Annotated in this window: 35 protein-coding genes, 3 tRNA genes and 1 pseudogene (2 of these 39 cut by a window edge); 23 read left to right on the forward strand and 16 right to left on the reverse strand. The window is 56.4% G+C overall.

The genetic code is table 11. The annotated features are described in order from the left end of the window. Positions 1-51: transfer RNA gene (locus ACYQ11_RS00455), tRNA-Pro, on the reverse strand; it reaches 26 nt to the left of the window's first position. Between the two features lie 113 nt (positions 52-164). Continuing rightward, positions 165-944, reverse strand: coding sequence for an N-acetylmuramoyl-L-alanine amidase family protein (locus ACYQ11_RS00460; protein WP_459921764.1), 780 nt, complete (start codon positions 942-944; stop codon positions 165-167). A 301-nt stretch (positions 945-1,245) separates the two neighbouring features. Between ACYQ11_RS00460 and tig the strand changes: the two genes are divergently transcribed. The 7 genes from tig (at position 1,246) to ACYQ11_RS00495 (ending at position 15,030) form a co-directional block, all read left to right on the forward strand. After that, positions 1,246-2,568, forward strand: a complete 1,323-nt coding sequence (gene tig, locus ACYQ11_RS00465) for a trigger factor (RefSeq protein ID WP_459921765.1) — start codon at positions 1,246-1,248, stop codon at positions 2,566-2,568. A 145-nt stretch (positions 2,569-2,713) separates the two neighbouring features. After that, positions 2,714-3,334 (forward strand): ATP-dependent Clp endopeptidase proteolytic subunit ClpP, encoded by a 621-nt coding sequence (gene clpP / locus ACYQ11_RS00470; RefSeq protein WP_459921766.1) that lies wholly within the window; start codon positions 2,714-2,716, stop codon positions 3,332-3,334. A gap of 1 nt (position 3,335) precedes the next feature. Beyond that, a complete protein-coding gene (gene clpX, locus ACYQ11_RS00475) occupies positions 3,336-4,580 on the forward strand; it encodes an ATP-dependent Clp protease ATP-binding subunit ClpX (protein ID WP_459921767.1) in 1,245 nt (414 codons plus the stop codon). A gap of 138 nt (positions 4,581-4,718) precedes the next feature. Next, positions 4,719-7,088 carry an endopeptidase La gene (lon, locus tag ACYQ11_RS00480; protein WP_459921768.1) on the forward strand — a complete coding sequence of 790 codons (2,370 nt, stop codon included), beginning with the start codon at positions 4,719-4,721 and terminating at the stop codon, positions 7,086-7,088. A 120-nt stretch (positions 7,089-7,208) separates the two neighbouring features. Then, a tRNA-Val gene (locus ACYQ11_RS00485) sits at positions 7,209-7,284 on the forward strand. Between the two features lie 20 nt (positions 7,285-7,304). Next, positions 7,305-7,381 (forward strand) — tRNA-Asp (locus ACYQ11_RS00490). An 851-nt stretch (positions 7,382-8,232) separates the two neighbouring features. Continuing rightward, complete coding sequence (locus tag ACYQ11_RS00495; RefSeq protein ID WP_459921769.1) at positions 8,233-15,030, forward strand: tetratricopeptide repeat protein; 6,798 nt, start codon at positions 8,233-8,235, stop codon at positions 15,028-15,030. A gap of 116 nt (positions 15,031-15,146) precedes the next feature. On the opposite strand, the gene ACYQ11_RS00500 is transcribed toward ACYQ11_RS00495, so the two are convergent. After that, positions 15,147-17,033, reverse strand: coding sequence for an NAD-binding protein (locus tag ACYQ11_RS00500; protein WP_459921770.1), 1,887 nt, complete (start codon positions 17,031-17,033; stop codon positions 15,147-15,149). Between the two features lie 295 nt (positions 17,034-17,328). Between ACYQ11_RS00500 and tnpA the strand changes: the two are divergent. The 5 genes and pseudogenes from tnpA to ACYQ11_RS00525 all read left to right on the forward strand — a co-directional run. After that, positions 17,329-17,541 (forward strand): annotated as a pseudogene (gene tnpA / locus ACYQ11_RS00505) (IS66 family insertion sequence element accessory protein TnpA); the annotation flags it as partial. 250 nt (positions 17,542-17,791) lie between these two features. Continuing rightward, positions 17,792-18,028: an SPOR domain-containing protein gene (locus ACYQ11_RS00510; RefSeq protein ID WP_459921771.1), complete on the forward strand. Its 237-nt coding sequence runs from the start codon at positions 17,792-17,794 to the stop codon at positions 18,026-18,028. Positions 18,029-18,083: 55 nt separating this feature from the next. Continuing rightward, positions 18,084-20,930 (forward strand): RyR domain-containing protein, encoded by a 2,847-nt coding sequence (locus ACYQ11_RS00515; RefSeq protein ID WP_459921772.1) that lies wholly within the window; start codon positions 18,084-18,086, stop codon positions 20,928-20,930. Positions 20,931-20,965: 35 nt separating this feature from the next. Next, a complete protein-coding gene (locus ACYQ11_RS00520; protein WP_459921773.1) occupies positions 20,966-21,388 on the forward strand; it encodes a GTP pyrophosphokinase in 423 nt (140 codons plus the stop codon). Positions 21,389-21,632: 244 nt separating this feature from the next. Continuing rightward, a complete protein-coding gene (locus ACYQ11_RS00525) occupies positions 21,633-22,118 on the forward strand; it encodes a hypothetical protein (RefSeq protein ID WP_459921774.1) in 486 nt (161 codons plus the stop codon). On the opposite strand, the gene cydC is transcribed toward ACYQ11_RS00525, so the two are convergent. The 5 genes from cydC to ACYQ11_RS00550 form a co-directional block, all read right to left on the reverse strand. Beyond that, positions 22,060-23,706 (reverse strand): thiol reductant ABC exporter subunit CydC, encoded by a 1,647-nt coding sequence (cydC, locus tag ACYQ11_RS00530; protein ID WP_459921775.1) that lies wholly within the window; start codon positions 23,704-23,706, stop codon positions 22,060-22,062. The two genes, ACYQ11_RS00525 and cydC, sit on opposite strands and share 59 nt — an antisense overlap. Beyond that, a complete protein-coding gene (gene cydD, locus ACYQ11_RS00535) occupies positions 23,703-25,340 on the reverse strand; it encodes a thiol reductant ABC exporter subunit CydD (RefSeq protein WP_459921776.1) in 1,638 nt (545 codons plus the stop codon). The genes cydC and cydD overlap by 4 nt, the downstream gene beginning before the upstream one ends. A gap of 178 nt (positions 25,341-25,518) precedes the next feature. Next, positions 25,519-26,661, reverse strand: a complete 1,143-nt coding sequence (locus ACYQ11_RS00540) for a (Fe-S)-binding protein (RefSeq protein WP_459921777.1) — start codon at positions 26,659-26,661, stop codon at positions 25,519-25,521. A 1-nt stretch (position 26,662) separates the two neighbouring features. Beyond that, entirely contained in the window at positions 26,663-28,048 is a 1,386-nt protein-coding gene (locus ACYQ11_RS00545) for an FAD-binding oxidoreductase (RefSeq protein ID WP_459921778.1), read from the reverse strand. Further along, the gene (locus ACYQ11_RS00550; protein ID WP_459921779.1) at positions 28,045-29,067 is read right to left on the reverse strand and encodes a heterodisulfide reductase-related iron-sulfur binding cluster; all 1,023 of its coding nucleotides are present in this window, start codon (positions 29,065-29,067) and stop codon (positions 28,045-28,047) included. The genes ACYQ11_RS00545 and ACYQ11_RS00550 overlap by 4 nt, the downstream gene beginning before the upstream one ends. Positions 29,068-29,894: 827 nt before the next feature. On the opposite strand from ACYQ11_RS00550, the gene ACYQ11_RS00555 reads away from it, so the two are divergent. From ACYQ11_RS00555 to ACYQ11_RS00565, 3 genes are read left to right on the forward strand one after another with little or no spacing between them, the layout of a single operon-like run. Continuing rightward, a complete protein-coding gene (locus tag ACYQ11_RS00555; RefSeq protein ID WP_459921780.1) occupies positions 29,895-30,380 on the forward strand; it encodes a pyridoxamine 5'-phosphate oxidase family protein in 486 nt (161 codons plus the stop codon). 18 nt (positions 30,381-30,398) lie between these two features. Further along, the gene (locus tag ACYQ11_RS00560; protein WP_459921781.1) at positions 30,399-32,228 is read left to right on the forward strand and encodes a UbiD family decarboxylase; all 1,830 of its coding nucleotides are present in this window, start codon (positions 30,399-30,401) and stop codon (positions 32,226-32,228) included. Then, complete coding sequence (locus ACYQ11_RS00565) at positions 32,215-33,282, forward strand: KamA family radical SAM protein (protein ID WP_459921782.1); 1,068 nt, start codon at positions 32,215-32,217, stop codon at positions 33,280-33,282. Before ACYQ11_RS00560 ends, ACYQ11_RS00565 begins: the two co-directional genes overlap by 14 nt. 12 nt (positions 33,283-33,294) lie before the next feature. Here ACYQ11_RS00565 and ACYQ11_RS00570 read toward each other — a convergent pair whose 3' ends face one another. The 6 genes from ACYQ11_RS00570 to ACYQ11_RS00595 all read right to left on the reverse strand — a co-directional run bounded on the left by ACYQ11_RS00570 (position 33,295) and on the right by ACYQ11_RS00595 (position 39,676). Then, positions 33,295-33,660, reverse strand: a complete 366-nt coding sequence (locus ACYQ11_RS00570) for a response regulator (protein ID WP_459921783.1) — start codon at positions 33,658-33,660, stop codon at positions 33,295-33,297. A gap of 18 nt (positions 33,661-33,678) precedes the next feature. Beyond that, positions 33,679-35,193: a hybrid sensor histidine kinase/response regulator gene (locus tag ACYQ11_RS00575; RefSeq protein ID WP_459921784.1), complete on the reverse strand. Its 1,515-nt coding sequence runs from the start codon at positions 35,191-35,193 to the stop codon at positions 33,679-33,681. Positions 35,194-35,338: 145 nt separating this feature from the next. Further along, complete coding sequence (locus ACYQ11_RS00580) at positions 35,339-36,505, reverse strand: metallophosphoesterase (RefSeq protein ID WP_459921785.1); 1,167 nt, start codon at positions 36,503-36,505, stop codon at positions 35,339-35,341. Between the two features lie 82 nt (positions 36,506-36,587). Then, the gene (locus tag ACYQ11_RS00585) at positions 36,588-37,664 is read right to left on the reverse strand and encodes a radical SAM protein (RefSeq protein ID WP_459921786.1); all 1,077 of its coding nucleotides are present in this window, start codon (positions 37,662-37,664) and stop codon (positions 36,588-36,590) included. Beyond that, the gene (locus ACYQ11_RS00590) at positions 37,661-38,584 is read right to left on the reverse strand and encodes a TIGR04222 domain-containing membrane protein (RefSeq protein ID WP_459921787.1); all 924 of its coding nucleotides are present in this window, start codon (positions 38,582-38,584) and stop codon (positions 37,661-37,663) included. The genes ACYQ11_RS00585 and ACYQ11_RS00590 overlap by 4 nt, the downstream gene beginning before the upstream one ends. 21 nt (positions 38,585-38,605) lie before the next feature. Beyond that, positions 38,606-39,676, reverse strand: coding sequence for a DUF5057 domain-containing protein (locus tag ACYQ11_RS00595; RefSeq protein WP_459921788.1), 1,071 nt, complete (start codon positions 39,674-39,676; stop codon positions 38,606-38,608). Positions 39,677-39,999: 323 nt separating this feature from the next. Here ACYQ11_RS00595 and ACYQ11_RS00600 point away from each other — a divergent pair, with 323 nt between their 5' ends. Beyond that, positions 40,000-41,862, forward strand: coding sequence for a sensor domain-containing diguanylate cyclase (locus ACYQ11_RS00600; RefSeq protein WP_459921789.1), 1,863 nt, complete (start codon positions 40,000-40,002; stop codon positions 41,860-41,862). On the opposite strand, the gene ACYQ11_RS00605 is transcribed toward ACYQ11_RS00600, so the two are convergent. Next, positions 41,836-43,827: a 3-hydroxybutyrate oligomer hydrolase family protein gene (locus ACYQ11_RS00605; protein WP_459921790.1), complete on the reverse strand. Its 1,992-nt coding sequence runs from the start codon at positions 43,825-43,827 to the stop codon at positions 41,836-41,838. The genes ACYQ11_RS00600 and ACYQ11_RS00605 overlap by 27 nt on opposite strands. A 226-nt stretch (positions 43,828-44,053) precedes the next feature. Here ACYQ11_RS00605 and ACYQ11_RS00610 point away from each other — a divergent pair, with 226 nt between their 5' ends. The 6 genes from ACYQ11_RS00610 to ACYQ11_RS00635 all read left to right on the forward strand — a co-directional run bounded on the left by ACYQ11_RS00610 (position 44,054) and on the right by ACYQ11_RS00635 (position 56,567). Further along, positions 44,054-45,604, forward strand: coding sequence for an HD domain-containing phosphohydrolase (locus ACYQ11_RS00610; protein WP_459921791.1), 1,551 nt, complete (start codon positions 44,054-44,056; stop codon positions 45,602-45,604). 274 nt (positions 45,605-45,878) lie between these two features. Beyond that, complete coding sequence (locus ACYQ11_RS00615) at positions 45,879-46,352, forward strand: universal stress protein (protein WP_459921792.1); 474 nt, start codon at positions 45,879-45,881, stop codon at positions 46,350-46,352. 191 nt (positions 46,353-46,543) lie between these two features. Next, positions 46,544-51,316, forward strand: a complete 4,773-nt coding sequence (locus ACYQ11_RS00620; protein ID WP_459921793.1) for a response regulator — start codon at positions 46,544-46,546, stop codon at positions 51,314-51,316. A 124-nt stretch (positions 51,317-51,440) separates the two neighbouring features. Continuing rightward, entirely contained in the window at positions 51,441-53,837 is a 2,397-nt protein-coding gene (gene lon / locus ACYQ11_RS00625; RefSeq protein WP_459921794.1) for an endopeptidase La, read from the forward strand. A 320-nt stretch (positions 53,838-54,157) separates the two neighbouring features. Beyond that, the gene (locus ACYQ11_RS00630; protein ID WP_459921795.1) at positions 54,158-55,360 is read left to right on the forward strand and encodes a TetR/AcrR family transcriptional regulator; all 1,203 of its coding nucleotides are present in this window, start codon (positions 54,158-54,160) and stop codon (positions 55,358-55,360) included. A gap of 34 nt (positions 55,361-55,394) precedes the next feature. After that, positions 55,395-56,567: a hydroxymethylglutaryl-CoA reductase gene (locus tag ACYQ11_RS00635; RefSeq protein ID WP_459921796.1), complete on the forward strand. Its 1,173-nt coding sequence runs from the start codon at positions 55,395-55,397 to the stop codon at positions 56,565-56,567. Positions 56,568-56,579: 12 nt separating this feature from the next. On the opposite strand, the gene ACYQ11_RS00640 is transcribed toward ACYQ11_RS00635, so the two are convergent. Next, positions 56,580-57,251, reverse strand: coding sequence for an endonuclease III domain-containing protein (locus ACYQ11_RS00640; RefSeq protein ID WP_459921797.1), 672 nt, complete (start codon positions 57,249-57,251; stop codon positions 56,580-56,582). Between the two features lie 104 nt (positions 57,252-57,355). Between ACYQ11_RS00640 and serC the strand changes: the two genes are divergently transcribed. Beyond that, positions 57,356-57,671, forward strand: the start of a protein-coding gene (gene serC, locus ACYQ11_RS00645) for a 3-phosphoserine/phosphohydroxythreonine transaminase (RefSeq protein WP_459921798.1). Its footprint extends 773 nt past the window's final position; only the first 316 of its 1,089 coding nucleotides appear in the window; it begins with the start codon at positions 57,356-57,358; the stop codon falls past the right edge of the window.

Raw genomic sequence — 57,671 nt, forward strand, 5'->3', positions numbered from 1 at the left:
GCGACATCTTGCTCCCAAAGCAAGCGCGCTACCAGGCTGCGCTACGCCCCGATTTTTCCGGTGTGATCCGTCACGAACAGAGCCCGCAATTTATCATTCTTTCAAACAAGGTGCAAGCCATAAATCATCCGAACGTCCGGCCCGTTGCGGCCGGGCGTCAATGCTCAGTGCGTCTTGGAAAACCCCTTGGAATATTTGCTGAAATATTCATCAATCCCCGCGCGGAGCGCCTGGACCAGGTGCTCGATCATGCGCGGGTCCGCCATGAGTTTTTCATCCGTGGGACAGGTGATGAATCCTGCTTCGACGATCACGGCCGGCATGGCGGCCGCCGACAGCACGGCGGCGGGCAGTCCCGCCGTCCGGACCGGGGCAATGCCGGGAATCCGGCCGACATGATCCGACATCATCCGGGCCAGGGCCTGGCTGACCGGGGTGAATCGGATCTGGCCTCCGTCCCACAGGGCTTCCGCCGGGTCGGTGGGACTCCCTGGCGCTTTGTCGGGCTGTTCGTAATAATAAATGATGATGCCCCGTCGTTCCTGAACGAGGGACGCGCCGGCATGCAGGCTGATCAGCAGGTCCGCCCTCGACCGGTTGGCCGACTCTGTGCGGACGGAAATATCAAGGTCATAGTCGCCGGTGCGGGTCAAGCCGACGCGGTAGGTCGGTTGCAAGGCGGTTTCGAGCGCCCTGGCCAGGCCCAGGGTCAGATCCTTTTCAAGCAGTCCGGCGGCACCCCGGGCGCCGGCGTCCGAACCGCCGTGCCCGGGATCGATCTCGATCCGGGGTTTGAGGCGGTCAAACAGGGTGTTTTCCGCAAAGCCCGTCGCTGCGATCATCACCGTTATCAGAAAGAGGACGCCGTAGAACCGTGTCAAACGGACCGGGGCGGGGCAGCGACCGCCCTGCGGCGGGGACTTGGGTGACGGGAAAAGGTTCATGCTCTATTTTCTTGACAGTCTATTCGTTTGATATTACTTTTGCAAATTGGCTTTTTATTTACAAGACGTAGGCACCCTGATAATTAAAAGGCCTGAAGCGGAACGGATGCGAACGCATCATTCATGCAGCTGTTTGAACCGTCGCGCTCAATATAGTGAATAACGGATGGTTTGAACAGTTTTTTTTAGATTATTCTGCCGCGCCCCGCCGCTGGACGGCGGCCCGGGCAGTGAGGGGAAACGAGATCATAACAACCAGGGGCCTCAGTCGTCTGAGTCTCCGCCGAAAAGAGGGAAGATAATGCAAGTAACCATTGAAGACGTGAATACCGTTAAGAAAATTCTGCATATTGAAGTGCCTGAAGAACGCGTGATCAGCGAAGTGGACGCCGCCTACGCCAAGCTCAAGAAGACCGCGAAAGTCAACGGATTCCGTACCGGAAAAGCCCCCAGAGCCGTTCTGGAGCGCAAATTCAAAAGCGATGTGCACGGCGACGTGACCAACACCCTGATCCAGAGCGCCCTGTTCGATGCCATCCGTGAAAACAAACTGAACTACATCGGCGATCCCCTGATCGAGCAGGTTCCCGATCTCGATCCCGCAGCCGCTTTCAAATTCAGCGCCACCCTTGAATTGATGCCCGAGATCGGGGATATCGATTTTACCAACCTCGCCGTGACCCGAACCCTGTACGCCCCGTCGGAAGAGGAAGTGGCCGGTCAGCTCGAAATGATCCGGAAGAACCTCGCCCGGCGCGAAGTCCTTGACGAGGCCCGCCCGGCTCAGGAGAACGACTTCGTCCTGATCGACTACGAAGGCCTGAAAGACGGACAGCCTTTTGACGCCACGCCCAAGGCTGAAAACGTCAGCCATAAAATCGGGTCGGCGGTGCTTTCCCGTGATTTCGACGATCAGCTGATCGGCATGAACGCCGGTGATATCAAACGGTTCGACATTGCCTACGCCGACAGTTACATCAACAAGGCCCTGGCCGGCAACACCGTGGCCTTCACCGTCAAACTCAATGCCGTCCAGAAAGAGGTGCTCCCCGAGCTGGACAATGATTTCGCCAAACGCGTCGGCGACTTCGAGACCCTCGACGATCTGAAAACCGCCATCATGGACAACCTGAAGAGCGGGTACGACAAACGGATCGAGCAGGAAGTCAACGAACAGATTTACAATGCCCTGCTCGACCGGGTGGCCTTTGATGTCCCCGACATGATGATCCAGTATGAACTGGCAAGCATCATCGCCGAGGCAGAACGCGGCCTGATGATGAGCAACATCACCCTTGAGCAGATCGGCAAAACCCGGCAGGACCTCGAAGAGGAATACAAGGAGCTTGCGGAAAAACAGGTTCGCCGTCATCTGATCCTGGGATCCATCATCAAACAGGAAAAAATCGAACTGAGCGATGAGGAGCTGGAGGAAGGGTACCAGGAGACCGCCAAAGCCATCCGGCAGCCCGTGGAAGGCATCCGGTCCTTTTACCGGGCAAACCCCGACAAAATTGATTATTTCAAGCATACCCTCCTTGAAAAAAAGGCGGTGAAGCTTATTATGGAAAAGAGCAACATCACGGATGTGAAGCCTGAAGAGTCGGAATCCGCCGGCGAATAAAAAAAGCTCATTTTTTTGTTCGTCTGTGATAGAATAACCGCAAGTCTTCGGATTTGCCCGTGAATCCCGTGCGGATCGGATGCATGCCGTCCGTCCGAACGGGACCGGGGCCGCCGACAGCATGTTCTTTATAAGGAGGTTAGACGTGTCACTGATACCCATGCCGTATGTCATTGAGCAGACCAGCCGGGGCGAACGTTCCTACGACATTTATTCCAGGCTTCTCAAAGACCGGATCATTTTTCTGGGAACGGCCGTCAATGACGACGTGGCGAATCTGGTTGTCGCACAGCTGTTGTTCCTCGAATCCGACGACCCGGAAAAGGATATCAATTTTTATATCAATTCACCCGGAGGCGCCGTCACGGCGGGCATGGCCATTTACGATACCATGCAGTACATCAAACCGGATATTTCCACGGTATGCATCGGCCAGGCGGCCAGCATGGGGGCCATGCTTCTGGCGGCCGGCACCCGGGGCAAACGCTTTTCCCTGCCCAATTCCCGGATCATGATCCATCAGCCTCTGGGCGGCGCCCAGGGCCAGGCCTCGGATATCGAAATCCAGGCCAAGGAGATCATGCGCATGAAAGAAACGCTCAACCAGATGCTGGCGTTTCATACGGGCCAGGACATCAAGCGGATACGCAAGGATACCGACCGTGATTATTTCATGTCCGGCGAAGAGGCCAAGGCCTACGGACTGATCGATCACGTGGTGACCAACAGGCGCGAGCTGGAAACGCTGGACAAGACGGAGGGCTGATATGACAGATCCTGGAGATGGGAACGATAAACTTTTCTGTTCGTTCTGCGGTAAGAATCAGAGAGAAGTCAAAAAGCTGATTGCCGGACCGAATGTTTACATCTGCGATGAATGCATCCAGCTTTGCGGAGAAATCATCGACGATGAAAGCAACCGGGTCATCGAGCGTCCCGAAAAGCTGATGACGCCGCGGGAAATCAAGAAAATGCTCGATGAATACGTGATCGAGCAGGATCACGCCAAGAAAATTCTCGCCGTGGCCGTTCGAAATCATTACAAGCGGCTTGATTCATCCGTGCGGACCGATGACGTGGAAATACAGAAAAGCAACATCCTTCTGATTGGTCCCACCGGCTGCGGCAAAACCCTGCTGGCCCAGACCCTGGCCCGGTTCCTGGATGTGCCGTTCACCATCGCCGACGCCACCACCCTGACCGAGGCCGGTTATGTGGGTGAGGATGTGGAGAACATCATTCTGGCCCTGCTCCAGAATGCCGACTACGACGTGGAAAAGGCCGAGCGCGGCATTGTCTATATTGATGAAATCGACAAAATCGCCATGAAGTCCGACAATCCCTCGATCACCCGGGACGTGTCGGGTGAAGGCGTTCAGCAGGCCCTTTTGAAAATCATCGAAGGCACCACGGCCAGTGTGCCGCCCAAGGGGGGACGGAAGCATCCCCAGCAGGATTTCGTCAAGGTCAACACGGCCAACATCCTGTTTATCTGCGGCGGGACCTTCAACGGCCTCGAAAAGGTCGTTCAGCGTCGCACCGGCAAGAAAGCCCTGGGCTTCGGCGCCAACGTCCAGAAGCAGGAGGATAAAAGCCTGGGCGAACTGCTCAAGCATGTCCAGACCGAAGATCTGGTCAAATTCGGCCTGATCCCTGAATTTCTGGGCCGTCTGCCCGTGGTGGCCACCCTGGGCGAGCTCAACGAGGATTCGCTGGTCCGCATTCTCACGGAACCCAAAAACGCGCTGGCCAAACAGTTCCAGAAGCTGTTCGAGTACGAAGGGGTTCGCTTGCGACTGACCGATGAAGCCCTTCGGGCCGTGGCGAAGCTGGCCGTGAAGCGGAAGTCGGGCGCCCGGGGGCTCCGGGCCATTCTCGAGAACGCCATGCTGGATATCATGTATGAAATTCCCTCCCTTGAAGATGTCGAAGAGTGCGTGATCAACGAAGACGTCATTCTCAAGGAAGAGGAACCCATACTGATTTATTCGTCTTCGAAAAAACAGGCGTAACCTGGTGGCGCCGTCGGGAGGGACTCCGCTCCGCCCGACGGCGTTCACGGAATCGGGGCCGACCGCCGGGGCCGACGATTCACCCCATGTCATGGACCCTCCATCCCTTAACCCGAACAAGTTGCCGATATGATTAATATGCCCAAGATGTTCAAGCCCGATGACGCCGATGACGCCGGCATCGTTCTGCCCATCCTTCCCTTGAGAGATATCGTTGTTTTTCCGCATATGGTCGTCCCCCTGTTCGTGGGCCGGACCAAATCGGTCAATGCCCTGGCCGAGGCCATGAACAAGGATAAAACCATTTTCCTCGCCACCCAGAAAGTGGCCGGTGTGGATTCTCCCAGGGAAAAGGATATCAACACCACCGGAACGGTCGGTACCATCCTGCAGCTGCTCAGGCTTCCCGACGGGACCGTCAAGGCCCTGGTCGAGGGCAAGGCCCGTGCCCGGATCCGTTCGTTTATCACCAGTGAAGAGTTTTTTCAGGTCGAGCTCGATCCGATCTACGAAGACGATGCCGCCACCCCCGAAAACGAGGCCCTGGTCCGGGCCGTGACCAGCGGATTCGAGGCGTACAGCAAGATCAACAAAAGCATCTCCCGGGACATCATCACCAAGGTGTCGACCATTACCAGTCCCTCGAAGCTGGCGGACACCATTGCCTCCCACATTGCCTTCAAGGTCAATGAAAAGCAGCAGCTGCTCGAAACCATCGATATTTCCGAGCGCCTGACCCTGCTTCTCAAGCTGATCAAACGGGAAGGCGAAATTTATGCCATGGGCCAGAAAATCAAGGGCCGGGTGCGGGATCAGATCGAACAGACCCAGAAGAATTATTATCTCAACGAGCAGATGCGGGCCATCAAGCGGGAAATGGGGGCCGATGAGTCGGCCGATGACGAACTGCAGGAACTTGAACGCCGGATCAGCGCGAAAAAGCTGAGCCGCGAGGCGGCGTTCAAAGTCAAGCAGGAGTTCAAGAAGCTCAAGATGATGTCCCCCATGTCCGCCGAAGCCGGTGTGGTCCGGAATTATATCGACTGGATTCTCGATCTGCCCTGGTACAACCGCAGCAAGGTCAGCCACGACCTGATGCGGGCCGAAGCCATTCTCAACGAGGACCATTTCGGCCTCGAAAAACCCAAGCAGCGGATTCTCGAGTACCTGGCCGTCCAGTCCCTGGTCAACAAGATCCGGGGCCCCATTTTGTGTCTGGTTGGCCCGCCGGGGGTGGGCAAGACCTCCCTGGCCAAATCCGTGGCCCGGGCCACGGGCCGGCGTTTTATCCGGATTTCCCTGGGCGGGGTACGCGACGAGGCGGAAATTCGGGGGCACAGGCGGACCTATGTGGGGGCCATGCCGGGGAAAATCATTCAGAACCTGAAAAAAGTCGGCGTCAACAATCCGGTGTTCTGTCTGGATGAGGTGGACAAAATGAGCATGGATTTCCGGGGCGACCCCTCATCGGCTCTTCTTGAGGTTCTGGATCCCGAGCAGAACAGCAAGTTCGGGGACCATTTTCTCGATCTGGATTACGATCTGTCCGACATCCTGTTCATCACCACGGCCAACACCCTGTCCGACATCCCCCTGCCCCTTCAGGACCGCATGGAGGTGATCCGGATCGCCGGTTACACGGAAATCGAAAAATATCAGATCGCCCGGAACCATCTGATCCCCAAACAGGTGAAGATGAACGGGCTGTCCATGGATCACGTGACCTTTTCCAAAAACGCCGTCACCACCATCATCCGGGATTACACCCGGGAAGCCGGCGTCCGTAACCTGGAGAGGGAGATTTCGGCCATCTGCCGGAAAACGGCCCTCGACATTGTCAAGGCCAAGGACCGGAACAAGGTGGTCATCTCGTCGAAAACCGTGCAGAAGCATCTGGGGCCCGAACGCTATCGGTTCTCCCAGCCCGACAATCTGGACCAGATCGGCATCGTCACGGGTCTGGCCTGGACCGCCGTGGGCGGGGAGCTGTTGTGCATTGAAACCGTTCTCATGCCCGGCAAGGGCAATCTGATCGTCACCGGCAAACTCGGCGACGTGATGAAGGAATCGGCCCGGGCCGCCATGAGCTACGTCCGGTCCCGCTCCGAGCGGCTCAATATCAACAAGGATTTCTACGGCGAGAACGACGTGCACATCCATGTGCCCGAGGGCGCCATTCCCAAGGACGGCCCGTCTGCGGGTATCGCCATGTGTACGGCTCTGGTGTCGGCCCTGACCAAACGCCCGGTGGATCGAACCGTGGCCATGACCGGGGAAATCACCCTCCGGGGACGCGTGCTGCCCATCGGCGGTCTCAAGGAAAAGATTCTGGCCGCCCACCGGGGGGGCATCAAGCGTGTGATTGCCCCGAAGGACAACGAAAAGGATCTGGCCGAAATCCCGGCTTTCATTACCAAGGAGATCGACATCCGTTTCGTGGAGAATCTGGATCAAGTCCTTGAATCATCGCTTATTGTCAAAGATAATGAGCCGTTATTCAAAGACTGATCCCCGCCGCGCTCCGGGGATCAAAGAAAATGATCAAAACGTTGATTATTCGCTTGACTCACACGAACGATCCTGTTAAATATTCATCCGTTTTGAGCCGGAGGAAATCCGGTGTCTCCCGGGCGATTAACTCAGTTGGGAGAGTGCAACCCTTACAAGGTTGAAGTCGCAGGTTCAAGCCCTGCATCGCCCACCACCCGCAAACTTCTCAGTTTCGGGGGCGTAGTTCAGTTGGTTAGAACGCCGGCCTGTCACGCCGGAGGTCGCGAGTTCGAGTCTCGTCGCTCCCGCCACTTTAAAAAGGCTCTTGGATGATTCCAAGGGCCTTTTTTTATTCCTTCAAAATTTCACTCCCCTCACTATTCCCCACATTTTTTATTTTTAAGCGTCCAACCCCCATCTACTCAAGCCATAATGGACACCGCATGGCCTTAAGCCAATCAACCAACGGTTTTCGAATTCCGTCCATAACGGTGCCTGCCGTTATGGAGTGGTGGTGTTCGCATTCGGTACAAATATAAAGCCCCCGGTTGATTTTCCAGTAAGATGTATTGTCACATAAAACCATCTGGCCAACGCAACCGGAATAGGTAGGCTTGGCAAGCTTCTTCTGTCTTAAACCGTTCATCGAACTCGACTTGATTGTTGGGAAAGTCATCGGTAATCGTGAATTGTTCCATTGGCTACCCCCTTTGATTTATCTTGGAGGCAGTATACCGTAGCCCTTTGACAGATCAGGTCAATCCGTGCCAAATTTTTTTGAACTTGAGCGAAGTGCATAACCAGATTTTCTTTTTAATAATCGTATAACCGTTTTTAAATCTTTTCATTCCGACATCATTGATTTTGGGCCGGCTATGATTTCATAGGCCTGAGTCAAGCTTTCTTTTAAATAAGAAGACGTTTGCTTGCTACTTACCATATCACTACCCGTAATTATTGTTATGCGGTTCCATGGTATCTATTTTGCTTAGTCAATAAATAAAATGAAGATCATCAATGATTCCAGCTATATCATTTTTTGATTGACACAAAAGAGCTGTAAAAATATGGTGGTCATTAATTATTCTTCAGACTCATATCGATTAAATGTTAACGCATTATACCAATTCCATACCCTTGGGCCATTTGAGGACGTAACGCGATGATCAATCTAAATACTCAAGAAAAAAAGCGGGAAATCCGGGTCTTTGTATCATCAACCTTTCGTGACATGATGGTCGAACGGGATCATCTGGTAAAAGAAGTATTTCCCAAACTCCGCAAAGCCTGCCGGAAAAGAGGGGTTGAATTGACTGAAGTTGACTTGCGGTGGGGCGTGACCGAAGAGCAGGCCCAGCAGGGACAGGTAATCCATATCTGTTTGCGTGAGATTGACCGGTGTAGACCTTATTTTCTCGGACTTTTGGGCGAACGATACGGATGGATACCTGAAACAGCGGAATACCATACAAACAAAGGCCTCGCCGAGGAGTTTCCCTGGGTGAAGGATGATCTTTACGAACAGCGCAGCATCACGGAAATGGAGATCCAGTACGGTGTTCTTCGAAAGCCGGACATGGCCACCCGGGCTTTTTTTTATCTAAGACATCCCGAAGCCACTCCGGATGAATTCAAAGAATCACCCAACTCTGCTTCGGCTAAAAAACTCAACCACCTGAAAGCAGAGATCAGAAACTCCGGTTATCCAAACATGGAGTTCTATGATATTCACCATCTTGAAAACCTGATCTCCCTGGATTTTATGGCCTTTTTCGATGCAGAGTTTCCGGAAGGTGAAAAACCTACCCCTTTGGAACAGGTCCGCATGGACCATGCGGCCTTTGCCCGAAGCCGGTTATCCATATATATCGGCGGCGAGCCCCATATGGATGCGCTGGATGCCCATGTTGAAAGCTCGGATTCGCCCTTGGTGATCACCGGAGAGTCCGGCATGGGTAAATCCGCCTTGATCGCCAACTGGATCGCCCGATACCAGGCAAAACATCCTGAAGACTATATCCTGTACCACTTTATCGGCGGCGCGCCGGACAGTTCTGATCATTACGCCTTGATCCGGCGAATCTTGGAGGAGATGATCCATCAGTTCGGATTGAGCCTCGAGATCCCCACTGAACCGGAAAAACTCGTTGAAGCCCTCCCCCTCTTCTTAGCCTCAACCCCCAAAGGGCAACGCTGGATTTTGGTCCTCGATGCCCTGAACCAGATTGAAGACAAAGACCAGGCACGATTTTTAAGCTGGTTCCCTGCGTTTATCCCGGAAAACATAAGAGTCATTGTCTCATGCCTTGAAGGTGATACCCTGGACGTAATACGAAATCGTGGCTATGGAGAAAGGGTTATTTCCCCCTTAACCTCTGATGGCCGAAAAGATCTGATCCGGTCTTATTTAAAGCTTTATACCAAAGAACTGCCTGAAAATATGGTCAGCCGGATCGCGGAAGACCCGGAATCTGAGAACCCTCTGATTTTGAGAACCCTGATTGATGAACTTCGATTATTCGGGGTTCACGAGGAACTGGAAGAAAGGATCAACTATTATATCAAAACCCAGAGCCCCATTGAATTTTTCGAAGCGGTTCTCAAACGGTTTGAAAGCGACTATGAAAAGGATCACCCCGGCATGGTGGGAGAACTTTTCTCGCTCATCTGGGCCTCCCGCAGGGGTTTGTCCGAACAGGAAGTATTGGAGATCTCAGGTGTACCCGCTCTGTACTGGACCCCGTTATTCAATGCCATAGAAAACCACTTGGTAAATCGGACCGGTCTTCTTGACTTTTTCCATGATTATCTGCGCAAAGCTGTTGAAAAACGCTATCTGAAAGACGATGATTTAAAAAAACAGGCCCATTTAACCCTTGCCGGTTATTTTGAAAAGGCCCCCTTAATCGATCGCAGCCTTGACGAACTTCCCTGGTTACTGTGGCAAGCCCGAGAATGGGATCAACTTAAAGACTACATCGGAAATCTTGATGTATTTTTAGCATTGGATACGGATAAAAAGGAATATGAGCTTTTGCAATACTGGAACGCCCTGTCACCGTATTACAACATGGGTGAGATCTACACCAATGCGGTGGAATCAATAATTTCAGATCACTATTCTGACGAGAATAAAATCTATGTTATAAATCAAATTGTTAAATTTTTGTATGACGCTTCTAGTTACGCTGCAGCTGAACCTCTCTTACGAAGAGCTCTTGCCATCTGTGAAAACGTTCTGGGGCCAAATAATCCTAAAACAGCCAGCATCATTGACAATTTGGCAAACTTACTACTTAAAAAAGCCGTCTATGAAGAAGCTGTGGCTCTCACCCAAAGGGCTCTATCCATTCGTGAAAAAGTATTAGGGCCAAATCATCCAGATACGGCCACAAGTCTTAACACATTATCGCTATTGCTCTCAACCAAAGGCGATTATGAGGGGGCAGAGTCTATAAGTCGAAGGGCTCTTTCCATCCGTGAAAACGTTCTGGGACCAAATCATCCGGATACGGCATCAAGTATTAGCAACCTTGCGATACTGCTCTCTACTAAAGACGACTATGAGGGCTCAGAGTCTCTCTACCGAAAGGCGCTTGCCATCTGTGAAAAAATTCATGGGCCTGAACACCCTGACACTGCTGGCAAAATCCAAAATCTGGCGACGCTCCTTACTGAAAAAGGCGACTATATGGGCGCAGAATCTCTCTTTCGACGAGCGCTGACCATTTGGGAAAAAATTATGGGCTTCGAGCATCCGGATACAGCCACAAGTATCTATAACTTGGCAACATTATTCATACGCAAAGGAGACTATGATGGCGCAGAACCTCTCTACCGAAGGGCGCTTGCCATCTGTGAAAAAGTTCTGGGACCGGAGCATCCAGATACAGCCACAAATATCAACAACCTCGCAAATATTCTAAATGACAAAGGCAATTATGATGAAGCTGAGCCGCTCTACCGTCGAGCCATAGCAATTACTGAAAAGGTTCTGGGACCTAAACACCCAAATACGGCCACAAGTATAAACAACCTGGCGCAGTTGCTCCAAAACAAAGGTGATCATATTGGCGCTGAGTCTCTTTATCGTCACAGCCTTGCAATATGCGAAAAGGTCCTCGGTCCTGAGCACCAGAATACAGCAATATGTCTCAATAACCTTGCGGGGCTACTTGAAGATAAAGGTGACCATGAGGGTTCCCTTCATCTTTATCAACGTGTCATGCAAAGCTCCGACTCAAATAAAGCGGGAAAACTTAACAAATTAGCGTCTAAGCTCGAACGTAAAGGAGATTACAAAGGAGCAGAGCAGCTCTATCGACGTGTCTTAAAAATCCGTGAACAAACCCATGGCCGAGAACACTTAATTACAGCTGCAAGCCATAACAATATCGCAAATTTACTTCACTCAAAAAAAGACTATGAAGGGTCAGAAAGGCATTACAGACGATCCTTGAAGGTGAGTGAAATGTTTTTGGGCTCTGAACATCAGGAAACAGCTACAAGCCTGAACAACTTGGCGATGTTACTTAATGATAAAGGAGACTATGAAAATGCAGAACCATTGTTACGACGTGCACTTGCCATATGGGAAAAAACTTTGGGGCCTGAGCATGAACGTACAGCCGCTGGTATCAACAACTTAGCGATATTACTCAAAGATAAAGGAGACTATGAAAATGCAGAACCATTGTTGCGACGTGCACTTGCCATATGGAAAAAAACTCTGGGGCCTGAGCATGAACATACAGCCGCTGGTCTCAACAACTTAGCTACTCTGCTTGAACAAAAAGGCGATTATGATGGCGCTGAGTCAATTCAACGACGTGCTTTGGCCATTTTAGAAAAAATATATGATCCTGAGCACTTGGATACGGCTACAAGCCTCAACAATCTAATGCATCTACTTGAAAAGAAGGGAGACTATGGTAGCGCTGAGACACTCTGTCGCAGAGCCATGGCTATCCGGGAAAAAATTTTAGGCCCCGAACATTCAGAAACAGCATATAATATCGATACATTGGCTAACTTACTCATTAAAAAAGGAGACTATGTTGGTGCCGAGCCTCTATACCGAAGAGCTCTATCAATTTGGGAAAAAAATTTAGGCGCCGAACACCCAGATACGGCCGCAAGTATCAACAACCTGGCAAATATTTTAAATGACCAAGGTAAAGATGATGAAGCAGAGCCGCTATACCGTCGAGCCCTGGCAATTAGGGAAAAGGTTTTGGGGCCTGAACACCCTGATACGGCAACAAGTATCAACAACCTCGCTGTCCTCCTCGATACAAAAGGCGACTATGAGGGAGCGGAGCCCTTATATCAGAAGGCTTTGGAGCTGTTCGAACAAAACGTTGGACCGGATCATTCGGACTATTTAATTCATATCAGCAATCTTGCCGGGAACTATTCAGCCAAAGGCAATCATGCCCAAGCTGAGATTTATTATCAAAAAGAACTTGAACTAACCCAAAAGCAGAAGGGGCCAGACCATGTTGAGACCTCTTTTTCCATGAATCGATTAGGTATTTCCCTGTTTCATCAGCAAAAATATGACAAGGCTGAACCGTTATTCCGTAAAGCACTTGCTATTTACAAAAAAGAACTGGGTCTTGAACACACCGATACCCTTAATGGTATTCACAACCTGGCCAATACACTGTTACAAATGGGCAATCCTGACGAGGCGGTCTCTTTATACAACAGCCAGCTTAAACTCAGTAAAAAGGTATTGGGAGAAGACCATCCGGATATAGCTGACTGCTATATCAATCTTGGTAATGCCCTGGAACAGACCGGGGCTGTGGATCAAGCTATTAACTGCCACAAAAATGCCTTTAACCTCAGAAAAAAAAATTTGGGAAAAGATCATTACGACACCGCCCTTTCCCTATACCAGGTTGCCAATCTGCTCCTTAAAAAAGGGGATTTAACCGAAGCAGAGCGTCTTTACCGGCAGGTATTTTCAATCCTTAAACGTACACTTGGCGATTATCATCCGGCCCTTGCCTCCTGCTTGGAGCAGCTGGCCAAGGTTATGCTGGAGAATGGAAACAGCCATGATGCCGAGCAATTAAACAAGCAGGCCTTTGATATCCGTATCAACGCAATTGAACAAGGTTATCAGGAGGCACTCCAACCGGTTATTGATCAATTTATGGAATATTATAAGCAAGGCGACTTCAATGCAGCAGAGCCCATATGCCAAAAAATTCTATCATACGTTGAAAAACAAAACGGACCTGAGCACCCTGACACAGCCACCTGGTACAGCAATTTAGGCCACACCCTGAAAAACAAAGGAAATTTCTCAGGTGCTCTTTCGTTATTCAGAAAAGCATTCACTATTCGTGAAACTGCTTTAGGGCCAGAGCATCCGGATACGTTATCCAGTTTAGGCACATTAGGACAAACATTACGCGATGAAAACGAGATAGATGAATCGATTTCCATACTCCAGAGTGTGCTTGAAATGCAGCAAAAAACACTTGGTGTTGGCCATGTGGATACAGCCTATACCATGAATGACCTTGCCATTTCAATGGAACGGAAAGGCGCCCTCGATGAGGCAGAGAAACTCTACAAAAACGCACTATCTATCATGACAAATGTTTTAGGGGAAAATCATCCCAATACCCAGACGATAAGTGACAACGTTAATCGACTGTATCAAAACCAAGAGGAAACAATAGAGACTGAAGAAAGCCTTCAAAAGGCGATTGACAGCAATATAAAAAACCTTGGCCTTGACCATCCGGACACACTGGAAACCATGAACAGGCTTGCCAATTTATTGTTTACCAACAATCAGTGGGATCAGGCGGAAAAATTACAGCGCACAATTCTGGATGCCCGAAAAAGATCTGTCGGCCTGGATCATGAAGATACAGCCGTCACGATGAATCAATTGGCGATATCCCTTGAAAACATAGGCCAATTAGATGAGGCAGAGTCCCTTTACCGGTCATCCCTTGAGAGTCTTGAGAAGATAAAAGGCTCAGAACATCAGGACACAATAACGCTCATGGGTAACCTGGCCAGTATTTTACGGAAAAAAGGCGATTTTGAAAATGCGGAATCGCTTTTGAGAGATGTGCTGAATCACCGTCAAAAACAATATGGAGAAGACTCACAGGATATTATTAATGATCTTAAAAATCTGGGGCATACGTTATTAAACATAAATCGCATTGAAGAAGCTGAGCCTTTATACCAACAAGCATTGAGTATTACGGAGAAGGCGAAGGGTTATGATCATCCCGATACTGCGTTAGAGCTAATGAATGTCGCAGAAATTTTATTTGAAAAAGGGGATTACATCAATGCTGATCCCTTATTTCAAAGAGTCCTTGAAATAAGAGAAAAAAATTTCGGAAGTAATCACGCCGATACAATAGACAGCATGTTAAAATTGGCCCGAGTTTTTTTCCATTTAGGGAGCTATGACCGAGCCGAACCCGTTTGCCGACGTCATTTGATGATTATGCAGAAGATACATGGAATGGAACATGCTGAAACCGGAACCTCAACGAATAATCTAGCCACGGTGCTATTAAATAAAGGCGACTTTGCCCAAGCCGAAACTTATTTTCGACAAGCGATTAAAATAAGAGAGCACGTGTTGGGTCCTAACCACCTGGACCTGTTCAACAGCTTAAAAAGCCTTGCAGATCTGTTAGACCGTCAAAACAATCACAACAGTTTCGAAGTCATCAAATTATATGGAAAAGCTCTATCCATTTCAATCGATCAAAATGGGGCAGATCATCCCGAGACAGCAAATATCTTAAATTCCCAAGGCATTTCTTTTTATAAAAACAATGATTTTATGTCAGCAACTACCAACTTTAAAAAAGCCGTTGCCATTTTCGAAGCACTATATGGTGCGGAGCATCAAGAAACAGCTGCTGTCAGAGGCAATCTTGACGCAGCATTGAGTCAAATGAACACCTAAATAGCATAAGCCTTGATGTTTTCGTCTATTCATTCAACGTTACGTTTGAAAAATATCAACACAGTTGCAATCTTATTAAGATAACAACCTGAAACAACATAGAAATATTTGATATATCACAAGCCGCAGCGATACACTTTTTTGTCTAAATGGCATATGATTTTAAATATATTTCTTACAGACTCCCGATCGTATTCTTTTATATCATTACTTAATAATTCCCATTCAACGAGGTATGGGGACATTTTGTGGTTGTTTTTTATGCTTTGCTGTATGGTTGAAGACAAGTCTTCCCAGGGAGTTTCCCCATCATATTTCTTCCAGCCCCCTAAAAAACGTTCAGCAGTCCATCGGAAGTGCTCCATCTTAGCCATCAATTCAATTTCTTCAGCTGAAAAATTATTAACCTCCTCGTCGTCAGATGTATTAGGTTTAACGGCTGCGTAACATCCAATCGCACGCAGTTTTACATCAATAAAGTCTGCCTGAGCACGGTTAGAGATTTTTTCCCACGCGCAGATCTCTTTCCACGACCGTGTCACTTCATTACGATTTGTTTTAGCTTCGTAATCATAAAAAATAGTTTTTGCCAACTGATCAAGATCTTCATGCATAACAGCTTCCTGAACGTTTAAATTTTCGATCATTCCAAATGGAATAATTTTTTTGTCCTGAATAGCCGAGCTATTATTCTTTGACACCGTCGATTCCTGAGTCAACAGACTTGCCAGACCTTTGTTTTGCGAAATTCGGACATAGATTGGGCAACGGCCATTGATGATTTCAAACAGCTTATAGGAGCACATAATCCCAAAGTGTTCATTTGCGAAACACACAGCGATTGTGGGTATAGCTAACGGGTCATTGCTCCATTCGATGAGGTTCGCCATTACATCCAATGTTTCAATGTTTGAATGAATGAAATCTATGTCACAAATCTCATGCACATTTAATGTGTTTAAATGTAATTTCTTTTTGTTTATCAGATCGATATTTCTATCAATGATCGTTATACGGGGTTTGACTCTCGCTTTATTGGCATAGTGGCAAATCCTTAAAGTCTGCATCAACAAGGCCTCACCCATCCGGCCTAATCCGATCAGGATCAAATGGACATAACGATTGTCAGTATCGTCGAGTCTTTCGTAATCAAGTGGATAATTATTGATAAATTTCCTGGCTATATACTCGAATTTATTGAATATAGAAAAATCAATCGCATTGATTGACTCATCAATTATGGAATGATTCATGAGCAGGTTTACAAATTTTGTATCATAAAAATGTGCAAACACTTTGAGTGGGTCTTGGTTCTTATTGCGGCTTTCATCTTTAAAAATTGTTGATAGTTGAAACACAATTTCAAAGTTTATTTCATCCTCCCTGCAAGCTGCAATCAGATATCTGGCCCTTAAAATACCGCTGTTTTTTAGTAGAAATGGATCGGTCGCATCCCCAATGATCACAATGGCACCGGCTTCTTCAGCACTTTTTATTAATGGATTCGTTTCATCACGTTCGATAACGACAACCGACCTGAAATCATGCCCCTTTTTGTCTCGAAATGCCTTAATAATCTGTAAATTGATCTCCCCCAAACCGGCCAGAACAACATGGTCACGCCAAAGTCTTGGTTGATACATACGAATACGATCGTGAAACAGATGCAAAATGGTAAGAAAAATCGTGTATGCCGCGACACCCGCCGCCATGAACCTTGCGATTTCCAGTTTCAGTCCAGTTAAGCCCATACCGCTTTCCATGACGAATAATAACAAAGAACAATAAACCGACTCGGTTATTGGAAGTTGCTGATCACGATAGAACCCCCAACACCCAATAATGAAACTTGCGATCGCCATAAGTGACAGCAATGGCCATTTCACGACCAATCCTTTTCTAAAAAAAAAGCTTAGAACTGACAAGGCAGCGTTTAGTATCACTCTGAAAATATTTGAGAACCATTCTTTAAAAGTACGCGATTTTTGTTTGCTTTTTACCACTTGGCACCGTCTTTATTTTATTTGGATGTGTTTAATATCCATGGTATATGCTTTGTCATCGGGTTGATTTATGATTTCATGGGATTGAGTTTTGTATATATTGATAGAAAAATCAATATCCATTTCCTCTAATCTTGATATACACTCTTTTGGATATTGATCGTAAGCGCTCAATAAACCCCATCTTCACAAGCCTGGCCTGATATTCGAAGAGTGAGCAACCAATAATTTTAAGGAGGCTCACGATGAAGACGTCTCGTAAGGCGAGTGTTAGGAAGTATGCGTTTGGGAGAAACACATTGAACCGTGGCAAGGCAGTTCACTGACCCTGGCGGAGTCTTGCCGTCAGTACAACCGTAAGACCCGAACGTTCAACTGTTGGAAGCGGCGCTTGAAGTCGGCGACCAATGAGATCCGATTCGTTCGATGGTCCGGATTGATCTGGGACAGGACGGCCTGTATTTTGAAATGTCCGGCTTGGTTGAAGCAGACAATCAAAACACCATGACTGAAATAGAGAGCATTAGCGACAACTTCAACTTTTTAGAGGACTTGAATAAAAAAAGGCATGACATTAGAAATGTCAACTCACCTAAGACCATGAAACATAAAAACAATCAGGTGATTGAGCAAAAAAACTCGAATGGCCTTCATCAAATAAGGCCCGGGGTCCGCGGTCCCCTTCCAAATCGGTTGAAAAGGGCCTCCCACTCTGGGCCATCGTACCACCTGTCACAACCCAGGTCGATCCACTTAACATGGATCCGGTCTTGTTCAAGTACGCTATACAGGTTGCCTCCTTCAAAGAAGCCAAGGAGGCTGACTCCATGGTTTGCTGGTTTGAAGAAAAGGGATATGCCGCCTACCGCGTCACATGGATGGCACCCGATCATGAGATTTGGTTCAGGGTCAGGGTGGGCGCTTTCAAGGACTGCATTTCAAGCAGTCCAACTTTGGATCGTTTGAAACAGGACCAGAAAGATGCTTTTTTGTAAAACGATAACGGAGTTGATCATTTAAAAAATGTTCCAGAATTTTTTGGAGATAATTATGACACACGCATTTGAAGAAACGAAAAAGAAAATCAAGAAACAGGTCGAAGCTTATTCGAAAGTGCAGAAAACCTATGAAGAATTTGCTCTTTTTATAAATGAGGTGTTTGTAAAATCAATGCATTGTTTAGGTATAAACGCCCTGATCAGCACACGTGCCAAAGGCAAACCGAATTTTGCTGAAAAAATAATTCGTAAACAAAATACCTGTCAAGACCCTGTAAATCAATTCACTGATCTTTGTGGGGCAAGGGTGATTGTTGACTTCTCGAATGATATTGAACCTGTTTGTGAATTTGTTCGTAAGTATTTCGATATTGACGAAGCCAACAGTGAGGATGTAGCAAGCCGACTGGGTGTCAGTCAGTTTGGTTATCGTTCGGTACATTTTATTGTCTCTTTAAATAAGGACAAAGTCGAAACTCTTTTTGAGGATATGAATCTGGGCCCCCAAGGCGCTAATATTAAAAACCCAATAGCAACACTTTACCAGCATCGAACCGCTGAGGAGTGTGACCGAGACAAATTATCTCCAGGCCCCAAATACAAGGCGGAAATTCAAGTAAGAACACTGTTGCAGCATGCATGGGCTGTCTTTGCCCATGATCGGGTGTATAAAAGTGATTTTGATGTTCCTGCCAAGTGGGTACGTGATACCAATCGAATTGCGGCAACACTTGAAAATTCTGACAATGAGTTTGTTCGCACCATTCATGGAATTGAAAATTACCGGACTTATTTTGGTGCCTATATGACACGTGAAAAGCGTGTAGAAGAATTAGACAAACTGAATATGGTGCTATCGTTTGACCCTGAAAACCGGACATTGGCCCATCAAATAGCACGTTTGGCCATCTCTATACAAAAATGGGACATTGCTGAAGAAGTACTCAAAAAATTTGTTATCGCCTGGGAAACGTCTGAAAAATGCAAAGAGCTAAAATCATATCAAAAGGCCAGGGCCACCGATAAAATCGACACAAAAAATGATACCCTTTCAACCCGTCAGGGATTTCCAAGAGATATAAAGCTTTCCGAATTACTGATGGATTTTGGATTCGCCCAATATCAACGTAAACAAAAAAAAGGTAAGAAATACATCGAATGGTCAATCATTCTTGATGCTCAAAATGTGGATGCCCGAGTCGCCTTAGCCGACATTCATATTCAAGAAAAAGAACAGTCAAAAGCACTTTCATACTTTGAAAGCGCATTTAGAGTGGCTCCGTCGGAGCCAAGAGTTCTTGGTAAATTTGTTGTCCATAAAATTATCAGTGAAAAAAATTTCGATTTTATCCCTCTGATCCGCCCCAGTCTCGAAAAAGGAATTTCTGTCTGCCGGGACCTTGCAAACGTAGGGGTCTACCTTCCAGAAGCTTTTTATGACATTGGAATGTTTTCCTTACTTCTTGGCAGATCATATGAAAGTTTGAACGCATTCGCCACCGCAATTCAAAAAAGTGACACGGTATCTAAAATTGATGAGACCTTATCCATAATTCAAGACCTGCAAAACTCACTGAGCAGGGGAGATCTTGATGAAGCCGGAATCAACATTGAATGGATAAAACGATTTCTGTTGGTCACTAAGGTTGCAAAACATATCAAAATGGCAAACGGCATGATCGCTAAGAAAAAAGCTCTCGAAGCCTCTATTTCTGCTTTTCCGGAAGATCAGAAATCACCAGAAAACCTCGAATTCCAAAACATTCAAGTCGCACTTAAAAAAATATCCGTCGATTTGGATAAAGCACTAAAATTCGTCAATAAAGAAAAATTAAAAGAACTCTCTATAATAGCTACCCAAAACATATCCTCAGTCAAAGTATCCGATCCGGTCATAATCATTGCCGGTGGTTGCGATCATGAATTCGACAATCAAATAGAAGATTTTAAACTTTTGGTGGAAAAGGCCTTTGACGGTTATCAGGGTATTATATATGCCGGTGGCACAACTTCAGGTGTAAGCGGATTTATCGGAGATCTTGGCGGTGAAAACAATGTATTGATTCAAAAAAAATCCTACATTCCCAAATTAGTACCTTCTGATGCAAGAATTCACGATTCCTTTGAAACGATTGAAACCGACGGAGCTGGTTTTTCCGCCCTTGAACCCATTCAGACCTGGATTGATCTTCTCTTCCATGGGATTAATCCATCAGATGTTAAATTGATTGGTATTAATGGCGGACAGATTTCCCAGTTTGAATATCGCCTGGCGCTGGCTATGGGCGCAAAAGTAGGCATAATAAAGGAAAGTGGCCGGGCAGCAACAGAAATTTTTAATAATGCAGATTGGATTGACGTTCCCAATCTATTCGAATTACCCAATGATCCTCAATCCGTCAGAATTTTTGTACAACCCATGAAACGATCAAACGATCTTATTTCTGAAGACCGAGATGAAATGGCCAAAGAAGCCCATAATCAATATAGAGAGAATCAAAAGAAAAGATACCTTGTTAATGATCCGGCTATGGCAGATTGGGAAAATCTCACGGACTCTCTAAAAATTTCAAATTTTCATCAGATAGATCACATTATTACGAAACTCGATGCAATTGGCTGCACTATTAAGAAAGTACAAACTGGCACAATCAAATTAAAAAAATTCACCAAAGCTGAGATCGAATATTTAGCCGAAATTGAGCATGGACGGTGGAACGTCGAACGAATTCTTGAAGGCTGGAAATTAGGCGAACGGGATGTTAGCAAAAAGCGCACTCCCTATTTGGTGCCATGGATAGATCTGCCGGAACAGGTTCGCGAGTGGGACCGCCAGGCGGTTGTTGAAATTCCGCGTCTCCTTAAAGAACGCGGGTATGAAATTATTCACAGACAATAGCTTTCAAACTTATACCCAAAAGGTAAATTCAAAATATGGATATGTTAGCCAAAGCGATTCAAATCGCTGCTGAGGCCCACTACGATCAAAAAGATAAAGCGGGAGCCCCTTATATTTTACATCCCCTGCGGGTCATGATGGGAATGGACACCGAAACAGAAAAAATCGTCGCGATTTTGCATGATGTGATCGAAGATACCGATAGAACTGAGGCCACCTTACGTGAAGCAGGCTTTCCCGATGAGATTATCACAGCAGTTCTATGCCTGACTCGCTTTGATGATGAGGCTGACTATGATGAATATATAAGGAAAATAAAGGACAATCCCATTGCCCGTAAAGTCAAATTGGCTGATTTAAAAGACAACATGGATATCACGAGACTCTCAATTCTATCAGACAAAACCATTCAACGGCTTGAAAAATACCACAGGTCCTGGCGTCAGCTCACACAATAAAAAACTAATTTGAGCTTATTGAAAAGCAACTCAATGTCCTCCTAATTAAGATGGGCCTGTTTTTATGATGCATACGTCGCAATAAAATCCATGACATACTTTGTTTCGTTCTCCATACCAAGCTCTTTAAAAATCCTGAGGGTTTCTTCAGCAAGCGGAATCGCGGCATTTATATCACTCATCTTTTCAGCCAGAATTTCCGCCTGGTTGATTAAAGAGAGTGCTCTAAGCAGTCGGGCTTATTATGAAAAACCCCTTTACCATCAAGGGCCTCCCCCATGACGTGCCCTTCTGGAACCGTGAAAAAGAACAGCGGGAGCTTCTGGATTATGCCCAGAAGCTTGCGTACCCCTTTGACAGACCTCCCACAAAAATCAGCGTTAAAGACGTCGAAGGCGGTTTTCGGTCCATGATTCAAAGCGAGGCCACCGTGTTCGAAGCCATTCTTCCCGGCCTTGCTCCCCAACAGATCGCCCTGGTGATGGCCGTCGCCAAAGAGCCTTTGACGTCCATTCCGTCCGCAAACGCCATGAACAGACACACGCTCAGATCCGTGGGCGGGGTCCAGGCGGCGTTGAAAAAACGCATGCAGAAGGATTTCATCGAAAAAAGAGACAAAAAATCCGGGCGGTGGTCGACTCTGTTTCAGGCAAAGGGTTTTCCGAAGGCCGTCAGGGTTGAAGGGAAACCACCCGGTCCATGTAGGCGAGGCCTGCGTCGCGGTGGGTGATGAGGATGACTGTTTTTCCGGCCATGACGGTTTCAAGGGTTTGCCAGAGGGCGGTTTCGGTTTCCGGGTCGAGGCCTTCGGTGGGTTCGTCGAGGATCAGTATCGGGGCTTTCTTGAGCAAGGCCCGGGCAATGGCCAGCCGTCGGGCCTGACCGCCGGAAAGTTTGATCCCTGCCTGGCCCACCTGGGTGTCCAGGGCCTGGGGCAGAAAGCGGACGAAATCATCCAGCTTGGCGGTTTTAAGGGCTGCATACAGAGCCTCGTCCTGCGCCTCCGGATCGGCAAGCGAAAGATTCTCCCGGATGCTCGCGTTAAACAGATAGGTGTCCTGGGCAATCACACCGATAAAGGACCGCAGTCTTTCAGAGGCGTAACCGGTAATCGGTTGTCCGCCCAGAAGAATATCGCCCTGCCCGCACTCATAAAATCGCAGCAGCAGGCCGATGAGGCTGGTTTTTCCCGAGCCGGTGGGACCGATCAGACCCAGTTTTTCCCCGGATTTGACCGCAAGGTTGAAATCGGCATGAACCGGCCGTTGCCTTCCCGGATAGGTAAAGTGAACATGGTTGAATTCAATGCCCCACTCTGTCGGGTCAGGAAGGTGTTGTTCGGGGTCTCTGATCGCAGGGCGCTGATCGATGATGGAAAAAAGGCGTTCGGCCGATGCGCGGATGTTGCCCCAGGCCTTGAAGGCCGACGGAAGCGGCTGTATCCCCTCGAAACTCAAAAGGGCCAGCACGGTCAGCATGGGGAGCTCCTCGGCCGAAAGCGTCCCGTGCTCCACCAGGGGAATCGCGATCATCAGCACGCCCCAGAGCGCAAGGCCGGTCAAAAGGACCAGGCCGCCTTCGGAAAACGCTTCCAGACGGGACAGACGCGACAAAAGGGCGGTCTGATGCCTGTTTTCCCGGTCAAGGTCGGAACAGAGATCTCTGCTCCGGCCGAAGACGATCAACTCTTCGAGGCCGCGGATCAAATCGACGGTCAGAATGCGCATGGCGGCAAGGGAGGCGACCTTTTTTTTGCCTGAGGACAGGCCAAGGCGAAGGATTGAAAGGGGAAGGGCCATGCCGGCCGCGGCCCACACGAGGGCCAGGTACAGCGCCATAAAAGGACTGTAAGTGCATACAAAGACAAACAGCACCGTCAGGACCGTCAGGGCCGACAGTATCGGGAGGATCATGCGCAGGTAAAATTCATCCAGGCTGTCGATGTCGGATTTGATCCGGGAAAAGACATCGCCGCTGTGCAGGTCGCTGAGCCCCGCCGGGGCAAGCGGTTCCAGGCGGGTGAAAAAAAAGACCCGAAGGGAGGTCAGCAGCCGGAAGGTGGCTTCATGGGAAAAAAGCCGTTCGGCGTATCGTCCCACGGTCCGGACCACGGCCAGGGCCCGGATGCCCGCTGCGGGCAGGTGATAGTTGAAAAAGACCCCGCTGATCCCGGCCTGGGCCATGCAGGCCAGAAACCAGGCCGCCAGACTCAGAAGTGCGGCGTTGGCCAGAAGCGTTGCCGCCGAGCAGGCGAGCCCTAAAAGCAGCCATCGAAACTGGGGCATCATTTGTTTGAGGAGTCTGAAAAAAATCGTCACGGCAACACAATTACCCTGTCCGCCCGGGGCAGAATGTCCCGGTCATGGGTGACCATGATCACGGCCCGGCTTCGGGCCAGTTCCATCACCGATTCATGGATCAACTCCCTGTTGTTACGGTCCAGCCCCGCTCCGGGTTCATCCAGAAGCACCAGGGGGCAGTCCCGGACAAAGGCCCTGGCCAGGGCCAGGCGCCGGCGTTGGCCGCCGGAAAGGTCCTGGCCGTCTTCGCCCAGAATGGTATCATAGCCCCGGGGCAGAGCGTGGATGTCCTTGTTCAGTCGCGCCCTGGTCGCGGCCCGCTCGACCTCGTCGTCGGTGGCCCGGGCATTGCCCAGCCGGATATTCTCCCGAACGCTCCGGCCAAGAAGATGGGGCCGTTGGGGAAGATAGGCGGTCCGGGTCAGCCAGGCGTCATGATTCAGCGCCGTCAGGTCGATGCCGTTGACCGTGATGCGGCCGGAATCCGGCCGGATCAGGCCCAGAATCAGCCGCAGCGCCGTGGTTTTGCCGCGGCCGCTTTCTCCCGTCAGGCAGGTCAGCCCTCTGGACGGCGCCTCAAAGCTGAGGTTATTCAATCCCTCGCGGCCGGTTTCATAGTCACAGGAAACCCGGTCGAACCGCACGGCAACCGTTTCCCATAAGGGTTCGATCCGGCCCGATTCGTGTTTGATTTCGCTAAGGCTCATCAGTGCCTGCATGTGCTCGGCCGCCGCAACCGCAGACATCCGGGAATGGAAATGGGTCCCCAGGCTTCGCAGGGGCAGGTAAAATTCCGGGGCCAGGACCAGAATGAAAAAGCCTGAGCCGAAATCAAGCTCTCCCCGGAGGAGACTGAACCCCACGAGCACCGCGACCAGCGCCACACTGACCGTCGCCATGAATTCAAGGGCCAGGGCGCTCAGAAAGGCCACCCGCAACACGGACAGGGTGTTTCTGCCGTATTCATCGGAAATGGTTCTGACCATGTCGATCTCTCGTTTTTCGGCATTGAACATTTTGAGGGTGACAAGGCCCTGGACGGCGTCGAGAAACCGGCGGCTGAGGCGGTTGATCGTCTGCCACTGCGTTCTGTTCAGCGATTCAGCCCGGCTGCCGATCATGATCATGAAACAGGGAATAAGGGGTGCCGTCACCATCAGAATGAGGGCAAACACCCAGTCGATGGGAACGATAAAGGCCAGAATGGCCGGGGGAATCAATACGGCCAGGGCCAGCTGGGGCAGGTAGCCGGAGAAATAGTTGTCAAGGGACTCCACGCCGTCAACGGTGAGGGTGACCAGATCGCCGGCGGAACGGGCGGCCGGGTTGACGGGGCCGATTCGTTCAATCGTATCAAACAACAGGCGCCGGATGCTTTCCTTGACCCTGATCGCGGCCAGGCCTGAAGCCTGTCTGGCCAGCCCCATCAGGACCGACCGGACGCAGACAAGGCATAGAATCAGCCACAGCCCCGGCATCACCGCCGAAAGGCCATGCCCTTCAACCACGACCTCATGGAGGGTCCGCGACAGCACGGATGCCTGAACAATGAGCACCGTGCCTGCGCAAAACCCCAGCCCGACGGACAGGCCCAGGCAGGGTCCGGCGGTTTTCATGAAGCGGTTCAGCCAGGTGATCGACGGGGATTTCAATAGGCTGTCTTTCCCGGTTGGTGGAGCGGTTTTTGACGGTTACGCGAAACGAAAAAAAAATGAAACGGTAAGGCGGTCGTCCCATGGCGGCCTTATATCAACCTTTCACCTGGGCTTCAAGGGTTTCGCGCCCGCGAAACGCGATGAGGAGGGGAAACGGATGATCACGATTATCCCGTCACAGGCATTGATCGACCAGTTCGGATACCTCCATCACCCGGATGGTATGGTCCAGATTTTCCGATTTCACGGCGTCTTCGAGCATGACGGCGCAGAGGGGGCAGGCCACGGCAAGGATGTCGGCGCCGGTGGACGCGGCCTCACGGACCCGGACCCGGGCGGAGGTTTCGGCGCCGCCGGTCAGAAGGTCGGTGAAAAAATTTCCCCCGCCGCCCCCGCAGCACAGGGCGTTTTTACCGCTCCGGTCCATGTCGGTCAGGGTGAGGCCGGGCAACGATTTCAGAATCGTGCGGGCGGAGACATAGTCCCCGTTGTGCCGGCCCAGGTAGCAGGGGTCGTGGAAGGTCACCCGCAGGGGGGACGAAGGCGGCGTGACGGTCAGTTTTGCCATGGCAAAGGCCAGCACCTGGGTGTAGTGAAAGACCGCGAAGGTGCCGCCCAGGGCCGGATAATCGTTTTTCAGGGCGTGAAAGCTGTGGGGCGACAGGGTGATGATTTTTCTGACGCCGTGCGTGTTCAGAACGCCGATGTTGTGCCTGGCCAGATTCTCGAACAGCAGCGTTTCTCCGGTGGCCCGGACATCGTTGCCGTCCGAAAGGCATTCGCCGTCAATGACGCCGAAGGAAATGCCGGCGCGTTCGAGGATCCGTCCCACGGAGCGGGCCATCTCCCGGCCCCGGGGATCGTAGGTGCCCGCATCGTCGATAAACAAAAGGTAGTCCTGATGGTCATAGGCCGGGAGACCGAGGCGCTCGGCTTTTTTGACGGACCTGCCGTAGGGGTTGCCGTGGCGCTGCACCGTGGTCAGGTAGTTTCGCACGGCGGAAGGGGCAACTCCGGCGTCCAGCAGGGCCTCCCTGCCGGCGGTGAAGGCCGAAAGCAGGCGGTCTCTGAATTCGGGAAAGGCGCAATGGGCCACACAGTTTCCGCAGGCGGCGCAGGAGAACATGATGTCCGCGAACCGGTTTCCCGCCTCGATTTTTCCGTCCAGCCAGGCCCTTAAAAGCCACATCCGGCCCCCCGGGGAATAGGTTTCAAAGCGGAAGGCCAGGTAGGACGGGCAGTTGATATCCACATAATTGCCGGGTAATTTGCAGTAACCGCAGCGAAAACATCGATGCAGAATGTCCTCGTGGTCCATCTTAGGCCTCCCAGTTTCCGGGGTTCATGATGCCGTTGGGGTCAAGGGTTTTCCGGATGCGGTTCATCAGGGCAAAGGTTTCCGGATCCATGTGGTCGATGATGCGTTTCTGGGCCGGTTCCTCGGCTTTCCAGGGAATGCCGCCCAGGGACAGGGCCGCCTCGTTGGTGGCTTCGAGGGCGTCGGACGCCCGTTTGACGTCGTTTGCATCCGCCCGGTTGAAGGCATAGGCAAAGAAGAACATCATGGCGTGACCCGCCCCGATGATGCGGGCCCCCAGGGAATAGGCCACATTGAATCGTTCGGCGATGGCCAGGCCCGCCCGGTAGGCGTCGGGAAAATGCTCGATGGCCATGATGGCGCCCACGTACTCAAAGCCTCCGCCTTTGCGCAGGTCGGCGAACCGGGCCAGGTCCGGTGAGGGGATTCTCAGAAACCGCCCTTTCTCGGCGGGCGGCAGGGGTAGAAAACCGGCCTCCTTCCGGTCGATGTAGGGCCGAACCGAGTGTTGAATCAGGTTGCGCTTGAAGAGCAGTTCCTTTTTGGAATGGGCGCCGAAGGCGATGTTGATATGCAAAAATCCGTTGGCCCAGGCCGGTTTGGGGGTCATCCAGGGGGTCATGTCCTCGGCCGCCTGGACCGCGGTGAGTCTGGAAATGATGTCGGGCATGGCATCGGCGCTTTCGGCCACGAAAATCAGCACGTCGTTGAACCGGTAGTTGGGAAAAAGCTTGATGCCCAGCCGGGTGACAATGCCCGTGGTGCCGGACCATCCCAGGAACAGTCCCGACAGGTCGGGCAGGGGCGAGCGTGAAAACCAGTCCGGCGAAACCGAGCATGAGCCGGTCCGGATGACCTCGCCGGACCCCAGCACCACTTCCATGCCGGTGAGCATGTCCGAATGGGACCCGCCCAGCACCGACAGATGGCCCGATCCGTGAATACAGACATTGCCCGCCACGGTGGCGATGGGCGGCGCATCGGGCATGGAGTGTTTGAGATCCGGGTGATGTTTTTCCAGGTAGGCCTTCAGCATGCCCTGGGAGGTGCCGCCTTCGACCACGGCATAGCGGCTGACGGGGTTGACGGTGACGATGCGGTTCATCCGTTTCATGTCGACGATGATGCCGCCCCGGAGGGCCCGGGTCAGGCCGGACAGCACCAGGCCGGCGCCCATGGGAACCACCGGAATGCGGTGCTCGTTGGCCAGACGGACGATGTCCCGCACCTCCTCCGTGGACCCGGGCAGCACCACGGCATCGGGCGGGGCCGGGGGCATGGTGCCCTGGTCCATGGAATACAGATAACGCTCTTCGGCGGCGTCGCTCACATAGCGGGGCCCGACGACGGCTTCAAGCCGGGCGATCAGTTCACGAATCATCATCATTCCCCCAGGGCCGTGAGGACCAGATCGCTGACCAGAATCGGCATCAGTCCCCGTTCCGCCGTCTCCTGGCCCAGGGTGGCCATGCAGAACGGGCAGTTGAACACGCAGTAGGTCGCCCCGCAGGCGACCATGTCGTCGATATTTTTTTTGACCAGGTCATCGGCCAGTTCGTCCCGCTGATGGGCCCGGGGCACCCCGCCGCAGCACAGGGCGTTTCCCCGGTCGTAGGTCCGGGGGACCCGTCGGGCGCCGATTTTTTCGAACACCTGATCGAGGACGGCGTCGGTTTCCGGGATCAGCCGGTTGGAGCAGGGCCGCTGGTAGGCGATGGTCACATCGAGGGGCCGAATGCGGTCCCGGAGGGCATCCAGACGGCCGTTGATGTAGTCAAACAGGTGGATGGGGGTGAACGGCACCTCGATTCCGTAGGCCCGGCACAGGCTGGTGAAGGTGCCGTAGCATTCGTCGTGAAAGCAGATCAGACGGTCGATGCCGGAATCCTTCAGGTAACAGGTCATGATGTTCTCGATCATGGCGGGCACCCGTTCCCGGATGGTGGAATTTTTCGCGAAATGAAGCCACATGATGTTGCAGAAGATATCCGTGCCCACAATGGTCGAGGCCCCGTCAAACAGGGAACCCCGCACACATCCGGTCAACATGGGAAAGGCGCACATGTCGATGACCGGTTCCCGGACCGTCTGCCGTGTGATTCGGCCCTTGGGCGCCATCATCCGGAGCTGCTCCTCGACAATGGGTCGCGGGGCGGGCAGGATGTTGTGTTCTTCCTGGCGTTCCACCAGGACATAGAAGGGGTTGTTGCCGTTGGGGCAGTATTCCTGGCAGGCATAGCAGGTCAGGCACTGGTCCAGGACCCGGCTTGCCCGGCCTTCGTTGATGTTGCGTTTTTCTGCCCGGGCGTCGTCAATATCGGTGAACGAAAGATATTGGCATTCCATCAGGCAGTCGACGGTGGGGCAGGTCGCACAGATTTCGGGATCGAACGAAATGGATTTCACGTGTTGTCTCCGAACGGGTGAGGGTGTCGTTTCGCCATGACGCGAGGCAACGAATTGTTACATATGTTTTTGCTTACACCAGGCTCCCCGCAGAGTCAAGCCCGTCACCCATGACGGCTTCGTAAAAAGCTTCACAGGCCACGAACGGCCACATATTCGAAAGGAAGAGTGTTAAATCGCTTTGTTGCCAAGCTACCGGGGCATTGGGACCAAGGCAACTGCATGTCGCATTCGTTCACGTGCATGTTCACGTGCACGAGCACGTGCACGGTAGGCCGAGACCTGTTCGACCGCCATCGTGAACGTGCGCGTGCTCGTGACCGTAAACGTGAACGGCATGAATCCGTCAGGCAGGAGAGGCCCATGTGTTTTATAGATCATTCATGCGATTGGATAGGTATTGGGCCGTCTTTGAAAAAACTTAGACGATTTTTTGCGCCCCAAGGGGCGGGGTATCAAACCCGAAGCTGAGCAATAATTATATCATAAATTCAGTATGATAATTCATGTATTGCCATGATACTTCCTTAGAAGTCCGATTTTAAGCGTTACGCGTCATCCCTCGTCACTGCGGCGTACCCTAAGTACGCATCATTCCTTACGGATTCGCAAGCCTTGATCTCGAACATTTTACAAAGCCGTCTGAAATTCTACTTTTTACGAGTTCATCACCCTTGGCAATCGCATCTATGATTGGCGGATGCCTGCCCCCGGTCCTGTTCGTTCTTAAGGAATCCCTTGCAATCAGGGCCATGGGCCGTTATAATCGTCAAACATTCTATCGATCCCATTCCAATCCCATCCCAAGCGACAGGGAGAATACGCTCGTGGAGAACGCCACATACGAAATCAGCAAAAAAGCGCTGGAGCTTCTGCATTCCCAGCACATCATCACCCTGGGAACCTGCGACGGATCCCAGCCCTGGGTGTCGCCGCTGTATTACGTCCTCAATTCCGGGGCCTTTTATTTTTTTTCCAATCCCGACTCCCGTCATATTGTTCACGGGCTGGGCGACGACCGGGTGGCCGCCTCGGTCCACGAAAATTCCTCCGGCTGGTCGGACATCCGGGGGGTCCAGATGATCGGCACCCTCAGCGAAGCGGGGTTCGACATGGCCTCCACCGCCGCCTACGCCATCTACATCAGCCGGTTCAGCTTCATCCGGGACATGGGGCGGGCCATCTCGCCCATCAGCACCTTTGCCGCCATCGAGGCCTCGTTCAAGGTCAAATGGTACAAATATCTGCCCAGCCGGGTCTATTATCTGGATAACAGCATTCGCTTCGGGTATAGAGAGGAGGTTGATCTCTAACCCCACGGAGCGAGCGTCATGATATACCGAAGTCTGAAGGAATGCGTCACCGATCTGGAACGCCACGGCCGGCTGGTCCGGATCGACCGGCCGGTGGACCCTTATCTCGAAATGGCCGAAATCCAGCGGCGGGTCTATGAAAACCAGGGCCCGGCCGTGTTCTATCCCAGTGTCATGGGCAGCCCGTTTCCCGCGGTGTCCAACCTGTTCGGCACCCTTGACCGGTGCCGGTTTATTTTCCGGTCCACCCTGTCCCGGGTCAAACGTCTGATCGCCGCCAAGGCCGATGCGGCCGCCGTCCTCAAGGCGCCGTGGAAGCATGCGTCTCTTCCCCTCACCGCTCTTTGCGCCCTGCCCCGGCGCTGCTCACGGGGGCCGGTGCAGGAGGGCACAACCACCCTGTCCAGCCTGCCGCAGATCGTCTCCTGGCCCGACGACGGGGGCGCCTTCATCCTTTTGCCCCAGGTGTATTCGGAAAGCCCGGTCCGGCCGGGCATCATGCATTCCAACCTCGGCATGTACCGGGTGCAGATCAGCGGCAACGACTACGTTCCCGACCGGGAGGCCGGGCTTCACTACCAGATCCGGCGGGACATCGGCATTCACCATGCGGAGGCTTTGGCCGCAGGACGGGCCCTTCCGGTCAGCATCTTTGTGGGCGGTCCCCCGGCCCATACCTTCGCCGCCGTCATGCCCCTGCCCGAAGGTCTGCCCGAGGCGGCCTTCGCCGGGGCCCTGGCCGGACGGTCGTTCCGTTACATCCGGAAAAACGGCCGTGTGCTGTCCGCCGATGCCGATTTCTGCATCACCGGCACCCTCAGCATGACCGACACCAAAGACGAGGGCCCCTTCGGCGACCATCTGGGGTATTACAGCCTGAGGCATCCCTTCCCCTATCTGACGGTGGATGCGGTTTACCATCGGAAAGACGCCGTCTGGCCCTTTACCGCCGTGGGGCGGCCTCCCCAGGAAGATACCTGTTTCGGCGCGCTGATTCATGAGATCACCGATCCCATGGTTCCCGTGACCCTGCCCGGGGTGTCCGCCGTTCACGCCGTGGACGCCGCCGGGGTCCACCCGCTGCTTCTGGCCGTCGGCAGTGAACGCTACACGCCCTATGACAGGCGTCGGCCCATGGAACTGCTGACCCAGGCAAACGCCATCCTGGGCTTCGGCCACTGCGCCCTGGCCAAGTACCTGATCATCACGGCCCGGGAGGACTGGCCGAATCCGGACATTCACGATATCCCGGCTTTTTTCAGACATGTGCTCGAACGGATCGATTTTGCCCGGGATCTGCACTTCCAGACCCGGACCGTCATCGATACCCTGGACTATTCGGGGACGGGCCTCAATCAGGGTTCGAAGGTGGTGATGGCGGCCGCCGGAGACAAAATCCGGGACTTGGCCGTCCGTGTTCCCGAAACCCTTTCCCTGCCCCACGGTTTCGGCCGGCCGGTCCAGGCCCTGCCCGGCGTGCTGGCCCTCGGCGCGCCGCCCTATACGGACGAAAGCGTCGCGAATGCCGACATCGCCCGTCTTGAAGAGGTGCTTTCCCAACAGGAGCTGACCGGTCAGCCCCTGATTATCCTGACCGAAGACAGCGAGTTCGCCGGGCGGACCCTTGCAAACCTGCTCTGGGTCACCTTCACCCGGTCCGATCCGGCCCGGGACATCCACGGGGTGGGGGCCTTTATCGAGCGCAAACACTGGGGCTGCAAAGGGCCCCTTGTCATCGACGCCCGGCTCAAGCCCCACCATGCCCCGCCCCTTATCGACGATCCGGCCGTGACCCGTCGCGTCGACGAACTGGGCAAAAAAGGGGGCTGTCTTCATGGCATCATCTGAGAGGAAAAAGGATGTGACGACCCGTCACTGGCAGGACCTTCTCGCAGAAAGCGTGGTGAGTCCGGCGCCGTTAAACGCGGTGTTCGGCCGGGATCTGTCGGACCGGAGCGCGGTGATTGTCAGGTACCCCATGCGGATCAATCCCTACTATCTGTCGCTGATCCGCGATCCCGACGATGCCCTGGGCAGGCAGGCCGTTCCCGATCTGCGGGAACTGGAGGGTCCCCTCACGGCGGATCCCCTGGATGAGACGGGCCAGTCTCCGGTTCCGAACCTCATTCACCGCTACCCGGACCGGGTGGTCTTTCTCGTGTCCGACACCTGCGCCATGTTCTGCCGGCACTGCATGCGTAAGCGCAGCATCGGCCGGGTCGCGCCGATCCCCCCCTCGGACACCCTTGCGGCGGGCATCGATTACATCCGGCGAACCCCGGCCGTCCGAGACGTGATCCTGTCGGGCGGCGATCCCCTGATGCTGCCCACGGAAACCCTGGACAAGATTCTGACCGGTATCCGCAAGGCGCGCCATGTGGAGATCATCCGGATTCACAGCCGCATGCCCTGCACCCTGCCCATGCGGATCACCGACCGTCTGGTCCGGATGATCGCCCGGCACCATCCGGTTTTCGTGAACACCCATTTCAATCATCCGGACGAGATCACCCCCCAGGCGGCCCGGGCCTGCGCCCGTCTGGCCGATGCGGGCATCCCCCTGGGCTGCCAGACCGTGCTGCTCAAGGGCGTCAACGACGATCCGGCGGTCATGCAGGCCCTGATGCGCAAGCTCCTGACCATCCGCGTCCGGCCTTACTACCTCCACCACCCGGACCCGGTGGCCGGAACCGCTCATTTCCGCCCCTCCGTCGAAACGGGACTGGCCGTGATCCGGGGCCTCCGGGGCCACACCTCGGGCATGGCCGTGCCCCACTACGTCATCGACCTTCCCGGCGGCAAGGGCAAGGTCCCCCTCTCCCCCTATGCGGTGTCGAAGCTCCCGGATAACATGATCCGGGTGGAGAATTACCTCGGCGACCTGTGTGATTATCCATTATAATCCGAAAGGACGTCAGGCCAGAACCTCCGCCACGGCGGCGAGCAGGGCCGTGCGGTCGATGGGCTTGGTGAAGGTGCGGATCGCGCCGAAGGTTTCGGCGAGGTTCAGGTAGCTGTCGGGTTTGAGGCGGCCGCCGCCGGACATGGCGAAGATGGTGACATCGGGCGAGCTTTTGATCAGTTCGGCGATGGTTTCGATGCCCTCCCTGACCGGCATGATCAGGTCGGTGATCACCAGCCTGGCGCCCTCGCGGGCGTAGAGCGCGAGCCCCTCGTCGCCGTCGGCGGCCGTGATCACCTGATAGCCCCGGCGTTCCAGAAGCTGTTTGAGCATGGCGCAGAGCTGGGTGTCGTCGTCAATGATCAGAATATCGGCCATGATGGCGTCCTCCCTCTATCATGTGGTTAACAGGCGTCCGATGGTTTCGGCGATTTCATCGGCCAGGATGGGTTTGTTCACAATGGCCCGGATGCCGGACTGGGCCACGTTCCGGTCGGAAAGGTCGATGCCGTAGCCGGTACACAGCACGATGGGGATATCCGGCCGGATGCGCAGCATCTGGGCGGCCAGGTCCAGGCCGTTTAGATCGGGCATGTTCATGTCTGTCAGCACCAGGTGAAAGGCGTCCGGATCGGCCCGGAACCGTTCAAGGGCCGCAAGGGGGCTGCTCACGGCTTCGACCCGGTAGCCCATGCGTTCAAGCAGATGGGAGCCCAGCTTGAGGATGGGCGTTTCGTCGTCGACAAACAGGATGTGCCCCTCCCCGTGGGCCAGGGTGGTGGTCACGATCACCGGTTTACCCTCGGTTTTTTCCATGCAGGGCAGGAAAATCTCGAAGCTCGATCCCTTGCCCGGTTCGCTTTCGGGATGGATCCAGCCGGAAAGTCCGCTGACGATGCCGTGGACCATGGGGAGCCCCATGCCCACCCCGTCGCCCTGGTCCCGGGTGGTGAAAAAGGGCGTAAAGGCCCGTGAAAGCACATCGGTACTCATGCCGCGCCCCGTGTCCCGGACGGTCAGCCGGATGTGGGGAGAAAAGGGGGCGGCCCGACGGGAGGGCGGCAAGGCGTTGGGGTCGGTGACATCCTCGAGGGCGACGGTCAGGGTCCCGCCGTCGGGCATGGCCTGACCGGCGTTGGTGCACAGATGGAGAATCATCTGATGGATCCGGGCCGGGTCGGCATAGATCAGCTCTTCGCTTTGCAGATCAAGCCGGATGTCGATGGCGTCGGGCAGTGAGGCCCGGACCATTTTCATCGTGGCCAGGACCTGGGTTTTCATGTGCAACGCCTCGGAGAGAGCCCCGGACTGACGACTGAATTTCAGCACCTGCCGGATCAGATCTTTGGCCCGGTTTCCGGCGGTCAGTACCTCGGTGAGGTTGCTGTAAAGCAGGGTGTTTTTTGGCGCATCGTCCAGGGCTAGTTCGGCGTAGCCCATGATCGAAGCAAGAATGTTGTTGAATTCATGGGCGAATCCTCCCGCCAGGGTGCCCAGGGCTTCCAGGCGTTCGGCGTGAAGCAGCTGGAATTCCAGCTGTTTTTTCAGTGCCAGGTCCCGGATCATGCCCACGGCGTACCATTGGTCTGCGATCCGGACCGCCCCCAGGGTCAGTTCGATGGAAAATTCGTGGCCGTTCCGGTGGATGGCGAAAAGATCGAGAACCTTGTTGACGGCGGGCCCCGTGCCGTGACGGACGAAGGCGTCGAACCCCTTGCGGAACGCCTCGTGGTAACGTTCCGGCGCGATCAGCCCATGCAGGTCCCGGCCCAGGACGTCCTCCGACGACCAGCCGAACATGGCCTCGGCGTTCCGGTTCCAGAACGCGACCCGTCCTTTTGGGTCCATCATGATGAAGGCGTCCTTGATGGTCATGACGATGCGGTCAAGGCTGAGGCTTGTGTCGGTCACGGCGGCTTTCCCCCGGTGCGGGTCATGGTTCAGGAGCGTGAAGGCTTCGAATCGTATCAGGGTGTGATGCGGATCATATTACACCCAAACCCCGGATCAAGTCAAAGAAAAGCATGCCCACAGCCCATGCGACGGACCCGAGGCCTCAGGCGGCCGTCAGAATAAGGCGGGTGATTTCCGAGGGGGCGCCGAGCCGCATGGGCGGGCCCCAGTAGCCGGTGCCCCGGCTCACGTAAAGCAGGGTGGGACCGTGGCGGTACAGACCGGCCATGAAGGTCTGGTTGAGCCCCACCACGACGGTCCAGGGGAAGAACTGGCCGCCGTGGGTATGGCCGGAGATCTGAATGTCGAATCCGGCCCGGGCCGCCTCAAACACCCCCATGGGCTGATGGGCCAGAAGGATCTTCACGTGGGCGTCCGGGGCTCCTTTCATGGCCCGGGCCGGATCGCAGACATGGTCCGGAATGAAGCGATCCGCGAAAAGATCGGGAACCCCGGCCACCAGAAGCCGTCCCTCACCGGATTGGATCAGCCGGTGCTCGTTGGTCAGCACGGTGATCCCCATGGTTTCCAGGTGGTCGATCCATTCCCGGGCGTTGAAATAATACTCGTGGTTGCCCGTGACAAAGAAGGTGCCGTGGGTGGAGACCAGATCCTGAAGGGGGGCGGCGGCCTCGCCCAGATGAATCACGCGGCCGTCGGCCAGATCGCCCGTGACGGCCGTCAGGGAGGGCGAAAGGGCGTTGACCCGCCGGACGACGTCTTCGAGAAAGGGCCGTCCGATGGTGGAACTCAGATGGATGTCGCTGATCTGGACGATGGAAAATCCGTCAAGGTCCGGATGCAGGCCGGCAATGGGCAGGCGCACCTCCCGGACGGCCGGCTGCCGTTTCGCTCCGAACAGACCCGCCCCGCCCAGAACCAGGGTGCCGCCGGCCAGCGTCCAGGCGGCACTTTTTTTGAGAAAGACACGGCGATCCGGATCGGGCCGTCGGGGACGGGCCTCCCTGCCGCCGATGCGACGGATCAGAACGAGGCTCAACATCATCAGGTCGGTGATCACCAGAAGGGTCAAAAGAAAGGAGCACAGTCCGATGCCCAGGTACCCGAACCAGGCCAGGCCGTCGACCAGGGGGCCGGCCAGCCCACGGACCTTCAGGGTCAGGGTGCCCACCACGGAGGCCACCACCGATACGAGCAGGCCGAGCACCAGATACCGGTGGGCGGGTTTTTCGCACAGATGCAGGGTAAACCGTGCATGAATGTACACCAGTCCCAGAATCAGGACGCCGGTGAAGAAAATGAGAAACATGTCGGATCCTTCCAGGGGAAAACGCGTTTTTGGCACAGGGCTCGGGTTGACGGTTTCAGGCTACAGGTTCCCGGCCGGGGGATCAAGGCTTTTCTGCATGGGTGACGCCCTGGAGGAAGGGCCCCGGACAGTCCGGGTCCCGGATCAGGGGGTCATTGAAGCGGGCAAAGGACAGGCAGCGCAGCCCGCCTTGGCAGAGGGTCAGATAGACGCAGTTTTCGCAGCCCTTCGGAACCGCGCGTCTGTTTCGAAGGCCGATTAGGACATCGTGACGGCGATAGATGTCTTCAAGGGGCGAGGCATGGATGTTTCCCAGGGACAGGGGCATCCGCCGGCAGGGCCAGACGGTGCCGTCGGGGCCGATGGCCAGAAGGCCGCTTCCGGCCCGGCAGCGATAGGGGCGGCCGCCTCCTTCCAGAAACTGGAGGGCCCGGTGCATGGCGAGGGTGGTGCGGGGATAGATCCGGTTCCAGAGTGAGCGCCGGTGGCGGGCCATGGTGCGGTGAAAATCCTGAAGCTCTTCGGCGGACAGGGGGCGGAGATCCGGTCCTTCGGCCCGGCCCCGGGGCAGCAGCCGGTCGGCCCAGACCGTGCGCACCCCTAAACTCCGTGCCAGGCGAAGCACCCGGCCCAGGCTGTTTTTGTTTTCCCGGTGGACGGTGAAGGCAAAGACCACCGGGATCCCCTGCCGGATCAGATGGGCGGCTCCCTGCCGGGCCGCCCGGAAGCTGCCCGGTCCCCGGATGTGGTCGTGAATCGCTTCGGGACCGTCCATGCTGATCTGGACGCTGTCCGGGGCATGCCGCTTGAGGGCACGGGCCACGGTCCCGTCGATGAGGGTGCCGTTGGTCAGGATGGACAGGCCGAACCGATGACGGTGGGGCTTAAGATGGTCGAGGAGGGCGAACAGGTCGTCGCGGATCAGGGGCTCGCCGCCGGTGATGCTCAGGTGAAGGCGACGGGGCGGCGGGCTTTGCCGGCTGAGAAAATCGAAAAATCGCCGAATTGCGTCAAACGTCCGGAAAAGGTCCGCCGTATCGGGCTCGGCCGGGGGCAGGGCGTCCTGGTAGCAATGGCGGCAGGAAAGGTTGCAGCGTTCGGTCAGGTGCCACTGGACCTTGAATCCCGATCCGTCGGCGCGGGGCGTCCGGGGGCTCAATCACAGCCTCCGCACCCGCCGCCGCAGCCCCCACCCCCGCATCCGCTGCCGCAGCCGTACCCCGTATCGTCGGATGATCCGGACGCCGCGCCTGCCGATTCGGCCAGGGCCGCGGGGTCAAAGGCCCCATGAAAGAGGGCAAAGGCCGTAAGACCGGCCAGAACTTTGGGGCCGAACAGGGACAGGGGCAGGGCCGGATCGACGCCTTCGGGCAGGTCGCCCCGGGTCATGGCGTCTTCCATCCAGGCGAAATGAGACCGGGCCTTGGCAAGAAACCGGTCGCCCAGACGGGTTCGCGACCGGGGCAGGGGGCGCAGAACCGTGTAAAGGACATAGAGGACGACGACCATGAGCATCAGGAGAAACCCCACGGGCCGGTCATGGACGATGCCGTGGATCACCCGGCGGATTCCGATTACTCCCATGCCGCCCACGGTCAGACCCATGATCAGGCGGATGCGGAAACGGTCGTCCATGCCCCGTAAAAGGCCGAGGGACGTAAGGGCCCGGTCCGCGTCCGACAGATGCCGGTCCACCTCGTCAAGCAGGGCCTGGTCCCTGAAAAGATCCCCCGGCACCGCAGGGGTCTTCAGATGCTCATAGACCATGCGATCCAGGGGGTCGGTCAGGGTTGGCCCCTTGTTCTTTTTTCGTTTGAGGGTGGGCCGGGGGGAGGTGTCCCGGATCGTCGCGGCGCCGGCCTCGATCAGCCGGAACACCGAAAGCCGGAGGGCGTCTTTACGGCCTCCGGCAAGCACGGCCGTCTCCAGCGGAGACAGCCGGGAGGGTTCGGGCAGGGGACGCCTGAGGGAGCCGTCCAGGCGGATCAGCAGCGTGCCGAGGATTCCCGCCGCAAGGCCCAGCAGCAGGTAAAGGCCCAGGAACATCGGGCCGGACATCGAAGGGAGAAATTCCGTCACGGGTCACCTCAGGTGAAAGGATCAGGCTGAAAAATCAATCTGCTGTACCGTGCCCGCGCCGCCGCCTTCCTTCAAATAGATGCCGGTTTTCCGGATACGGCCCTGAAGGGCGTTGTCGGCATCGGTCAGGTCGAAGTCCGTGTCGGCCCGGCCCAGGTAGATGGCGCCCACCTTGGCCTCCGCGAGGCCGGTGAGGAGATCCGTGCCGTTCTCGCGCCGCCAGAGGGCCAGCTTTCGGTAGATCGCGTCGTTTTCGTCGATCCAGCCGTTGGCATCCTGGTCATGGACGGCCAGTTCGGCGAAACCGTCGCCGCTCTGGGGTCCGAACAGTTCCGTTCCGTTGGTGATCCGTCCGTCGGCGTTCCGGTCGAAGACCAGAAAACCGCTGCCCGGGGCCAGGGTGTGGAGGGTATCGTTTTTACCGTCGCTGTCAAGATCGAATTCGAAGGTCAGGTCCTCGAGCTCGGCGGCGCGGCCGTCGTAATTGATCACCAAAGGATCGATCAGGGGGGCTCCGGCCGTGACGGTCAGGCGTTCCTCGCTGAAATATTCCCGGCTCATGGACAGATTCACCGCAAAGGAGATTTCCTGGCCGTCGGCGGTCCGCACCGTGCCTGTGGCGGCAAAATCCGTCTGTTCGTATTCGTAATGGGAGGTATAGCGTGTGTAGCTCATGCCCCATTCCTGTTCGGCCGGGGCCTCGGCCTGCGGAGCGCTTTCAGACTGGGGGCCCGCCTCAGCGGCCGTTTCCGGGTCCTTCCACACATGGGTCAGGGAGATTTTCCGGCCGGTGATCGATTCGATCATCCGTTTGAGGGTCATCAGCCGGGCGTCGAGTCCCTGCTCCTCATCCGTTGCAGCCGGGGCTTCCGCCGTCGAAACAGCCGGGCCGGAGGGCGCCTGGTTCCGGGCGCTTGCCCGGGAGAGGCTCACGCGGTCGGCGACCTGCGCCGTCCGTCGGTCGGCCGCGCTGCCTGCGGCCCGTCCCGGACGGGCCGGGGTTCCCCATTCCTTCAGTTCTTCGTGTTCCTGATCGTGCCGCCCGTACACCCGTCTGGCGGCGAGGGCGATATCGTGGCTTGCAATTTTCATGGGACCATCCTTTGTTGGGTTGATCGATCGGCATCCTTGCCTGGGGCGGGCGGACACGAAAACCGGGCGGCATACCGGAGGGGTGCGGGCGGAGAAGACGGGGTTGCGTCCACGGAACCTTGCCAATTTTATCGGCTGAAGGGACTGTTTTATTGAGCTTTTTCTTGCGAAAAAAAAACAGAGATTTTATACACAGGCAGACACGATCACGGGGGGACATGATGACGCGGTGCAAAAAACCATCAGGCCGGATGCTTGGCTTATTCCTTTTCTGTTTTTTCGGTGCCCTTTGGACCGGCGCCGGACAGACGGCCTGGGGAAACGTGATCTCCCTTGATCGGAACACCGACCACCTGCTCCTGGGAAGCCGGGTCGAGATGCTCGAAGACCGGACCGGCACCCTCAGCCTTTCGGATGTTCTGGCCGACGACCGGAACCCGGGCTGGTTCATGGCCGAAACCGACACCATCAATTTCGGGTTTTCCGATTCGGTGCTCTGGCTGAAAGCCACCCTCAGAAACGTGGAAGCCGAGCGCCTGTCCCGCCTGGTCGAGATCGCCTACCCCATTTTGGACTCCATCCAGGTCTTTGTGGTGCGGCCGGACGGTCAGGTGGAATCCTGCCTGATGGGCGACAGCTTTTCGTTTTCGGCCCGCCTGATTCGCTACCGGTCCTATCTGGTCCCCCTGGACCTGGCTCCCCTGGAAACCGTGGACCTGGTGTTTCGTATCCGAAGCACCTCTTCCATGCAGATCCCCCTTGACCTTTTCTCCATCCGGGCCTTCATCGAAACCCGGCAGCTCAGGACCCTGGGATACGGCATTTATTACGGGATCATGCTGGCCATGATTCTCTACAATCTGTTCGTGTTCATTTCCGTTCGCGAGGCATCCTACCTTTACTACGTGTGCTATGTCGTTTCCATGGCGCTTTTCCTGTCCTGCCTGAACGGATTCAGCTTCCAGTACCTGTGGCCGGACTGCCTTATCTGGAACGACAAGGCCGTGGCCGTCAGCATTTCCAGTCTGGTCCTTTTCGGGCTCCTGTTCACCCGGATCTTCCTCGATCTTCCCGGCAACAAGCCCCGGATGAACCAGTGGAGCATCTATCTGGTGATCTTTCTGGGCGTGCAGCTGCTGCTCTGCTGCGTGCTGCCCTACCGGAGCGTGATCCATCTGGTGATTCTCAATGCCCTGGTGATGATCTTTTTTTCGCTGTTCGCCGGGATTCTCCGCTGGATCGACGGATACTCGGCGGCCCGGTACTACACGGTCTCCTGGCTGGTGATGCTGGTGGGAGGGCTGATCATGGCCCTGAACAAGCTGGGGATTGTCCCGCGAAACTTTCTGACCGAAAACACCCTGCAGTTCGGTTCGGCCATCGAGGTGATTCTTCTGTCCTTTGCCCTGGCCGATCGCCTGAGCATGGAAAAGTCCAACAGGTACAAGGCCCAGAAGGCGGCCCTTGCCAGCGAGAAGCGGGCCCGGATGGCCCAGGCCAAGGCCCTGGAAATGGAGACCCTGACCCGTCAGGCCCGGGAAGAGGCCCTTCTGATCCAGAAACAGGCCAACGAGAATCTGGAAAACAACGTGCGGCTGCGCACCCGGGAGCTTGAAATCGCCAACGCCCGCCTGCGCGAACTGAGCACCACCGACAGCCTGACCGGCCTCAAGAACCGGCGGTATTTCAACGAGATCTACTACAAGGAATACACCCGGTCGATCCGGGACAAAAGCCCCTTGTCCTGCCTGATCATGGACATCGACCATTTCAAACGGATCAACGACACCTTCGGTCACCTGATCGGGGACGAATGTCTGAAAGCCGTGGCCCGGGCCATCCGGAAACAGCTCCACCGGGACAATGATTTTCTGGCCCGGTACGGCGGGGAAGAGTTTTGTGTGCTGCTGACCGGTACCGGTGCGGCCGGGGCCATGCAGGTGGCGGAAAAGATCCGGCTCTGCGTGGAGAGGCTTCAATTCACCGTGGGCGGGCAAGCCGTTCCCCTGGCCATCAGCCTGGGGGTGGCGTCGGAAACGCCCGATCACAAGAAAAACGCCGAGAGCCTTCTAAACAAGGCCGATTCGGCCCTGTATCAGGCCAAGGCCATGGGCCGGAACCGGGTGGCCCTGTTCGGACCCGATCCGGATCAGGGGGCGTCAGTCGGGAATGAACAGGGCGTTTGATTCGAAACGGATCCGGTTTTCCGGGGCCGGCGAATCGGCGATGTCCGGCAGGTCGTCCCGGTTCGCGTCCGGACGGATCACCTGATCCGGGGGCAGGGGGCGGCCGGTCTCGAGGTGGTCGACCATGCGGTCAAGGGCCCGGCGGTAGTAGACGAGAAGGGGCGTCAGCCGCATCGGGTGATCGCAGCGCTCCGTGTCGGCGTACATCATGTTCAGGGCGTCCACATGCTGGGCCTGGGTGACCTCGTAATACCGCAGTAGGCTCCGACTTTTTTCCGCCAGGCGGTTTGCGCCCACATAGGGGCGTGAGGCGTGGTTGACGGGAATCACCGCGTCGGAACGCCCGGTGACGATGACGGCCGGGCAGCCCCTGAGATTGCCCGAGACCCGAACCGCCTCCATGCCCCGCCTCACCCGCCGGTGGAGGCGTTCTTCCTCGCCAAAAAGCGCTCGTCCCTGTTCGTCGATGCCGATGACCAGGCGGCGGAGGGACAGGGCACCGTCGAGGTTCAGGTCCTCCCGGCCCGTGGACGGCGACAAAGATTGGCGGTCTTCCCGGGGGCCGTCCGGATCACGATCATTGATCAGGGCGACGGGCCCGAGGGGCGGAATGCCGCTCTGGTCGGAAAACAACAGGGCCTCTTCCTTCTCTGAGAGGGGCCGGGGCCGTCCCCGGCCGTCAACCGCTGAAAAACTGTAGCCGGAAAGGTGGTCCAGAACCGAGGCGCAGGCGTACTGGGATACATAGGTCACGGCGATGCTCCGGTACACGTTCAGGGCGTCGTGGGAGGGCATGAAAAGGGCCTGGTCGGGCAGGATGCCCGAGGACGAAAGGATGCGAGAGGCCTGGCGGGCCATGGATTCCATGCTGCCTGGGGCAAGAAGGCCCTTGTCTGCGAGGGACAGGCACCGGTTTTCGCAGCGATTCCGGGTCAGCCCGAAATGCCCCGGGCCCAGGGGGGCTAAGGCCGCCTCGGGAGCCAGGGAGGCGCAGGGCTGGAACAGGTTGAACAGCGTGACGTAATCGATCAGGTGCCGTGAGTGATCGGTGAGGGGCGGTGCCGACCCGCACATAATGGCCAGGTCGTTCCGGTACATCGGGGTCACATTGGGTTCGGACACCGCCAGGGCGTCGATGCGGTTTTCCCTGTCCTGCTCCCGGGCCATGATCGAGGCCAGTCCCCCGTTGGAGATCCCGGCGGCGATGACCCGAAGCCGGGGGCGGATGCCCGGATACATCCGGTCAAGGAGAAACCGGGCGACGTCGATGGCCTGCAGCACCATGCGGCCCCAGTCTTTCTGGGCATTGAGCCCCGCGTGGGCGTGCTTGACGGCCAGGCGAAAGGGCCGGTTTCGGCTGTGCCTGCTGATCTGTTCGCGTGTTGCGGCGGTGAAGGTCGATCCTGCCCCGGCCCGGTCCGCGTCGTCCCACAGGCCGTCGATCAGGCAGACCCGGTTCGGGTCCAGATGATGGTAGCCCACGCCGGTGCCCTTGTCCGTATACACCACGGCGAATCCCCGCTGGAGAGCCCATTCCCCCACCACGCCGACGGCGCCGTAAACCCCCCGGGACCCCGACGAGGGGGCCGCGATCAGAAAGGGTCTCCTGCTGTCGAAATGACGGGGGACCTGAAGCATCACCGTCACCCGGCCCTCCATCAGCGCCAGAAATTCCAGCCCGGCGATCCGTTCGGGCGATCCGTAGGCCGCGCCCGGGCCGTAATCCCTTCCGTACCAGGGCGCCGAGAGGTCCGCCAGGGCGCGATAATTCTGCCGAAGGGTCCGTTTGCGGATGTCCTCGGACCGGGGGCGGTCGGGATTGGGGAGAAACGGCGGTTCGGGCCGTCTCAGCCCCTCGCGGCCTGCTCCGCCGCTGAGCAGGTCGTCGGTAATGCCGTCGTATTCCCGCTCGACGGCTTTCCCGCCCACGATAAAGGGCAGGGGGATGTCGTGGATGCGTGCCATGGCGTGCCTTCCGAGGTGTGGGTTGCAACGGTTTTTTAGATGGTGCGATGGATGCAAACCAGTATACAGGGCCGGAGAAAAACCTGTCAATGCCCGGTTTTAGAAGCGTTTGAAAGAAAAAGAAAAACAGTGTTTTTCCGTCCTTTTCATACGCGACGGCTTGTGATAAAAATACCCTTTGTCGATCACGACAGATCACACGCGCGCGTTTGAGAGGGAAAAAGGTATGGCCCGCATCACCGTCATTTCGCCCACGGGCAGACAGATATTCGAACTCGGACACCACAATGCCGTCGGACGGCATTCGGAAAACACCATACAGATTCTCGACCCCTCGGTGTCCAAGATCCACTGCATGATTACCATCGACCGGAACCGGACCTGTACCATCGAGGACCGACACAGCACCAACGGGACCTATGTCAACAACCGGCGGGTCAGGGAGGCGACCACCCTGTTCGACGGCGATGAAATCCGTCTGGGCAACATCTTTATTCTTTTCGAGACCGAAAGCCAGGACCCGTCGCGGATGGTGGAAATCGGCGATGAGGACGAGGGCCTGTTCAGCACCACCATGCCGCCCCAGGCCGAAACCCGTTTCCTGTCCGAGGACCGCATCACCAACGAGCGCGACCTGAGGGCGGATTACGAAAAACTGCGGGTCACCTATGAGCTTCAGAACGAGATGAACCTGGAGCGGGACATCGCCAAGACCCTGGACCGGATCCTTCACCGGACCTTCGAATTTCTCGAATACGACCAGGGCGTGATCCTCCTGGTCGACAAGGACGGGGAGATGAAACCCCACAGCTACAAGAGCCGACGGGGGGATGAACGGCTGAGGATCTCGTCGACCCTGATCCGCTATGTCCGGGACGAGAAAACCGGCGTGATCTCCACGGACGTGCCCTCGGACCAGCGGTTCAACATCGCCGAATCCATCATGCTCGAGGGAGTGAAATCCACCATCGCCGTACCCATGATGATCGACGAGGAGATCCTGGGCATCATGATCCTTTATTCGCTGGAAATGACCGACGCCTTCACCAGCAAGGATCTGGGCCTGATCACGGCCATCGCGGGCCAGGCCGCCAGGATCATCAAGAACGCCCTGCTCCACGAGGAACTGCGCCTGTCCTTCGACAGCTCCATCCGGACCCTGTCGGCCACGGTGGACGCCCGGCATCCCCTCACCGCCGGCCACTCCGAGCGGGTCACGGAAATTTCCCTGATGATCGCCCGGAAAATGATGCTTCCCGAGCAGGAGCTGAGGGTCCTGAGGCTGGCCACCCTGATGCACGATATCGGAAAAATCGCCGTGCCCGACGAGGTGCTGCTGAAAAACGGACGGTTTACCCCCGAGGAAAAGGCCGTCATGGATATTCATCCGCGAAAGACCCGGGAAATCCTGGAAAATTTCTATTTTCCCCAGAACATGGAAACGGTGCCCCTCATCGCCGGATCCCATCACGAGAAAATGGACGGCAGCGGGTATCCCCTGGGTCTCAGGGGCGACGAGATTCCCCTGGCCTCGCGGATCATGGCCGTGGCCGACATGTTCGACGCCCTGACCGCCCGGCGGGATTATCCCAAATACATCGATGACCGGACGATCAGCTACGAACCCCTTCCCCTCACCACGGTGATCAGTATCATCCAGGGTGACGCGGGAACCCGCTTCGACAGCCAGGTGGTCGAGGCGTTCATGGCCTGCCTGCCGGAAATCACCGAAAGGTTCAAGGATGTCCACCTGGCCCCCACCGACGCCGCCGTCTGAGCTGAAAACCCGCCCCGCAGGCCGGCCAATGCCGTGAACACCGGTTTAGCGTTTCATGGCATTGATCAACGACAAAGATCCTTTTTTATCCATGCCGTTTTCGGGTGCCATTCCCGAAGCTAAGGGTTCACCGGCTTTCCGGCCATTGGGCAGCGCTCCCACGACTATCGTCATCGACTCCTTGCCTTTGACGTGGGGATTGGCTATAATCAATGCACTTTCACGCCTTTGTTCCTGAACGGGAGTTCAACCTCATAGCCAAAGGAGCAACACCATGACCATCAAAACCATCGCCTGCTGTACCGACTTCTCCGACAACGCGGAAATCGCCTTTCAGGCCGCCCTGGAAATGGCGGAGAAATTCGATGCCGCCCTTCATGTGCTGCATGTGCTTCCCCAGCCGGTCAATCCGATGATTTCGGATTTCGAAGTGCCCCTGATCGGCGACGCCATGCCCCAGGCCTCCCTGGATGCCCAGAAAACGCTGATCCTCAAGATGGAAGAGAAGATGGAAGAGACCTTCGGCAAACGGATGGCCCATCTGTCGGAGCGCAAACTCGTGATTCTGGACGGGCACGTGTCCACGGAAATCATCACCTACCTCGAGGAAAACAACATCGATATGGTGGTTTTGGGGTCTTACGGATTCAGCGGTATGGGTCTGGTGATTTTCGGGAGCGTGGCCAAGCGCGTGGCTCACAAGGCCCACTGCTCGGTCATGATCGCCCGGGAGAAAAAAGAGGCCTGACGTGCCCCGGGCTGTTTTCCTACCTTTTTCGGTTCAAGCGCCCCCCGGCTGCGCCGCCGTCAGGAGAGCCTTTTTCCCGGCGGCCGCCGCATGCCCGGATTCCGGCCAGGGTCCATGGCCGCGATGACGGGCGGGGCAATCATACACGTAAAGAAACGTGACGATCCGTCGTGACATCGGGATACCGGGAAATGAAAAAACAACCATCGGCTTTGCTGTGGATGCTCGGGCTTGCGTTCGTCGTGGTGCTTGTCGGCGCGGCCCTGACCCTGAAGGAGATGGATCGGACCCTCGGCCGTCTGAAAGCCCGGCGCATCGAGCAGGTTCGTCAACTTGTCGAGACGATGAACGCCCAACGGATCCGCACCTTTACCGGCACGCCTGACGATTATAAATCGGAAGGATATCAACGGATCAGGCGTCAGCTGGCCCTTGTCGGCAACCTGACGCCGGGCTGTCGGGCCCTTTGTCTGATGGGCCGCCGTGATTCGGGGGAAATGGCCGTCTATGTAAACGGGACTCCGGAAGAGTTTCTGGCGGAGGGCCGCTTTGAGGCCGATTTCTCACGGTATCAGGCGGTGCTCCGTCGGGTGTATGAAACCGGCAGGCCCATGATCGCAGAACCCTCGGAAGACCGGTGGGGACGCTGGCTCTGCGCCTTCGCTCCGATCAGGGAACCGGCGGGCGGTGCCTGCGTGGCCGTGCTGGGCATGGAAACCTCCGTCCTGGACTGGGAGCGGTGCCGGTGGGTCGCCGGGGCTCCCGCCATGGCGGCCGCCCTGTCGATGCTGATTATTCTGGCGGCCGGCGGCGTTCTTCTGAACCTGAGATCGCACAGACCCGGTTTCGCCGGCCGCCGGCTCCGGTACGGCGACATGCTGATGGTCATCGCCGTCGGGACGGTTATGACGGCATATGCCGCCTTAACGGCCCACCGCCGGGAACTCGAAACCCGGCACCAGGACTTTGTCCAGGTGGCCGACGGCCGGATTTCATCGCTGGTCGAACGGATCCATGATGTGGGTCGCATCGAACTGGAAGGGCTGGCCGCCCTGGTCCATGAAACCGGGGCTCTTTCTCCCGGTGCCTTCAGGCGGTACACGGCCCATGTGAGCGGGCATTCGGCGGTGAGATCCTGGGCCTGGATTTCAGCGACAAACGGTGACGGGAAACACCCCTCGTTTCCGGTTTCTTTTGTCGAACCGGTTGCGGACCCGGGCCTGAAACAGGGGCTCGACCTCGGGACCGATGCGGCGAGCCGGTCCGTTTTGGACGAGGCGGCCCGATCGGGCCTTCCCACCCTGACCCTCGCTCCGACCGACAATGACCGGGGCACGGTCCGTCCCACCCTCTGGGTTTTTCGTGCCGTGTATGATGTCCCGGCCCGGGACGATGGGGGCCGCGTTCTTCGCGGCTTTGTCCTGGCGGTGATGGATCCGGAGGCTCTGATCGGCCCCGCCGGGGATGAGCGGCTGATCGATCTGGCTGTCCGGCTGGTCGAACCCGATGGGTCCGTACGCACCCTTGGGGCCCCGTCGGGCGGTTGTTTTTCCAGGGAATCCGGAGCCCCTGCCCTAAGCCGGCCCCTGCCCGCCTTTGGCCGGGTCATGACCGTCGAGGCCCATGCCGGCGAAGACTTCCTCCGGCTGCGGCCGGTTCGGGAAGCCGTGCGCATGGGCGTGACCGGTTTTTTGATGACCGCCGCCCTGGCCGCGGTGGCCCTGCTTCTGACCCGGCGTCGTGAAAAGCTCGAACTGCTGGTGGCCGAACGCACCGCCCTGCTCAACGAGCGGGAGCAGGAATACCATCAGCTGATCGAACACGCCATCGCCGCCATCGCCACCCACGAAATCGTGCTCGATGACGGGGGACGGCCGGTGGATTACATCTTTCTTTCCGTCAATCCGGCCTTTGAAACCCACACCGGTCTGACGGCGGATCAGGTGATCGGCCGCAGGGTCCGGGAGGTGCTGCCCGGCATCGAGAAGACCCCGTTCATCGACTTGTACGGCACGGTGGTGTTGACCGGAGAGCCCGTGAGTGTCGATCAGTATTCCGAGGCCCTGGACCGCTACTTTTTTATCCACGCCTACCCCCTTGGCGGGCGCAGGTTCGCCACCGTGTTTTCCGATATCACCGACAGGAAAAAGACCGAAATAGAATTGCGTGAGTCCAAAGAGCGCCTGATGGCGGTCCTGAACAGCATCGACGCCTTTGTGTACGTGATGGATTTCGACACCTACGAGATCTTGTTCGTCAACGATTACGGACAGAAGGTCTGGGGAGATATTCTGGGACAGACCTGCTATGAAACGCTGCATCATTACGATGAGCCCTGTCCCTTCTGTCAGAATGACCGTCTGAGAGATGAGATGGGACGTCCCACGGGGCCCCAAGCCCGGGAATACCTGAACCGGAGCAACGACCGCTGGTACGATGTCCGGGAATACGCGGTCGAATGGGTTGACGGCCGCCTGGTGAAAATGCACATCGCCCTCGACATCACCGAGCGCAAGCAGGTGGAGCGGGCCCTTTCCGCCAGCCGTGAACAGTTCGAACTGGCCGTGCGCGGATCCAACGACGGGATCTGGGACTGGGACCTGCGGGAGGGCAGTCTGTTTTTGTCGCCCCAGTGGAAACGGCAGCTGGGCTATGAGGACGGGGAGCTGCCCAACCGGTTCGAATCCTTTACGGACAATATCCACCCCGACGACAAAAACCGGGTGATGGACACGGTCGACACCTATCTGGCCGGAACGGAGCGCCGTTACGAACTGGAATTCCGGATGCGTCACAAGGACGGCACCTACCGCTGGATTCTGGCCCGGGGCGAGGCGGTGCGGGATGACGAGGGTATTCCGGTCCGCATGGCCGGGTCCCACACCGACATCACCCGGAGCAAGGAGGTGGAAGAAGAACTGCGCGAGATCAACACCAAACTCGAAGAGGCCATTGCCCGGGCCAATGATATGGCCGTGGCGGCGGAGACGGCCAGCATGGCCAAAAGCGATTTTCTGGCCAACATGAGCCATGAGATCCGGACCCCCATGAACGGGGTCATCGGCATGACCGGCCTTCTTCTGGACACGCCCCTTTCCGTGGAACAGCGCCGTTACGCCCAGACCATCGCGGCCAGCGGGGAGTCCCTGCTGGCCCTGATCAACGACATTCTCGATTTTTCCAAGATCGAGGCCGGGAAGCTCACCCTCGATACGGTGGATTTCGACCTGACCGTGCTTCTGGAGGACGTGGCGTCCGCCCTGTCGATCCGCTTCCATGAAAAGGGCGTGGAGCTGATCTGCTCGGCGGATCCGGAGGTGCCTTCCCGGCTTCGGGGAGACCCGGGCCGCCTGCGTCAGGTGCTGATCAACCTTTCGGGCAACGCCTTGAAATTCACCCATGAGGGCGAGGTGGAGATCCGGGTCTCGGTGGACGGCGAGCGGGCCGAGGGGGGGCGCGTGTCTCTGCGTTTTACCGTGCGGGACACCGGCATCGGCATTCCCGAAGACAAACAGGCCGTCTTGTTCGACAAGTTTACCCAGGTCGATGCCTCGACCAGCCGTCAGTACGGCGGCACCGGCCTGGGGCTGGCCATTTCCCGGCAGCTGGTCGAGCTGATGGGCGGCCGGATCGGTGTGGACAGCAAGCCCTGCCGGGGATCGACCTTCTGGTTCACCGCGGAGTTTGAACGGGGCTCCGGTCCCAGCGCCGAGGACGTCCCTGAGCTGGAGGGCCTTGCCGGGGTGCGCGTGCTGATCGTCGACGACAACCAGACCAGCCGAAGGATCCTGACGGCGCGGATGATGTCCTGGGGCATGCGGCCCCGGGAGGCCCGGGACGGGGCCACGGCCATCCAGGCCCTGTATGCGGCGATGGACGAGGGGGATCCCTACCGACTGGCGGTGATCGATAAAACCATGCCGTCTCTGGACGGGGAGGCCCTGGGCCGGCTGATCTCGGCCGAACCGGGCTTTTCGGACCTCCGAATGGTGATGCTCACATCCATGGGCGTCCGGGGAGACGTCCGGCGTCTGGCCGAGCTGGGCTTTTCGGGATACCTGACCAAGCCGGTTCGCCCCCGGGAGCTCCAGGGCGTGTTGAGCCTTTCGTTGAGCGGAGCGGCCTATGCCATGGAGCCGCCCCTTGCCACCCGGCACCAGGTGCTGGAACAGCCGCCCCGGTTCGACGGGGGCGCGGCCCGGATTCTCCTGGCCGAAGACAATCTGACCAATCAGCAGGTGGTCCAGGGGATGCTCGAGCGACTGAATCTTAGCGCCGATGTGGCCGAAAACGGCCGGGCGGCCGTTGAGGCCCTGGACCGCCAGGCCTACGACCTGGTGCTGATGGACTGTCAGATGCCCGTGATGGACGGGTTTGCGGCCACCCGGGAGATCCGCCGGAGGGGGCATGCCCGCCTTCCGATCATCGCGCTCACGGCCCATGCCATGCAGGGCGACCGGGAGGACTGTCTGGCGGCGGGGATGAATGATTATCTGTCCAAACCCCTGTCCACCCGGGCCCTGGTGACGGTTCTCAATACCTGGCTGCCGGACAGGCCGGCGGCCGGCGATGGGCCGGAGCAGGTGGAGGCGGGCGCAGCCGGGGCAGCGGAGCAGAGCCTTTCGGTCTGGAACCGAAGGGCCATGCTGGACCGCCTGGACGGAGATGAAACGCTGGCGAAAACCGTTGTGGACAGTTTTCTGTCGGATGTTTTCGATCAGCTGGACCGCCTTAAAGCCCTGCTCGACGACGGTGATGCCGCAGGCGCAGAACGCCAGGCCCACACCCTGGCCGGTGCCGCCTCCATCGTCGGCGGCGACGAGGTCGAAACCCTGGCCCGGGCCATGGAAGTCGCCCTGAGGGAAGGGCGCCCGGTCCACGGAGAAACGGCCCTTCGGGATTTAAACGACGCCTGCCGGCGGCTGGTTCAGGCACTGGGCGATTTATCCACCCTGTCGGAGTGAAGAGGGCCTTTCCTCAAAAAATGATCCGTTGCGGTTGAAATACGTGATTTCGACATCATATTATAGAAACGTTTTGACGCTGCGTCACACTCACGGATGATTCACACCGACAAGGAGCAAGGCCATGAGCGAAAGCAACGAACCCATCACCCCAGAAATCGTCGAAGATGAAGACAACGCCCAGACCTCCGGATTGATTTCCGCCCAGAGCTTCGCTCCGGACCGCATTTACCTGCTGCCCATGTCCGGCAGGCCCTTTTTCCCGGCCCAGGTTCAGCCGCTGGTGGTCAGTGAAGAGCTTTGGGACAGCACCATCACCCGGGTCGAAAACACCGACCACCGCATGCTGGGGCTGGCCTTTGTCCCCCGACGGCATCAGGACGAACCGCTTGGCATCGATCATTTTTCAAAAATGGGCTGCGTGGTGCGGCTGCACAACATCAAACGGGAAAGCGGCAAGATCCTGTTTGTGGCCGAAGGACTTCGACGGTTTGAGATTCGTGAGTTTCTCACCGCAGAGATCCCCTTCCTCACCCGGGTCGACTATCCGGTCAGTGAAGATTCGGACCGGGACCGGATCAGGGCCTACGCCATGGCCATCATCAACACCATCAAGGAACTGCTGCCGCTGAATCCCCTGTACGGCGAGGGGCTCAAGGACTACCTGACGCGCTTTACGCCCAACGAACCCTCACCGTTGTCGGATTTCGCGGCCACCCTGACCACGGCCACCGGCGAGGAGCTTCAGGCCATCCTGGAAACCGTGCCGATCATCGCCCGCATGGAGAAGGTGCTGGTTATTTTGAAAAAAGAGCTGGACGTGGTCAAGCTCCAGAGCGAGATCACCCAGGAAATGAACCGCAACGTCAGCGACAACCAGCGCAAGTTCTTCCTGCGTGAGCAGCTCAAGATCATCCAGAAGGAACTGGGCATCGCCAAGGACGACCGTACCGCCGACATCGAGCAGTTCGAAGAGCGCCTGACCAAACTGACGGTGCCCGACCATGTGCGTGAACGGGTGGACAGCGAGATCCAGAAGCTGTCCGTGCTGGAAAAGGGGTCGTCCGAATACGGGGTGTCCCGCAACTACCTGGACTGGATCACCTCCATTCCCTGGGGTGTTTACTCCAAGGACAAGCTGGACATCAAGGCGGCCCGGAAAACCCTGGACAGGCATCATGCCGGGCTTTCCGACGTCAAGGATCGCATCATCGAATTTCTGGCCGTCGGTGTTTACAAGGGCGAGGTCTCCGGCTCCATCATGCTGCTGGTGGGCCCCCCCGGTGTGGGCAAGACCTCCATCGGCAAGTCCGTCGCCGACGCCCTGGGCCGAAAGTTCTACCGGTTCAGCCTGGGCGGTATGCGGGACGAGGCGGAAATCAAGGGCCATAGGCGGACCTACGTGGGCGCCATGCCCGGCAAGTTCATGCAGGCCCTGCGGGAGACCGGCGTGTCCAACCCGGTGATCATGCTCGACGAAGTGGACAAGATCGGGGCCTCCTACCAGGGCGATCCGGCCTCGGCCCTGCTCGAAGCGCTGGATCCGGAACAGAATAAAGATTTCCTCGACCATTATTTCGACCTGCGGGCCGATTTGTCGAAGGTGCTGTTCATCTGCACGGCCAACCAGCTGGACACCATCCCCCGGCCCCTTTTGGACCGGATGGACGTGACCACCCTGTCGGGCTACATCACCCAGGAAAAGGTGGACATCGCCAAACGGCACCTGTGGCCCCGGCAGCTGAAAAAGAACGGCCTGACCGCCAAACAGCTGAAGATCAGTGAACCGGCCATCCGCCAGATCATCGAGGGATACGCCCGGGAAGCCGGGGTTCGGAACCTGGAAAAGATGCTCAACAAGATTCTGCGCAAGGCCGTGGTCAAGATCCTCGAAGGCGAGGAAACCCTGGTGAACATCGGGACCAGGAATCTCGAAGACTACCTGGGGGCCCCTTATTTCCGCAAAGACCGCAGCCTCAAGGGCGTGGGTGTGGTCACCGGCCTGGCCTGGACCGCCATGGGCGGCGCCACCCTGCCGGTGGAGGCCACGACGGTCCACGACAAGGGCAAGGGATTCAAGCTGACCGGGAAACTGGGCGACGTGATGAAGGAATCGGCGGAAATCGCCTACAGCTTCATTTCATCCCACATGAAGGAGTTCAAGGGCAACAGTGATTTTTTCCAGAACGCCTTCATCCACCTGCACGTGCCCGAAGGCGCCACCCCCAAGGACGGCCCGAGCGCGGGCATCACCATGGCCACGGCCCTGCTGTCCCTGGCCTTAGGCCGGCAGATCCGCGGCCCCCTGGCCATGACCGGGGAGCTGACCCTGACCGGCCATGTGCTGCCCGTGGGCGGCATCCGGGAAAAGGTCATCGCGGCCCGGCGGTCGAAGATCATGGAGCTGATCCTGCCCTTCGACAACCAGAGGGACGTGGACGAACTGCCTGATTACATCAAAGAAGGCATCACCTTCCACTTTGCCGAAAAATACAAGGACGTGTTCAAGATTATTTTTTGAATGGGATTCGGGGCCGCCGTCGGCGGCCCCGACGCCTGTCTTCCCCACCCCGATTGACCCCTCCGGGGCGCCTTGACCGCCCTCTTTATTACTTTGCCGCAGCGTGAGAGTTTTCCCCCGGAACCCCCGGTTTAAACAAGGACATGGCACACGGCCTCAGGCTGTGTCTCGCCCCGTGCAGGTCCAGGCGATTGCCCCGTTTCAGGAAAAACCCGATCACCCGGGCGCAGACATGGGATTGTCCTTGACAGGCGAAGTAGAATATGATTCATTTTTCTCAATGTTAATGATATTTCAAAATAAATTCTATTTGGGTGCATATGACTGAAATGACCACCCGGCAGCGGATACTGCGGGAAGCCGAAGTGATCATGGCCGATCGGGGACGTTCGGCCACCATCGCCGAGATCGCCTCACGGGCGGGTATTCGGGATTCCGTGGTCTACCATTATTTCAAGAACAAGGAGGATCTGCTGTTTTCCATCGCCGAAGAGCGTCTCAGGGACATCCGGGAAAAGATGGACGAACAGCTTCTCGGCCTTCCCGATCCGGTCAGTCGCCTGCGGAAGCTTATCGTGTTCCGCTTGTATTATCTGGACCGGCACCGGGACTACGGCCGGCTTTTGCTTTTCGAATGTCGTTCGAACCTGGCGTTTTATCATCATCCGGCCTTTGACCAGGCCCGCTGGTTCCTGATCGCCCTGGGCCGGATCATCGAGGACGGCAAGCGGGCAGGGGTGTTCCGTCAGGATTTGAACCCACGGCTGGTGAGGGACGCCGTCTTCGGGATGATGGACCTGGTCAATCTCGATCAGCTTCTCAACGACGAGGCGGCCCCCCGAACGGATTTCGAGCCGGTTCTTGACCTGATTTTACCGATGATCACGGCGTCGCCCATGAGCGCGCCGGCGGCCGCGGACAAGCGCCGGAATATTCTGTCGGCCGCCGAGGCGGTCTTTGCGGAGAAAGGGTACGACAGCGCCACCATCTTTGACATTGCCTCCCGGGCCGGGGTCGCTGACGGAACGATCTACGATTATTTCGCGAACAAGGAGGACCTTTTGTTCCGGACCCTGGAAGACGGGTTCCGCCCCTCGGTCCTGAAGACGGGGTTTCAGGATCACCTGAACGGCGACGATGCCGCGCCCGGGCGCAGCGACACCCTTGGCGCGCTTTCACGGTTCATCCGCCTTCTGTTTATGATCGGTCTGACCCAGCCGTCGTTCGCCCGGGTCTTCATTCTCCACGGGATTTTCAACAAGGCCTTTTACCGGTCCGGGGCCTTTGGGGCCTTTGATCGGTACATGGACCGCCTGGGGCGAATCATCGACGAGGGAAAAAAAGACGGGACCCTTCGTCCCGATACCGACCCGGTCCTTGCCGGCCGTCTGATTGTGGGCGCGTTCAGCCACATGACCCTGCGCCGGCTGGTCACCGAAAAAAAGGTCGCGATCGACGGGGCCGGGGAGATCAACGCCATGGTGACCCTGCTCACCCGGGCCCTGGTCCGGACCGACGCATGATAAGGCTCTTTACCCTTAACCCAAAAGGAGTACCATGATGAGAACACGCCTTCCCCGGGAATCCGGTGCAGGGGACTACAGCCGAGACATGGCGGACAAACGACGGGCCTTCGTCGAAGCGCAGGCCGGGATCACCACCCGCCACATCGGTCAGTATTCATTCGATCCGGCCGAACTGCCCGGCAACATCGAGCTGTTCAGCGGTGTGGCCCAGATCCCCGTGGGGTTTGCCGGCCCCCTTCTGATCAACGGTGAACACGCCAGGGGGGAATTCTTCATTCCCCTGGCCACCACCGAGGGCACCCTGGTGGCCAGTTACAACCGGGGCATGAAACTAATTCACGAAAGCGGGGGCGTCACCACCACGATTCTCGACGACGCCATGCAGCGGGCCCCGGTGTTTCACTTTGAAAACGCCCGAAAGACAAGGGATTTCGGACTCTGGATCACGGAGCATTTCAAGGAGATCAAGGACCGGGCCGAATCGACCACCCGGTCGGGCAAGCTGAAAACCATCGAACAGTACCCGGTGGGCAAGCTGATGTACCTGCGGTTCAACTATTCCACCGGCGACGCCGCCGGTCAGAACATGGTGGGCAAGGCCACCTTCGAAGCCTGCCGGTGGATCACATCCCGGTGCCCGGACATCGTGCGCTATGTGCTGTCCGGCAACATGGACACGGACAAGAAGCCGTCCCGCCTGAACATGCTCCACTCCCGGGGAAAACGGGTCACGGCGGAAATCACGATCCCGGCGGAGTTGATGAAAAAGATTTCCGGCGCCTCGGTGGACCTGCTGGTCCAGCAGCGGCAGGTCAGCAGTCTCGGGGCCTTTCTGGCCGGGTCCAACAACAACGGCTCCCACGCGGCCAACGGCATCACGGCCATGTTCATCGCCTGCGGCCAGGACGCGGCCAATGTGGCCGAATCCTGCGCGGGTCTGGTCTATGTGGAGAAAACCCCGTCGGGCGATTACTATTTTTCGATCACCCTGCCCTCGCTGATCGTGGCCACCCACGGGGGCGGCACCGGCCTGTCCACCCAGAGGGAATACCTGGAACTTCTGGGCTGTCACGGCCCGGGCAAGGCGCCCAAATTTACCGAACTGGTGGCCGGCACCGTCCTGGCCGGCGAGCTGTCCCTGGCCAGCGCCGTGCTGGCCGGCGACTGGGTCTCCAGCCATGACAAATACGGACGAAACCGATAAGGGCAGGGGGCGTCAGCGGCTTCGGGCGACGCCGATTCTCCGGCACATGGACGAGACCGGACAGCGGGAGCAGTGGGGGCTCTGGGGCCGGCAGAGGACCTGGCCGAAGGCCACCAGGATCTCGTTGTAGGTGATCCAGTGGCGGCGGGGGAGTTTTTGGCGCAGGGCCGTTTCGGTCTGGTCCGGGGTTTTGGTCGTCACGTAGCCGATGCGGTTGCTGATCCGGTGGACGTGGGTGTCCACGCAGATAGCGTCCTTGCGGTAGCCTTCGACCAGAACCAGGTTGGCGGTCTTGCGGCCCACGCCGGGAAGGGTCAGAAGGGGCTCGATCTCGTCGGGAACCACACCGCCGAAGGTGTCCAGAATCATGCGGCTGATCTCGAGGATCCGTTTGGCCTTGGTCGGGTAAAAGCCCACGGGGTAGATGGCGCCTGCGATAACCTCCTCGGACAGCGTGAGCATGGCTTCCGGGGTATTGGCCAGGGCAAACAGGCGTCTGGCCGCCTCGGCCGTGACCTCGTCCCGGGTTCTGAGGGAAAGGACCGTGGAGATCAGCACCTGATAGGGGCCGGCCCCCGCGTGGGACATCAGGGTGATCACCGGCGCGTCCCAGTGTGTGTAATGCTCCGAAAGAACCGCGATAAACCGGTCGATGGAGAACCGCTCCGTTTTTTCCGTCGTCATGGCCTGCCTCGTGATTTATTTCGCGAAACTATAGTTCATTTTTTAAAAATATGATACAGCAGGGCCACGTTTTTTTACGATCAACCCCCTTTTGGAGCATCACGATGACACAGCATCGCATTCACAATTTCAATGCGGGCCCCTCGGCCCTGCCCCTTTCCGTTCTCGAAGACATCAAGGCCTCCCTGATCGATTACAGGGGCAGCGGCATGTCGGTCATGGAACTCAGCCACCGGTCGGCCTGGTTCGACGAGATCCTCGGTGACACCCTCGTCCGGATCCGCCGCCTGATGAGCCTGTCGGACGAGTATGAGATTCTGTTCATCCAGGGCGGGGCAAGCCTCCAGTTCGCCATGATTCCCATGAATTTCCTGGGCGAGGGCGATACCGCCGATTACGTGGACACGGGACTCTGGTCGT

Source organism: Desulfatiferula olefinivorans, assembly GCF_054657895.1.

What these genes read in the sequence shown, in the direction of transcription:
- ACYQ11_RS00615 (WP_459921792.1), top strand. Translation starts at nt 45,879, where the DNA reads ATGACCATCAAAACCATCGCCTGCTGTACCGACTTCTCCGACAACGCG.
- lon (WP_459921768.1), top strand. Translation starts at nt 4,719, where the DNA reads ATGCCCAAGATGTTCAAGCCCGATGACGCCGATGACGCCGGCATCGTT.
- ACYQ11_RS00605 (WP_459921790.1), bottom strand. Translation starts at nt 43,827, where the DNA reads ATGGCACGCATCCACGACATCCCCCTGCCCTTTATCGTGGGCGGGAAA.
- ACYQ11_RS00545 (WP_459921778.1), bottom strand. Translation starts at nt 28,048, where the DNA reads ATGATGATGATTCGTGAACTGATCGCCCGGCTTGAAGCCGTCGTCGGG.
- ACYQ11_RS00595 (WP_459921788.1), bottom strand. Translation starts at nt 39,676, where the DNA reads ATGAAAATTGCAAGCCACGATATCGCCCTCGCCGCCAGACGGGTGTAC.
- ACYQ11_RS00495 (WP_459921769.1), top strand. Translation starts at nt 8,233, where the DNA reads ATGATCAATCTAAATACTCAAGAAAAAAAGCGGGAAATCCGGGTCTTT.
- ACYQ11_RS00570 (WP_459921783.1), bottom strand. Translation starts at nt 33,660, where the DNA reads ATGGCCGATATTCTGATCATTGACGACGACACCCAGCTCTGCGCCATG.
- ACYQ11_RS00565 (WP_459921782.1), top strand. Translation starts at nt 32,215, where the DNA reads ATGGCATCATCTGAGAGGAAAAAGGATGTGACGACCCGTCACTGGCAG.
- ACYQ11_RS00580 (WP_459921785.1), bottom strand. Translation starts at nt 36,505, where the DNA reads ATGTTTCTCATTTTCTTCACCGGCGTCCTGATTCTGGGACTGGTGTAC.
- ACYQ11_RS00510 (WP_459921771.1), top strand. Translation starts at nt 17,792, where the DNA reads ATGGATCCGGTCTTGTTCAAGTACGCTATACAGGTTGCCTCCTTCAAA.
- ACYQ11_RS00620 (WP_459921793.1), top strand. Translation starts at nt 46,544, where the DNA reads ATGAAAAAACAACCATCGGCTTTGCTGTGGATGCTCGGGCTTGCGTTC.
- tig (WP_459921765.1), top strand. Translation starts at nt 1,246, where the DNA reads ATGCAAGTAACCATTGAAGACGTGAATACCGTTAAGAAAATTCTGCAT.
- ACYQ11_RS00610 (WP_459921791.1), top strand. Translation starts at nt 44,054, where the DNA reads ATGGCCCGCATCACCGTCATTTCGCCCACGGGCAGACAGATATTCGAA.
- ACYQ11_RS00525 (WP_459921774.1), top strand. Translation starts at nt 21,633, where the DNA reads ATGAAAAACCCCTTTACCATCAAGGGCCTCCCCCATGACGTGCCCTTC.
- lon (WP_459921794.1), top strand. Translation starts at nt 51,441, where the DNA reads ATGAGCGAAAGCAACGAACCCATCACCCCAGAAATCGTCGAAGATGAA.
- ACYQ11_RS00515 (WP_459921772.1), top strand. Translation starts at nt 18,084, where the DNA reads ATGACACACGCATTTGAAGAAACGAAAAAGAAAATCAAGAAACAGGTC.
- ACYQ11_RS00540 (WP_459921777.1), bottom strand. Translation starts at nt 26,661, where the DNA reads ATGGACCACGAGGACATTCTGCATCGATGTTTTCGCTGCGGTTACTGC.
- clpX (WP_459921767.1), top strand. Translation starts at nt 3,336, where the DNA reads ATGACAGATCCTGGAGATGGGAACGATAAACTTTTCTGTTCGTTCTGC.
- ACYQ11_RS00460 (WP_459921764.1), bottom strand. Translation starts at nt 944, where the DNA reads ATGAACCTTTTCCCGTCACCCAAGTCCCCGCCGCAGGGCGGTCGCTGC.
- ACYQ11_RS00635 (WP_459921796.1), top strand. Translation starts at nt 55,395, where the DNA reads ATGATGAGAACACGCCTTCCCCGGGAATCCGGTGCAGGGGACTACAGC.
- ACYQ11_RS00520 (WP_459921773.1), top strand. Translation starts at nt 20,966, where the DNA reads ATGGATATGTTAGCCAAAGCGATTCAAATCGCTGCTGAGGCCCACTAC.
- ACYQ11_RS00640 (WP_459921797.1), bottom strand. Translation starts at nt 57,251, where the DNA reads ATGACGACGGAAAAAACGGAGCGGTTCTCCATCGACCGGTTTATCGCG.
- ACYQ11_RS00630 (WP_459921795.1), top strand. Translation starts at nt 54,158, where the DNA reads ATGACTGAAATGACCACCCGGCAGCGGATACTGCGGGAAGCCGAAGTG.
- ACYQ11_RS00560 (WP_459921781.1), top strand. Translation starts at nt 30,399, where the DNA reads ATGATATACCGAAGTCTGAAGGAATGCGTCACCGATCTGGAACGCCAC.